Consider the following 54,491-nt stretch of genomic DNA (forward strand, 5'->3'; position numbering starts at 1 on the left):
CGGCAGTATGGCGCGCCGTCCAGACTTAGAAAAGTTTGCAACTAAGCATGGGTTAAAAATCGGAACCATCGCAGACCTGATCCATTACCGAACCCTAAACGAGCACACAATCGCGCGTGAGAGTGAAGGTGTGTTGCCAACAGAATATGGTGATTTTAATTTTGTTACCTATAAAGACGAAATTAAAAACTGCACACATCTAGCCCTGTATCAAGGTGAAATCTCTGCTCAAGAGCCAACGTTGGTTCGTGTGCACATTCGCTCGGAAGTGCTTCGTGATGTCGTCGGTGTACAGCCAGGCGATGAGACTAAATGGACGATGCGCCGAGCCTTGAGACGCGTCTCTGAAGAAGGGAAGGGTGTGGTTCTGCTGTTGGATACCGGACACCGAATCGATCTGGGTGTTGCTGTCGATCAACTGGTCAATAAACAGCATCAACGTGTTTCCTCTAAGGTGAACGTCAGTGCATCGGGCGCTTATCTCACGGTGGGCACAGGGTCGCAGATTTTAAGAGACTTGGGTGTAAGTAAAATACGTTTACTGAGTTCGCCCATGAAGTTTAATGCAATTTCGGGTTTTGACCTTGAGATTGAAGAATACATCCCATACCAGAATTAATGACGGAAAGAGAAGCTATGTCTGTGAAAGTATACGAAGGTGATTTTGTCAGTGCGGATGGTCAATATGCCATCGTAGTTGGACGTTTTAATGCATTTGTTGTTGAGAGTTTGTTACAAGGTGCTCTCGATACACTTAAGCGTCATGGGGTTAAGGATGAGAACATCCGTATCGTTCGTGTACCCGGTGCATTTGAAATTCCGTTGGCCGTTAAAAAAATCGCATCACAAAAGAAAGACGATGCCATCATCGCGCTGGGTGCTGTGATTCGGGGAGGAACGCCGCATTTTGAATACGTATCGGCAGAAAGCTCCAAAGGTGTCGCACAAGTAATGATGGATTTCGATATTCCGGTTGCCAACGGAATTTTAACGGTCAATTCCATTGAGCAAGCGATTGAACGTTCTGGCACCAAGGCCGGCAATAAAGGGGCTGAAGCAGCAATGTCAGCACTCGAAATGGTCAGTTTGATGCGTCAATTAGAGGCGTGAGTAGCATGAGTGATTCAGCCGATCAGGATAAGCCCGTAAAGAAAGCCAAGACATCCATGACGGACATGCGTCGTAATGCCCGTAGTTATGCCTTGCAAGCACTCTATCAGTGGCAAATGGCGGGGATGCCGATCAATGAAATTGAAGCTCAGTTTCGGGTGAACAATGACATGTCCGATACGGATGTGAAATTGTTCAGTCAGTTGTTGCAAGGCGTTTCGAACGAGGCCAGAGCCTTGGATGAAGCCTTCTCATTGTTTATCGATCGCTCAGTCGAGGATTTGGATCCCGTTGAATTAGCGGTTTTGAGAATCGGTGCCTATGAGTTAATCCATCGTTTAGATGTCCCTTACCGAGTGGCCATTAACGAAAGTGTAGAGCTGGCAAAAATATTCGGCGCCACGGATAGTCATCGCTATGTGAACGGTGTTCTGGATAAATTGGCACAAAAGGCGCGTTCGGCTGAAATCGTGGCTAGACGTCATTCCTGATGGGTGAGTTTGACCTGATTCGTCGTTATTTTGCGCGGGAATCATTAAGTGACCCGAGTGTCTATTTAGGCATAGGTGATGACTGTGCGCTTTTATGCCCTCCAGCAGGGCAGTTACTGGCGGTGTCAATTGACACGCTGGTTGAGGGCGTGCATTTCTTGCCAGGGACGCCGGGGGATAAAGTAGCCTCAAGGTTGCTGTGCGCGGCCGTGAGTGACTTGGCGGCCATGGCTGCAACGCCGGCTTGGTTTACCCTGGCCCTTTCAATGCCGAGCTTTGATCAAGACTGGTTAGAGCCCTTTGCTGCATGTCTGGCTGAAACGGCGAGAGGTTTAGGGATACAACTGGTCGGTGGTGACACAACTCGAGGACCTTTAACATTGAGTGTTCAGGTTCATGGGTTTGTCGAGCCTGATTTGGCATTAAAGCGTTCGGGTGCGCAGGTTGGTGACATTATTGCGGTCACGGGATATTTGGGTGAAAGCAAAGGGGGCTTAGAGTCTTTATTAAAAAATGAGCCCGATACGTCAAGTATTGCTCATCTACGCCAACGGTTTTATGCCCCGACACCGAGGGTGGAGCTGGCGCGCGCGTTGGCTCCCTTTGCTCACAGTGCGATTGATATTTCCGATGCTTTTTGGCCGACCTGAAACATATTCTTGACGCCAGTCAGGTTGGAGCTCGGATTGACACAGATGCCATTCTGTTATCTCAAGAGCTGCTGGCGTTTGCTGGCAGCCCCGCGCTTGCACGGCAATGGGCATTAACGGGTGGAGAGGATTTTGAACTTTGTTTGACCCTGCCATCCGAGCACTGGGCGCAATGTCAGCGTACAGCGCAGGCATTGTCGATTCCCTTAACCTGTGTGGGTGTGATTACGGAGACCCCTGCCTTGACTGTTTATGAGAATGGGCATCAGGTTCACTATACACACGATGGTTACGATCATTTTAGGAGTTCAAATGGCTAAGACCCCTGCATCTGTTTGGTCCAATCCTGTGCACTTTTTGGCATTTGGTTTTGGCAGTGGTGCTGCACCTGTCGCTCCAGGTACTTTTGGCACCTTGGCTGCCGTCCCTTTATGGTGGGGGTTAAGCCATTTATCCACAGATGCCTATTTACTGGTGTTGTTCGTGGCCTTCATTGTAGGGGTTTGGCTCTGCCATGTGACCTCTGATGACATAGGGGTTCACGATCATGGTGGCATTGTTTGGGATGAGTTTGTCGGGCTTTGGATCGCGCTCTTTGCGGTACCCGCGGAGTGGATCTGGGTGCTGATTGGCTTTTTATTGTTCCGGTTGTTTGATATTTGGAAACCCTGGCCGATTGCTTGGGTTGATAAACGCGTTGCGGGTGGTATGGGCATCATGCTTGATGATGTGATCGCAGGTGTCTATGCCTTAATTGTTATTCAGCTGTTGCTGGTTGTTTTTTCTTAACAGGATATCCCCTTGTCAATAGAATTTGTTGCTCAGTCTAAATTGCCTACCCCTTGGGGTGTGTTCACCATGGTCGGTTTTGATGATACTGCAACCGGTAAAGAGCATGTGGCCTTGGTGTGCGGTGACGTTACTGGAGCCGAGCCTGTTCTTGCGCGAATGCATTCTGAATGTTTGACTGGTGATGCACTGTTCAGTTTACGTTGTGATTGTGGTTTTCAGTTGCAAGAGGCTTTGCGTCGTATTTCAGAAGAAGGTCGAGGTGTCTTATTTTATTTAAGGCAGGAAGGGCGAGGGATTGGCCTGTTAAATAAAATCAAAGCCTATCACCTGCAAGATGGTGGTGCCGACACGGTTGAAGCCAACGAACAGTTAGGGTTTGCGGCGGATATGCGCGACTATTCAATCTGTTTGCCGATGATGCGCCATTTGGGCGTTGAGTCTGTGCGGTTAATGACCAATAACCCGCGTAAAGTCAAAGCGTTGGAGTTGGCAGGCGTGCCCGTGGCTGAAAGGGTTCCACTGCAAGTCGGCAAAAATCGTCACAATGAACACTATTTGCAAACCAAAATGGGTAAGCTGGGTCACATGATGCAGGAAGAGCATTTTAAGACCGATGATGCTTCTTAAGCTCGCAGAGATTGACGCCACTCTTCATCAATTTCTGAAGAGTGGCGTTACGATAAGAGGGCTAAGCTCTATTTAATCAATACCCATCCCCATCTAGGATCCGTTTTGGCTAAGCTTCAAATAAGGGTTATTCGTTTATCAGATTAAGTATGCGGGCGCGCATTTGCTCAATCGATAAACCACACGCCTCCAGTTGTTCTTCTCGCGTGGCATGTTCTATCCACTCATCCGGTATACCCAGGCAGACAAGTCGATTGCACATACGATGCGTGTGTAAGAACTCGCTGATGGCCGATCCGGCCCCTCCCGCTAGGCTGTGATCCTCTAAGGTGATGAGCGTTGGATATTGACGGCAAATGTCAGTGAGCATGTCTGTATGTAAAGGTTTAACACAGCGCATATCGAAGATGGTGATGTTTAAGGCTTCGGCAACGGCTTGTGCTCTCGCCAACAGGGGACCAAAATTCAATAGGGCAATCGCTTCCGAGCTTGGTAAGCAACATAGGGTGTTGGGTAGGCTGGTGTCTCGACAGCCTGCCCCCATGTTTCGGGAGTGCCACGCGGGTAACGCACAGCCACTGGCCCTGATTGCTGATGGCTGAACTCTAAGGCTTGCACTAACTCTGCTTCATTTGCGGGAGTCAGTAACGTCATATTGGGAAGCGTGCGCATAAAGGCTAAGTCAAAATTGCCAGCATGTGTTGCACCGTCTTCACCCACCAACCCTGCACGGTCAACTGCAAACACAACGTTGAGCTTTTGGATGGCCACATCATGTATGACTTGGTCATAGGCGCGTTGTAAAAACGTCGAGTAGATAGCGACGACAGGCTTCATACCTTTAATCGCTAATCCAGCCGCCAAGGTAACCGCATGTTGTTCAGCAATCGCAACATCAAAATAACGGTCAGGATACAACTCAGAAAAATGCACTAGGTCAGAGCCTTCGCGCATGGCGGGTGTGATAGCGACGATACGCGTATCCGTTGCTGCTTTTTCGCATAGCCAGTGCCCAAAAATATTGCAAAACTTGGGCGAGGGTGTTGGTTTTTTCGGCGGTGTTAAGGGGTCTATTTTACTAATCGCGTGAAAACCGACAGGGTCGGCTTCCGCTGGCGCATAGCCTTTGCCTTTGCGGGTAATCACGTGAAGGAATTGTGGTCCTTTAGCCGCCAATACGCGATCCAGGTTGGCGATGAGATCCGGCAGATTGTGCCCATCAATAGGGCCTGTATATTCAAACGCTAAGGCTTCAAACAGCGCGGCAGTTGTTTGACCATCAGTCTTATTTTTTAAATTATTGGCCAGATAGGTTGCGAGTCCACCTTCATTGCGTGAAATCGACATGTCATTGTCGTTAAGAATGACGAGAAGGTCCGCTTGGGTATGAGCCGCATGGTTTAAAGCTTCAAACGCCATTCCTGCAGTCATGGCGCCGTCCCCAATCACCGCAACGGCTTTATGAGACAATCCTTTCAATCGGAATGCCAATGCAGCGCCAAGTGCAGCACTAATTGAGGTGCTGGAATGACCTGTCCCAAACGCATCGTAGGGGCTTTCATCTGGCTTGGGAAAAGGCGCCAAGCCCTGTGCTTGCCGCATGCTGAGCATAGCGTCTTTGCGACCTGTCAAAATTTTATGGGGGTAGCACTGATGCCCCACATCCCAGACAAGAAAATCATCCGGCGTGTTTAAACAATGGTGAAGCGCTAGGGTTAACTCAACCACACCCAAGCCTGCCCCAAAGTGTCCCCCGGTTTGTGCAGTTGAGTAGAGCAGCCATAGACGCACTTCATCGGCAAGTTGTGTGAGCTGTTCGAGCGATAGGGTACGCAGTTTATCAGGCGTATCGATTAGATCGAGCAGCGGAGTATTGGGGCGAGTGAGTGGAAAGGTGTCTAACATTAATGATCACGCTCAACAATATAGTCAGCGAGTGCCAATAAGGCAGACGAACTGGAACCATAGGAGTGCAGGCATGTGTGGGCTTGTGCTTGCAAGCTGAGAAGTTTGTCCTTGGCACCTTGAAGGCCTAGTAAGGCTGGGTAGGTGGGCTTATTGCGTGCGAGATCTGAGCCTGAGGGTTTGCCAAGCGTTAGTGTGTCGCCCTCGATATCGAGCAGGTCATCTTTCACTTGAAAGGCGAGTCCAATAATACGACCAAACCTAGACAAGTCCTGCAGCACCTGTTGATCTTGGCAGTCGGCTGCTTGCGCACCCAATGTCAGGCTTGCAGAAATCAGCGCCCCTGTTTTATGACAATGCATGGCTTCGAGTTGATCCAGTGTCAGAGGGTGATCCTCGTGGGCTAAATCAAATGCTTGCCCGGCCACCATCTCTGTGGCCTGCCGCAACGGCAAGTGTCTGAATCATTTTGAGCTGAGACTCAGGTGTGTAGAGCGGTGAGGGCCGACTGAGTACTTCAAAGGCCAGCGTCAGTAACGCATCACCTGCTAAAATGGCATTGGCTTCACCAAACTCTATATGACAGGTGGGTTTGCCACGGCGAAGTTCATCATTGTCCATGGCGGGTAAATCGTCATGAATCAGCGAGTAGGTGTGAATCATTTCAATGGCCGCAGCCGGTGCCAGAGCCTTCTCGTCATCAGCGCCACAAAATGCATTGGCAAGGAATACCAACGCTGGGCGTATGCGTTTTCCGCCCTGTAACAGAGAGTAACGCATAGCATTTTGTAAGTAGGGGTAGAGTTCTACTTGCGCCGGAATTTGAGCATTAAGGTGTTCTTCTGTTAAAGCAGTGTAGTGCTTTAGCTGCGCCGATAAATCCACGATTATTGTGCCTCGTCTTTGAAGGGGTACGCCACGGCTTCGCCATTTTCTTCAATTAACACATTCACACGTTGCTCAGCCTTTTCGAGTTGCATTTGGCACTCACGTGTTAATGAAATGCCTTCCTCGAAGGTTTTTAATGCTTCTTCAATGGGAAGATCGCCTTGTTCCATTTTTTCGACGAGGGCCTCAAGGCGGGCGATCGACTGTTCAAAACTGATGGGGTTGCTTTCGGTCGTCATCTATCAGGATCCTCTTTGACTTCAGTCTAGCAAATTACGAAACCTTAAACGCGCGGTCAATGAAATCATCTATTTTGGTGTTTCATTAATCGATGAACAAGGGTATAAATCTGCTATTATAGACCGAATTCGAATAGGGTTTTGGGAAGTTTCGCTTGTTGAGGGGTATTCAGTGGATATAGCTACGCTCGTAGGGTTGATAGGCAGCTTCGCAATTATTATCTCAGCGATGGTAATGGGCGGCGATATTGGGATTTTCGTTAACCCGCCTTCCTTGTTAATCGTAATGGGCGGAACTATTTTTGTCGTGCTCATGAAGTTTACACTTGGGCAATTCTTAGCGGCAGGGAAAGTGGCTGCGAAAGCCTTCATGTTCAAATCCGTCAGTCCAGAAAGCATTATTGCCGAAACCGTTGAAATGGCGGACGCCGCTCGGAAAGGCGGGTTGCTATCGCTGGAGGATAAGAAAGTCTCCAGTGACTTTATGCAGCGCGGTATACAGTTATTGGTAGACGGCCATGATCCTGATGTTGTGAAATCCTTGCTGAACAAAGAGGCTCGCTTGACGTATGATCGTCATGATTTTGGAGCCAAGATCTTCTCTGCAATGGGAGATGTAGGGCCAGCGATGGGCATGATCGGGACGCTAGTGGGCTTGGTGCAAATGTTGTCCAACATGAGCGATCCAAAAGCAATCGGCCCGGCGATGGCGGTGGCGTTGTTAACCACCCTGTATGGAGCGATGCTCGCGAATATGTTTGCGATTCCTGTTGCGGATAAATTGAATTTACGTCGTAACGAAGAAGCACTAAACAATGCGCTCATTATCGATGGGTTGTTGGCAATTCAAGCCGGTCAAAACCCGCGTGTTATTGAGCAAATGTTACGAAATTACTTACCTGAGAAAAAACGGGCGAGTAAAGCAGCAGGGAACGAGGGTTAGTTAGGATGAGTGCAGAAGAAGAATGCAACTGTCCTCCTTGTAAACCGGGGTTGCCAGCATGGTTGGCAACTTTCGGTGACTTAATGTCGTTGCTCATGTGTTTTTTCGTGTTGCTGCTGTCGTTTTCGGAAATGGACGTTCTGAGATTTAAACAACTGGCGGGCTCGATGCGAGAGGCATTTGGTGTTCAAGCACAGATTAAGGTGGAAGATATTCCGAAAGGGACGTCAATCATTGCCAGAGAGTTTAGCCCAGGCCGTCCTGAGCCAACGCCTTTAAATGAAGTCAGACAAATGACCACCAATGTTGAGTTGCATACGCTGGATGTGCGCTCACAAGTCGGTGAGTCTGTATTGGAAGAACGGCAAGCTGAGTCGGAAGAGGAGCAGCGCCAACAGCAAGAAGAGCAAGCTCAACAAGACGCAATGAAGTTCGCTATGGCACTGTCAGCTGAAATTGGCGAAGGGTCAATTGAGGTTGAAACGGATGGTACGCGTATTATTATTCGTGTACGGGAGCGAGGTTCATTTTTGCAAGGGTCTGCTCGGATACAGGATGATTATATTCCAGTGCTAGAGAGAATTCGTGATGTACTGATAACGGTGCCAGGGCGGGTTACAGTACAAGGACATACGGACAGTACGCCATATGTTGGTCGACAGTTTGAATCAAATTGGGATTTGTCAGCGGCGAGAGCTTTAGCCGTTGCCCATGAGTTGTTTTCTGATCCTCGTACCAATGAAGCGAGGTTTACCGTCTCTGGGTATGCGTTCAGTCGTCCCCTAGTTCCGAATGATACCGAGGCGAATCGGGCACGTAACCGTCGCGTAGAGATCATTATTGAAAAGAGCGAATTGTTAGAGCAAATGCCGATTCGCACCAACCCACCCAGTATCAGTGAGCCAGAGCGGCTGATGCCAAACGAGATTTTTTAGCCGTCAGGTTGCTGTGTAAGCAGTGAGCCATGCTTCGTGCTTTCTCGTACTGAATAAAAAGGAGAAAGCACTATGCAACCCAAAACCAAAGCCGTGCCCTCAGGGCGTTTATCCAGAATCATGCACTTAGGCAGTCTCGTGACGCGAGTCGCGGGAGGGGTTGTTGCAGAAAGTGTTCGACAATACAGCAGTGGTCATCGACCAAGTCCGAAAGATGTGTTGCTGACGCCCGCAAATCTGAAACGCGTGGCCGAAAAGCTAGCACATTTGCGTGGTGCAGCGATGAAGGTTGGACAGCTCTTGTCAATGGATGCAGGTGATCTTTTGCCAGCGGAACTGTCGGAGCTTTTATCCCAATTGCGCGCTTCAGCGACGCCGATGCCGATGTTGCAGTTAGCTGAGGTCCTTGAGCAAAGTTTTGGCAATGACTGGCAGGCTTCGTTTCAGCAGTTTGGTTTTACCCCGATTGCCGCGGCTTCAATTGGCCAAGTGCATCGCGCTGTTCTGTTAAATGGTCAAGTTGTCGCTTTAAAAATCCAGTATCCCGGTGTTGCAAAGAGTATTGACTCCGACGTTGATAATGTCGTGTCCTTACTTAAACTGTCTCGATTACTGCCTGCGGGGTTGGATTTGACGGAGTTGATTGAAGAGGCCAAAGTGCAACTTCATGCCGAGGCTGATTACCAGCAAGAAGCCTCGCACTTACGCTATTACCGAGATTCTCTGGTGGGGAATCCACAGATACGCGTACCAGAGTATATTCCTGAACTCAGTACTCAGCATGTTTTAGCGATGAGTTATGAACAGGGGGAGCCGTTAGAGAGCGTCGAAACTCTATCGCACGGCATCCGCCAACAGGTTGCCGAAGCCCTACTGTCCTTATTCTTTCAAGAGCTATTTGAGTTTCGAAGAGTTCAAACAGATCCTAATTTTGCTAATTACCTCTACGATGCATCCACATCACAATTAGTGTTATTGGACTTTGGCGCAACACGCGTCTACTCTAAAACCATCTGTGATGCATACCGAGCGCTGTTTACAGCAGGTGTGCAGGGCGATTCGCAGTTGATGGAGCAGGCGGCTCGCCAGATTGGGTATTTCAGTGAGTCCGTCAATGAAGGGCAAGTGGCGTCAGTGATGCGTTTGTTTAGCTTAGCGTTGGAGCCCTTGAAAGCTGATCATGCCTATGATTTTTCCAGCACAGATTTAGCGCGACGATTGCGTGATCAGGGGATGGAACTCAGTTTTGGGCAAGGCTACTGGCACTCACCACCGGTAGATGCTTTATTTCTTCATCGTAAATTAGCAGGGTTGTATCTATTGTTTGCTCGGCTTAAAGTGAAGATCAATTGCCAAGGTGTACTAAGACCTTGGTTGACTCACGACGAACAATAGGATGCAAATATGTTTAGTTTCACGATTACGCCTGCGTTTTACGACACTGATGCCTTAGGCCATATCAACAACACACGTGTTCCGCAATGGTTTGAGGTGGCCCGTAATGATGTGTTTAAGTTGTTTACGCCAGACTTAAACCCAAAGACTTGGGAGTTGATCTTAGCACGCATTGAAGTCGACTTTGTGGGTGAGCTGTTTTTGAACAGTCCGGTAGAGATTAAAACCTATATCAGTCGCATTGGTAATTCGTCTTTTAGTGTGTATCAGGAAGCATGGCAAGATGGAAAACTTGGGTCTAAGGGCGAAGCTGCGTTGGTTCGCTATAATTTTAATGAGGGCAAGTCGATGCCGCTGACGTCGGAGCAGCGCGCGGCGCTAGAAGCACACCTTAAGGGATAGAGAAAGGAGATCAATGAATATCCCCATAATAAATGAGATCCCAGGGCGCATCTTGGCGCCCGTCCTCTTAGCTGTGGTGGCCATATTAGGCGTTTTTTATAATCATGAGCAAAAAATGGACGGTTTGGAGCGCTTAGTACTGGCCTCCGAACAGGATACGCTTAGGGATTATCTGACCTTGCAAAAACGACCGCTGAATGATTTGCATAATCAAGCACGATTTGATGAGCAACAGCTGCAATTCTCTATTTCATCCACGCGAGCACTGACTCGGTACAGTTTTATATTGGATCAAGATTTCAATCTTGTCATGAGTCTATCTGAGTTTGAACCCGGTAGATCGTTTGACTCAACGCTTCTCGACAACGATGCTTTGCTTATGAGTACGGTCAGCCACCTTTTGTTAAACGCATCTTCAGAGATTGAGGTGGAACGAGCCTCAAACACTCTTACACTCATCGGATACCTCGCTCTAGAGTACGGACATTTAATTGTGGTACGCGATCTCTCGCCGCAGATGGCCTACTATCGCACACAAGTATTGAGAATGACCTTTAAAGACGGTGTCACATTTTTATTGGCGGCCATGTTGCTGGCCATTGCCATGTATGTTGTCTGGTTTCGGCGCAGCAAAGCGGTATTGCAGACCTTGACCCAGATCGGGCGAGGTAACCTATCAGCGCGCTGTCACATCTCAGGTCGAAATGAAATGTCAGAAATTGCCCAAGCGATTAACCGGATGGCCGATCATCTGTCGTTAGCGCTTGACCGTGAAAAACACTTAGTGGGCCTCATCAATCGCTCACCGATTGTTGTGTTTGAATGGAAGAATTTGCCCGGCTGGCCTGTCAATTTCGTCAGTGAAAGTGTGAATAGCTGGGGGTATTCGGTTGAAGATTTTATCCAAGGTAAAATACATTTCTTTGATCTGATTCATCCCGATGATCAAGCACGAATATTAGCCGAGGTTACCCATTATTTAGCCAATGGCCCCGATGATTATCGTCAGGAGTATCGCATTCTATGCGCTAATCAAGAGGAGCTATGGTTGATGATCGGACCTGGTTGGTTCGGGATGAATTGGGGCACGTCGCCATCATCTATGGAGTGGTTGTCGATGTGACGGAGCTTAAACGGTCTGAGCTGCAAATACGTGAATTAAATGATGTGTTGGAACAGCGAGTTGAAGAGCGAACAAACGCGCTTGAGGCTGCCAATCAGGAGCTGGAAGCCTTTACCTACAGTGTTTCGCATGATCTTAAGGCGCCCTTGAGGGGTATTGATGGATACAGCCAGTTATTAATGGAGGCTTACCGAAACCAATTGGATGAAGAAGGTGAAACCTTTCTACGCAACATCAGGGATGGTGTAGGGCAGATGCATCAACTCATAGAAGATTTATTATCCTACTCGCGTATTGAGCGTAAGACACTCCAAGCACAAGCGTTTGATGTCAGTCTATTTGTTAAAGAGTTGGTTGAGCATTCCTTAAAGACCGACCCTCACCCTCAGGCCAAAATTACAATCGACCTACCTTCCTGTCAGCTTGAGTTGGATCCAGATGGCTTTGCGCTAGTGATACGGAATATCTTGACGAATGCGCTTAAGTTTTCGATCAATAGGCAGCCGCCCATTGTTGAAATTCGTGGACGAGTAACAGATACTCGATTTGTGCTTGAAGTTAAGGACAATGGGGTCGGGTTTGATATGAAATATCATGATCGTATTTTTCAGATATTTCAACGCCTTCACCGACGTGAGGATTTTCCAGGGACAGGTGTTGGATTGGCTCTGGTTAAAAAAGCTATGCAGCGGATGGGCGGTGAGGTCAGAGCCGAAAGTGAGCTAGGCAAGGGTGCACTATTTATTTTGGAGTTTGATCTATGACGCAGGCGTATCTTCAGCAACCGATCTTATTGGTAGAGGACAATCCCGTTGATTTGGATTTGACCTTACGTGCCTTTAAGCGCAAACATTTTTTGAATCCAATCGAAGTGGCGCGTGACGGTGAAGAAGCATTAGCGTACATAGAACGCTGGGATGCGGGTGAGCGTACCCCTTTAGTTATCCTGCTGGATTTAAAACTGCCGAAGGTGAATGGGTTAGAGGTGCTTAAAGAACTCAAGCAACACCCCGTCTACAAAACCATACCGGTTGTTATTTTGACCTCTTCATCTGAAGGTGTGGATATGAAGACTGCTTACTCGTTGGGTGTCAATTCCTATATCGTGAAGCCAGTTGACTTTGCGAAGTTTATTGATGTTGCCGAACAGATAGAACTTTATTGGTGTGCGCTTAACCACCCAGAGACTCGATAAGTATGCGCGTACTGTACATCGAAGATAATGCGGTTGATGCAGATCTGACACGACGCTATTTCCAACAACATCATGCCATGATTGAGCTTGATATAGTCTCGAGCCTTGCCGATGGCATGGTAAAGCTGAGTCAATCCCATGACTATCATTTACTCCTAACCGATTTAAGGTTGCCTGATGGTTCTGGGCTCGAAGCGCTGTCTTGGGTTAGACAGCGGGGTGTTCCGATCTCAGTGGTGATACTGACAGGCCAAGGTGATGAGGCGTCTAGTTTGGCCGCACTCAAACAAGGTGCGGATGAATATGTTGTTAAACGCAATGACTATTTGCCAGGGTTGGCGGCAAGTTTGTTTTCGGCACTTGCGCGCTTTCGTTCAGTTCCTAAATACTTAAGTCGCCATATCCGTGTTCTCTACGTTGAGCACAACCCGTATGATGCCGATTTGGCATTGCGTTTTATGGCGACACATGCCCCTTATATCGAACTGACCTTGGTGTCATCCGCATCAGATGTGTTGGATCGTCTACCAGAGCAATCAAGCGAGCCCACCGAGTTCGATCTTGTCTTGATTGATTATCGTTTGCCCGGAAAAGATGGTTTAGAACTGGTAAGAGAGCTTCGCCATACTCGGCAATTGACCTTACCCTTGGTCTTGATTACAGGGCAGGGGAGTGAAGAGGTGATTGCACAAGCGCTGCACTTGGGCATCGACGATTTCATCTCAAAACATGACGGTTATTTATATGAGCTGGCTGCGTTTCTTGAAAAAGTATGTCGAACCTCTGAGCTGCGTAAAGAGCATCGAGAGTTATTAAAGCTGAATGCAGCCCTGCGGCAAGCTCAAGCTGTGTTTGATTCAACCAGTGAGGGAGTGCTGATCGCCGACCTGAAGCCGACGATTCTTGCGGTCAATAAAGCCTATACCGAAATTACTGGTTATGCTGAAGCTGAAGTCTTAGGCAAAAATCCAGGGTTTATAAAATCAGGCCGACACCATCGCACCTTTTACCAAACTCTTTGGAAAAGTTTGGCGGAGACGGGCAGTTGGCGAGGTGAGATATGGAATCGTCGTAAAACAGGTGAGGTGTTTCCACAGTTTTTGTCCTTGAATACGGTGGTTAATGAGCAGGGGCAAGCGACCCATTACGTGGGTATATTCAACGACTTGAGTTATCAGAAGGAGTCTGAACAGCGTCTTCAGACACTGACACACTATGATCCTTTAACTCAATTGCCAAACCGCTTGTTGCTCTTGTCTCGCATTGACCATGCGATTGATCAGGCCGAGGGGCAAGATCGACAAGTGGCGGTGCTGTACCTTGATTTGGACCGATTTAAAAATATAAATGACAGCTATGGTCATCAAGAAGGTGATGGGTGTTTAAAGGCTCTGGCTCAACGTTTGAGTCATCATTTGGGTAAAGAGGATACGCTGGCAAGGACGGGAGGGGACGAATTTATTGTTGTATTGGAAGGTCTCTCTCATCCAGAGCGCGCAGCACAGAAGGCCGAATCTTTACTTGAACTCATGCAAAAGCCGATTGTCTTGTCTTCTGGATTAGAAGTTGTCTGCGCAGCCAGTATCGGCATTAGCTTGTATCCCCAAGATGGGACAACGGCCACCGAGCTTATTCAATATGCGGATACGGCCATGAATCAGGCAAAAAGTCTTGGTCGTAATACGTATCGATTTTTTACAGAAGAGCTCACAATTCAAGCACGATGCCGTTTAGATTTAGAAAATAGCATTCGCAAAGCGCTCAAAGATAATGAATTTGTGTTGCATTACCAGCCTGTGATTGATGCGCATACTCAGCGTGTAGTTGGCGCAGAAGCGTTGGTGCGTTGGCACCAAAATAAACAGAACCTATTAGGGCCTGATCGGTTTATACCCGTGGCGGAAGAGTGCGGCTTGATTATCCCTTTAGGTCGCTGGGTGTTGCGTCAGGCGTGCCAGCAAATGCGACACTGGCTTGACATGGGTATCCACTTGGAGTTTATGGCGGTAAATCTGTCAGGTGTTCAGTTTAATTTGGGCAGCGTTGAGCAAGAAGTGTTCGAGGCGCTTCAGCGCTCAGGACTGCCGCCCTCGTTTCTGGATTTGGAGTTGACCGAAAGCATCATTATGAACTACGGGAGTCAATCACTCTCGGTAATGAATAAATTGAAGGAGCAAGGCGTGTCCTTGTCTATCGATGATTTTGGTACTGGGTATTCCTCTTTAGCGCATTTAAAAAACTTCCCGGTTGATCGATTAAAAATTGATAAACGCTTTGTCCAGAGCTTAGAAGAACAAACGAAAGACATGGCAATCGTCACCACCATTATTAATATGGCGCACAATTTAGGAATGAAAGTGGTGGCGGAGGGGGTCGAAACGCAAGCACAGCAGGCATTATTGAAACAGCTTGAGTGTGAGTTCTTTCAAGGGTTTTACTTTAGTCGTGCATTGGATGAGGACGCATTTGCCGATTGGTATGCTGCGCACTCATCAAAATACCATCATTCGTAAGGCTATTGGTTGGACTACGCTGCATTTTCGTTTGAAAACAGCTAAAATACAGCCCATTTGTCCCCTGAGGCTGTTTTTAAGAACATGAGTGAACATAGTCAAGTGGTTGATCCTTTTCAGTCAATACGTCCCTATCGAGACAACGAAGTCGCAGAGGTCCTTGGACGTATGTTGCGTGATAACGAGTTTGTAGATGTTATCACTCATTATCAGTTCCCACGTTTGCCTAAATGGGTTTTGCGCATTTTACGCCCTGCAGTCCGGATTGCGTTAGCGGCTAAGGTAGGTGAAATCGAGACGGTTTCTAGCTTCCAAACGTTGATTGCGGGCTATATGACAAAAATGATATCGCGAACAACCTCGAGGTTGAGTTGCAGCGGTATCGATCAATTGGACCCTCAAGAGGCGTATCTGTTTGTCTCGAACCATCGTGATATTGCGATGGACCCGGCCTTTGTGAATTGGGCTTTGTACCAGTATGGTATGAATACTGTTCGAATTGCGATTGGCGATAATTTGTTAAAAAAGCCCTACGTGTCAGATTTGATGCGTTTGAATAAGAGCTTTATTGTGCGTCGCTCGCTAAAAGCGCCGCGAGAAATGATGGCGTCCATGACGCAGCTGTCAGAATACATTGACCACAGCATTATGACGGGCCATTCTGTTTGGATTGCTCAGCGCGAAGGGCGGTCAAAAGATGGAAATGACAGAACAGACCCTACCTTATTGAAAATGTTTTATATGTCGCATCGTAAGCAGCGTAGTTTCGCTGAGATGGTGACGCGCCTGAATATTGTGCCGGTTTCCATCTCCTATGAATACGATCCTTGTGATGCAATGAAAGCACGAGAGTTGGCGGCAATAGAAGAGACGGGTAAGTACGAAAAAAGCCAATATGAAGATATCGACAGTATCGTGAAAGGTATTACCGGGGCTAAAGGTCATGTGCATGTGTCGTTTGGTCAGCCTATCCGGGGTATTTATGAAACACCAGAACAGTTGGCGCAGGAGATTGACCGTCAAATACGCTCGGACTACTACTTGCATCCATCCAATTTAGTGGCGGCAGGTGAATCCATTGATGCAAAAACAGAGCAAGCCTTTGCGGCACGCTTGGCTCAGGTCAGTGGTCGAGCCGAAGATTTTTTGCGGAATATGTATGCAAATCCTGTTTACAATCGACGTGAAGCTGAATCCTTAACGCAAAATGAGGCGGATTCTCATGCTTAAATTTCGAGCCTTTTTATTTGCCCTTGGTTTTTACCCCATCACGATACTCTACTCTATTCCCTGTTTACTAATCGGGCCCTTCCTGCCTTTTCGTCAACGTTTTGCTTTTTTTACTGGCATTAATTATTTCTACATCTCCTGGTTAAAGTGGATGTGTGGGGTGGATACACGAGTTCAAGGGCGAGAGCATTTACCAAATGCAGGCGCTTTTGTTGTTCTGGGTAACCATCAAAGTGAATGGGAGACCTTATATTTTCAAATCCTTGTTCGTCCACAGGTGGTGGTCCTTAAAAAAGAGCTTTTAAAGATTCCCTTTTTTGGTTGGGCGTTGGGTCTTCTGAAGCCGATCGCCTTGGATCGGTCACAGCGCAGAGGAGCGCTGAAACAGCTGTTGGAGCAAGGAGCGGCTCGCCTAAGTGAAGATATTCCCATTGTGATGTTCCTCAAGGAACACGGGTTAAAGTGGGAGAGGAAGGGAAGTTTAATAAGGGCGGGGCTATGTTGGCTGTGAAAGCTGGCGTGCCGATTGTGCCGATTGTGCATAATGCTGGGCGCTTGTGGCCTGGTAAGTCATTCGTTAAGTACCCGGGAGTTATCGATGTTCATATTGGCCCTGCAGTCTTGACGGAAGGACGCAGTGTTGAAGATGTGCATGCCGAAGTGACTGAGTGGATGCTTGAACGTATGAAGTTGCTGGGCGCCTAACCTAGCCTGAAATCCAAAAAAAATGCCGGTTCTTACACCGGCATTTTTTTGGCTAAGAATCAGCCAGCGTATCGTTGAAAAATCAGCGTAGAATTGGTACCGCCAAAGCCAAAGCTGTTCGACATGACACGCTCAAGTTCGACGTTGTCCATGCGTTGAGTGACAACGGGCAAGCCTTCTGCTTCAGGGTCTAGGGTTTCGATATTTGCAGAGGCACAGATGAATTTATGTTGCTGCATTAGCAGGCAGTAAATAGCTTCTTGTACACCAGTTGCCCCTAATGAGTGACCTGCCAAGGATTTAGTGGAGCTGACTGGAGGCATTTGATCACCAAACAGGGTTTTCATTGCCTTCAGTTCTTGAATGTCACCCGCTGGCGTAGAGGTGCCATGGGAGTTAATGTAGTCGATTGGGCCGTCGACGCTTGCCATGGCTTGTTGCATGCAACGCACGGCTCCTTCACCAGAAGGGGCAACCATGTCATAGCCATCCGACGTTGCGCCATAACCGACGAGTTCGGCATATATTTTTGCGCCACGGGCTTTTGCATGTTCAAGTTCTTCAAGAACGAGCATGCCGCCGCCGCCCGCAATAACAAACCCATCACGATTTGCATCATAGGCTCTAGAGGCTTTTTCGGGAGTGTCATTGTATTTGCTGGATAACGCACCCATTGCATCAAACATGACACTGAGGGACCAATGCAGTTCTTCACCACCGCCTGCAAAAATAACGTCTTGTTTACCCAGTTGTATGAGCTCCATCGCATTGCCGATGCAGTGTGCACTGGTCGCACAAGCGGAAGTGATGGAATAGTTGACGCCTTTGATTTTGAAAGGTGTGGCTAAACAGGCTGATACAGTGGAGCCCATGGTGCGTGTTACGCGATAGGGTCCAACGCGTCGAACACCTTTATCGCGAAGGATGTCAGCTGTTTCGACGATATCGGCTGAAGAGGCTCCACCTGAGCCTGCAATGAGACCTGTGCGAACATTGGATACTTGGTCTTCTGTAAGGCCAGAATCCGTAATTGCCTGTTGCATGGCAAGGTAGGCATACGCCGATGCATTGCCCATGAAACGACGCAGTTTGCGATCAATCAGGCTATCGAGATCGATATCAATGCTGCCTGCAACTTGACTACGAAATCCAAGAGCTTGATATTCTGGCTGAAAACGTATGCCGGAGCGGCCTTCTTTCAGTGAATCCAAAACTGTGTCAGTATCGTTGCCAAGGCAAGACACGATTCCCATACCGGTAACCACAACGCGTCGCATGTGTAGACTCTCTCTGCTTTGTACGAAAACGTAAGTTTATCTGTCTATAGTATCTAGTGTAGCCACAAATCGTGAGTACACGCTTTATTATTTTAGAAATTTTCGGTGGAGGTGAATAACCCTACACGTAAATCTTTTGCGGTGTAAATTTCGCGACCATCGACGGACATGGTTGCATCTGCAATGCCCATCACCAGTTTACGTTCGATAACGCGTTTAAGTTGGATGTGATAGGTCACTTTTTTTGCGGTGGGCAGTACTTGTCCTGTGAATTTCACTTCACCGGCACCGAGTGCACGTCCACGCCCTTTGTTGCCTTTCCAGCCTAAAAAGAATCCAACAATCTGCCACATAGCATCAAGGCCTAAGCAGCCTGGCATCACGGGATCGGTTGGGAAATGGCAGTCGAAAAACCAAAGGTCAGGTGTAATGTCCAATTCTGCGATGATTTCGCCCTTACCAAACTCACCGCCGTCTTCAGTGATACTAATGATGCGATCCATCATCAGCATGTTTCCGACAGGGAGTCGTGCGTTGCCAGGGCCAAACATTTCGCCGTAGCCGCATTTTAATAGGTCTTCACGTTCAAAAGAGGAGGGTCTAGTCATTGGTTTTTATCTATCCAAGGGCCGATTGCAAAAATTAATAGGCGCTATTATATCTTTTCATGGCCTATCTGACATTAGTCAGAGTTGATTATTTAATGCGCAACCCATTAAAACCTGCATCTTTTTGAGTGATGACTGTGCGGTTTGGTCTTGAGGTTCGGTTTAATGTTTTCGCTGAGTGGCCATCTTGGCGAGCGTGATCAGCGTGTCTTTGAATGATGAGTTCGGTATTGCATCGAGCGCGGCAATGGCGAGATCAGACTGATGGCGTGCTTGCTCAAGTGCGTAGTCTATGGCTTGGGTTCTTGCAACGATATCCAGTACCGATTGTAAGTGTTCAATCCCGCCTTTTCGTATCGCTTGGCGTAAAACATCTCTTTCATCTTGGGTGCCTGTGCGCATGGCATAAATGAGGGGGAGTGTTGCCTTGCCTTCGGCTAAATCATCACCCACGTTTTTTCCCATCTCTTCGCTGCTGGATTGATAATCCATGACGTCATCAATCACTTGAAACGCAATGCCTAAATGGCGGCCATATAAACGCATGGCTTCTTGGGATTCGCTAGAGGCCTCGGCTAAAATAGCGCCGCACTCAGTGGCGGCTTCAAACAGCATGGCTGTTTTGCCAAGGATAACCTGCATGTAGGCATCTTCGGTGATGTCAGGGTTGCGTTGGTTAAGCAGTTGTAAAACTTCGCCTTCTGCAATGATGGTTGTTGCGTGTGAGATAACCTGCATGATTTCCATGCGGCCTATTTCGACCATGATTTGAAAAGCGCGAGAATAAAGAAAATCACCGACAAGAACGCTGGGCGCATTGCCCCATTTGGCATTGGCGGTGGCATTGCCGCGGCGTAACTCGGAGTTGTCGACGACATCGTCATGCAGTAGCGTGGCGGTGTGTATGAATTCAATAACAGCCGCCAGTTGGATGTGGTTTGAGCCTGAATATTGGCAGGCATTGGCGCTGAGCAGAACCAAAAGCGGGCGTAAACGTTTGCCGCCGCTTTCGACAATATAATGCCCCATCTTTTCGACAAGAGGAACGTTAGAACCTAAGTGATTGAGTATAAAGTCCGTAACGGCATCAAACTGGGGTTCGATAATCGGGTTTAACTGGTGTGGCTGCATGTTTTGAAGTCAGGCCGGCTCAATTAATGTTGCTGGCATGCTAGGGAGAAGGAGGGGCTATGTCAAGATTCAATCGATGTCAGGGTGCTTTTTTAACGCAAAATGAGGCTCGGTTGCCCTGAAATAGCGGGTTTATTGGCTTGAACCGTATTTCCTAAATCTGTATAATCTCCGCCCCTGAGCCTGTCCAAATAACGCTCCCTATCATATGGTACCCGAGCCAAACACACCTTTATCTCATTTAGTTGAGTTGGTAAGGTGTTTAATGTCTTGATTTGTATGCCATTAGAAATAGGTTTCGTCCTAGTAGCCGGACAGTGCATAACTTGGAGAAGAAAATGTTCGCAGTAATTGTTAGCGGCGGTAAGCAGTACCGTGTGCAGGAAGGCCAAACGATTAAGTTAGAAAAATTGCCAGCTGAGCAAGGCGCAAGTGTCACTTTTGACCGCGTATTGTTGGTTAGTAATGGTGATAACGTAACAGTAGGTGCGCCTGTTGTTGAAGGTGCTAAAGTCTCTGCTGAGGTTGTTGGGCATGGTCGTGGTGAGAAAGTGACCATCATCAAATTCCGTCGCCGTAAGCATCACATGAAGCGTCAGGGCCACCGTCAGTGGTTTACTGAAGTTAAGATTACCGGTATCAGTGCCTGATTTCAGGTGTGATTTGATCCGACAACTGAATAGGAGATAGATACAATGGCTCATAAGAAGGCGGGTGGTTCCACGCGTAACGGCCGTGACTCACAGGCGAAACGTCTTGGCGTTAAGCGTTTTGGTGGTCAAGTGGTATTGGCGGGCAACATTCTGGTTCGTCAGCGTGGTACTAAGTTCCATGCAGGTCCAAACGTCGGTTTGGGCAAAGATCATACTCTTTTTGCAACAGCGGATGGTGTGGTTAAGTTTGTCGTTAAAGGTCCTCAGAAGCGTAAGTACGTGACTGTAGTGCCAGCATAAGCGGCCAGTGGTTTTGTGAAAAAAGCTCCGCTTAGCGGGGCTTTTTTTATATGCGTTTATGGATGTTGGTGCGTCAATGTTGTCATAAGGATGTGGATAGTCCGTTGGCGGGTGAGTTGCCCATTTTGGGTTTAAATCCTTTGGGAGGAAAAAAGATGAAATTTGTCGATGAAGCAACGATTACCGTAGAAGCGGGCAAGGGTGGAAACGGCTGTATGAGCTTTCGGCGTGAAAAATTCATCCGAAGGGTGGACCTGATGGGGGTGATGGAGGTGATGGAGGATCGGTATGGGTTGAGGCGGACGAGAGTCTCAATACGCTGATCGATTATCGCTTTACCCGCCGATACAATGCGCAGAATGGGCAGCCGGGTCGTGGTGCAAATTGCACAGGTAGTAAGGGTGAAGAGTTGGTGCTTAAGGTTCCGGTGGGTACCACAGTGGTTGATGTGGACACGGATGAAGTGCTGGCGGATTTAACCTATATCGGCCAAAGAGAGAAAGTGGCGCAAGGTGGCTTCCATGGGCTGGGGAATACCCGTTATAAGAGCAGTGTAAATCGGAGTCCGACTCAGACAACAAAAGGATCTCCGGGTGAGTTGCGTAATTTGCGTTTGGAATTGAAAGTTCTTGCAGATGTAGGGTTGTTGGGATTACCGAATGCAGGTAAGTCTACGTTCATTCGCTCTGTGTCTGCGGCTCGTCCGAAAGTGGCGGATTATCCCTTTACGACCTTGGTTCCAAATTTGGGTGTCGTTCGAACAGAAGCGCATCGAAGCTTTGTGGTTGCCGATATACCGGGAATCATTGAAGGTGCGGCTGAGGGGGCGGGCTTAGGGATACGCTTTTTGAAGCACTTGGCGCGTAATCGGGTGTTGTTGCATTTGGTGGATATGGCGCCATGGGATGAGCAGTCTCCAGCAGAATCGGCTAAGGTGGCGGTGCGTGAGTTAACGCGCTTTAGTGCGACGCTTGCGCAGCAGCCACGTTGGTTGGTGTTGAATAAGTTGGATTTGCTGCCTGAAGATGAGCGTGAGTCGGCGTGTCAGGCTGTTGTTGATGCGTTGGATTGGCAGGGACCTGTTTATTCTATTTCAGCGTTGAATAAAATGGGTTTGCAGGCGTTGGTGCATGATTTGCAGGACTTCTTGGATGCGCGAGTTGCCGCGATTGCTGAAAATCCAGCCTTGTTGGATGAAGAGCAAGCCACGCGTGCAATTATTGATCATGAGGCGCGAGTGAATCTCGAGCGCTTGCGTCAAGAGATGCGTGCGAAGCGCGAAGAAGCTGATTGGGATGATGATTTCGACGACGATGATTACGATGTCGAAGTGGAATATGTTCGTTGACGGAGACGCTAAAGTTGAGCTCAGGTCGTAATAGGTTGGCAAAAAAAGGCCGTTGGGTCGTCAAGATCGGCAGTGCATTGCTGACAGATGATGGAAAGGGATTGGATCAAAAGGCGATAGCGCTTTGGGTTGATCAGTTGGTTCGCTTGCGGGCAGAAGGTACGGAGATTGTTCTCGTGTCCTCTGGAGCGGTTGCCGAAGGTATGACGCGCTTGGGTTGGAAGGATCGCCCGTCGGAGGTGTATCGTCTGCAGGCTGCTGCTGCTGTGGGTCAGATGGGCTTGGTGCAGGCTTGGGAGGCGCAGTTTATGCGCCACGGTATCCATACGGCGCAAGTGTTGCTGACGCATGATGATCTTTCAAATCGTAAACGTTATTTGAATGCGCGCTCAACTTTGCGAACGCTGATTGAATTGGGTGTTGTCGCTGTCATTAATGAGAATGATACGGTTATCACCAGTGAAATCCGCTTTGGTGATAACGATACCCTGGGTGCGTTGGTTGCAAATGCGGTCGAGGCGGATGCGCTGATTTTGCTAACGGATCAGAAGGGCTTGTTTGATGCGGATCCGCGTCATAATCCCGATGCGCAGATGATCTCTGAAGCGCGTGCTGAGGAGGAGCGTGTTCTGGCTGTTGCTGGGGATGGCGGTAAGCTTGGGCGGGGTGGTATGGCCACAAAGGTGCGTGCGGCTCGCTTGGCGGCTCGCTCTGGAGCTGTAACGGTGATTGCCAGTGGGCGTGAGCCTGAAGTGTTGGTGAGGTTGAAGTCGGGAGAGGCATTAGGGACGTTGTTGACGCCTGATAGAGGGCCTGTTGCGGCGCGTAAGCAGTGGATTGCAGGGCATTTGCAGGCGCGTGGAACCTTGGTGGTGGATGCGGGGGCGGTGTCTGCGCTGACGTCTTCGGGGCGGAGTTTGTTGCCGGCGGGAGTGGTTGATGTGAGTGGTGATTTTTCTCGAGGAGAAATGGTGGTGGTTGCTGATGAGACCGGGGCGGTAATTGCTCGGGGGTTGGTAAACTATGGCGCTGATGATGCGCGAAGGATTGCCGGTAAGCCTACTCGAGATATCGAATCAATTTTGGGTTTTGTGGGTGAGGCTGAGCTCATTCATCGTGACAATATGGTGTTGGCTTAAGATTGCTTGCGTGATCGTGTTTTGCAGGGTTGCGCAGCATTGTTTCGTGTTATGTGTGTATTTGCATTTATGTGGTTATGAATAAGACGCAAAAAAACCGGCCTTGGCCGGTTTTTTAGTATTCAGCGTTGTGCATCTTAAGCCAAGGCTTTGATTTTCGCACTCAGGCGGCTCTTATGACGAGCAACCTTATTTTTGTGGAAAATGCCTTTGCTAACAGAGCTGTCCAGGATAGGCTGGGCAGTTTTGAAAGCTTCTTCAGCAGCGGCTTTGTCACCACTGTCGAGGGCTTTGATGATTTTTTTCAAATAAGTACGCGCCATGGAGCGCAGGCTAGCGTTTTGCTGACGACGCTTCTCCGCCTGGCGAGCACGTTTACGGGATCCTGCGGAATTAGCCACAGTCTGGCTCCTTTAAACATTAGGTTGATCAAAAATACGGCGGTAAGAAGTGCCGAAAATCAGACGCGAAATTATTCATGTAAACGGCTTGGATGTCAACCCATGAGTGCAATAGAAATTAAAATTCTTGCTAGGAGTCCGTCACAAACATCGTTATCATCTGCCATTTATAGGGCAGTCACGTAAGGTTGGGCCTTTGGGCTTTTCAACGGCGTTATATTAACAGATTCTGGGCAGGAAGAAATTGGAAAACAAGGAAAAAGCTAAAGTGGGACTGTTGCGTGCCAGTGGGCTTGTCGGTTTGATGACATTGCTGTCTCGTGTGATGGGGTTGGTCAGAGATGTTGTGGTTGCCAATTACTTTGGTGCCAGTGGTCATGCGGACGCGTTTTTTGTTGCGTTTAAAATTCCCAATTTTTTACGACGCTTATTTGCAGAAGGTGCTTTTGCGCAAGCGTTCGTGCCCGTGTTGTCTGAATACCGAACTCAGCGAGACCATTCGGCTGTTCAGTTTTTGATTAATCGAGTGGCGGGCAGTTTGGGGATGATTCTGCTGCTGTTGAGTCTAGTGGCAATGATGGCTGCTCCGGTTTTGGCTGCCGTCTTTGCGCCAGGGTTCTATTTGGCCCAAGATGAACGCTTTCCGTTAGCGGCTGACATGCTGCGGATTACGTTTCCCTATTTGATGCTGATTTCCTTAACGGCCTTTTGTGGTGCTATTTTGAACAGTTACGAGCGTTTTGCTGTGCCTGCTTTCACGCCAGTGCTACTGAATGTGTGTTTGATCGGGTCTGCGTTGTGGTTAAGTCCCTTCTTTGACCCCCCCGTGCTAGCATTGGCTTGGGGTGTGTTTCTCGCCGGTGTCATGCAGCTCTTGTTTCAGTTGCCGTTTTTAGCCCGGATTCGTTTGTTGCCAAGGCCTCAGCTGGGTTGGCAGGATGAGGGTGTAAAGCGCATTATGACGTTGATGGTTCCTGCGCTCTTTGGCGTGTCGGTGGCACAAATTAATCTGTTACTGGATACAGTGCTGGCCTCTTTTTTACAAACGGGCAGTGTGTCGTGGTTGTACTATTCAGATCGTCTGGTTGAATTGCCCTTAGGGGTGTTTGGTATCGCCATCGCAACGGTGATTCTTCCAGCCTTGTCACGCAATCATGCGGCAAAAAGTGATGAAACCTTTGCGCGGACGTTGGACTGGGCTGTGCGCATGATTTTGTTAATTGGCTTGCCTGCCGCGCTGGCCTTGTTTGTCTTGGCTGAGCCTTTGATTACGACGTTATTTCATTACGGGCAAATGACGGATCGAGATGTGCTAATGGCCTCCATGAGTTTGCGCGCCTATGCTGTTGGGCTCTTGGCATTCATGCTGATTAAAGTGCTGGCAACCGGGTATTTTTCACGGCAAGACATGAAAACACCTGTACGAATTGCCATATGGTCAATGGTTGCCAATATGCTATTCAATTTGATGCTTGTTTGGTCTTTTGACCATGTGGGGCTTGCGTTGGCAACGTCACTGTCGGCCTTCCTGAATGCAGGTATGTTATTGATGGGTCTAATTAAAGCAGGTGTATTTCGTTGGCAGCCCGGCTGGTTAACCGTTGGCGTGCGTATGATGCTGGCAAATAGTGTTATGTTGGCAGGGCTTTTGTACTGGGTGGGTTCGGCAGACGTTTGGCTAGACGCAGACTTATGGGACCGAGTTTTCAAGCTCACCGCTCTAGTGGTATTAGGTGCTGGTTTGTATGGAGTGGTTCTGCTGGTCGCCGGCTTGCGTCTGCGGGATTTGCGGGCTCAGGTTTAGCGTAGTGCAGGGCTGATAAAGTGATTGCATTTACGCTATAATTCGTCCCTTAGATTTTTTATATTGAAGCGTGTGCATATGGAATTAATTCGAGGGTTACACAATCTGCGGGATAAACATCGTGGTTGCGTTGCGACGATTGGTAATTTTGATGGCGTTCATTTAGGCCATCAAAAAGTCCTCGATCAAGTCAAAGAACAGGCCCAGTTGCATAATCTGCCGAGTGTTGTGATTATTTTTGAACCGCAGCCGCGTGAGTTTTTTGCAGGCAATGATGCTCCCCCACGCTTGACACGCTTCGATGAAAAAGTGCGCTTGCTCGAAAAGCAAGGCGTGGATCGCGTATTATGCTTAACCTTTAACAGTCGACTCAGGGCGATGTCTGCTCAAGCATTTGTCGATGAACTCTTGCTAAATGGTTTGAAGGTCAAACACTTTGTTGTGGGAGATGATTTCCGTTTTGGCTGTGATCGCTCAGGGGATTACACCATGCTTGAAGCGGCGGGGCATGCGCATGGCTTTAGTGTTGAGCATACCCACACCTTCGAAATAGAGGATCAGCGTGTTAGTAGTACCCGCATCCGAGAGTCCTTGATGCGAGGCGACTTTGAGCTCAGTGAACGTTTGTTAGGTCGCCCCTATACGGTCACAGGGCGTGTGGTTCATGGACAAAAACTTGGTCGCCAATTAGGTGTACCAACCGCCAATGTTCGTATGCACCGGTTTCGATGCCCTTTGCAGGGTGTGTATACCGTATTGGCGCGAGTGCAAGGCCGAGACTATCCCGCCATTTGCAATGTGGGCATGCGGCCAACGGTCAATGGACGCTTGCCTGTGCTTGAGGCCCATTTGTTTGATATCGATCAGCAGCTTTATGGGCAGTTGATGCAGGTGCGTTTTTTGCACTTCCTTCGCCCTGAAAAGCGCTTTGATGGGCTTGATGCCCTCAAAACACAAATTAATTTTGATCTAGATCTGGCCCGTGAATGGTTTGCGCTGCAAGCCGGGGCTAAACCCATCTCCGGAAGCGAACAGATATGACTGATTATAAACCGACACTGAACTTGCCTGAAACAGAGTTCCCGATGCGTGGTAACTTGCCTCAACGTGAACCCGAGCGCTTGGCACGCTGGTCTGAAATGGACCTCTATGCAAAATTGCGCGCTGAAGGTCAAGGTCGTCCAAAGTTCATCCTGCACGATGGCCCTCCGTATGCCAATGGCAGTATTCATATTGGACATGCGGTGAATAAAGTCATCAAGGATATGATTGTAAAATCTAAAACACTCAGTGGTTTCGATGCGCCCTATGTCCCAGGTTGGGATTGCCATGGCTTGCCGATCGAACACAAAGTGGAAACGATGATTGGTCGTGCTGGCGATAAAGTGCCTTACCGTGATTTCCGTCAGAAGTGCCGTGAATATGCCAGTGAACAAGTGGCTGGGCAAAAGGCTGACTTCATTCGTTTGGGGGTGATCGGTGATTGGGACAACCCGTACTTAACAATGAACTTTGAGACTGAAGCCAATATTGTGCGTGCGTTAGGGCGCATCATTGAGAACGGCCATTTGGTCAAGGGGTACAAGCCCGTTTATTGGAGCGTTGTCGGTCAGTCAGCCTTGGCTGAAGCAGAGGTGGAGTATCAAGAAAAAACATCCACCGCGATTGATGTGCGCTTCACCTTCGTTGATCAAGCATCTACTGTGGATTTATTTGCTTCAGACGCGGGTGAAGGGTCGGTATCTCTTGTCATCTGGACAACGACGCCTTGGACCATCCCTGCGAACCAAGCGGTATCCTTGAACGCGGAATTGGACTATGCCTTGGTTGATGTTGCCATTAATCAAGGCCGTGAACGTCTGGTGCTTGCTGCTGACATGGTGGACGACATCATGGCACGTTGGGGTATTCAGCAGTTTACAGTGTTAGGCCGTTGTTCCGGGCAAGCGCTCGAAGGGCGTTTGTTGCACCACCCACTGTTTGCGCGTGAGGTCCCCGTCATTTTGGGCGATCATGTGACGACTGATGCGGGTACAGGCGCTGTGCATACAGCCCCTGATCATGGTATGGAAGACTTTGTGGTCGGTCAGGCCTATGGTCTTGAAACACTCAATTTAGTGCAAGCCAATGGCACCTACACTGAGGGTGCGGGTGAGTTTGCTGGGTTGCATGTGTACAAAGCCGATGAGCCGATCACCGATGCCCTAACACGCGAAGGCAAGCTGGTGCACTTGAAAAAGTTCCAACACAGCTATCCGCATTGCTGGCGCACAAAAACGCCATTGATCTATCGAGCCACGCCCCAGTGGTTTATTTCAATGGATGATAAACACCTAAGACGTGATGCCTTAGAGGCCATCAAAGGTGTGCAGTGGTTCCCGGATTGGGGGCAGGCACGTATCGAGGGTATGTTTGAACAGAGCCCAGATTGGTGTGTATCACGTCAACGGACCTGGGGTGTCCCGATCACCGTGTTTACACACAAGCAAACGGGTGAGCTGCACCCGGATACGTTGACACTGCTTGAGCAAGTGGCTGAAAAAATTGAGCTTGAAGGTATAGATGCTTGGTTCGAACTGGATGCACAAGCGCTATTGGGGGCCGATGCCGAGCAGTACGATAAAGTGACTGATACGCTGGATGTGTGGTTTGATTCGGGTGTCACTCACCATTCTGTTTTACGCAAGCGAGAAGAGTTAACCTTTCCAGCCGACATGTATTTAGAAGGATCGGATCAGCATCGTGGCTGGTTCCAGTCGTCCTTAAAAACATCGATTGCCATTAATGGTGTGGCACCTTACAAACAAGTCTTGACGCACGGTTTTGTGGTCGATGAGAAGGGCTACAAAATGTCTAAGTCCTTGGGGAATGTGATCGCACCCCAGGAAGTAACAGACAGCATGGGTGCAGATATTTTGCGTTTATGGGTAGCTGCGACGGATTACTCGGGAGAAATGGCCGTTTCTAAGCAAATTTTGCAGCGGACATCGGATGCCTATCGTCGTATACGCAATACCGCTCGTTTCTTGATGGCGAATTTAAATGGCTTTAATCCTGACAGCGACCTGGTTGCGCCTCAGTATATGTTGGCGCTTGATCGCTGGGCGGTTGATGCAACCGCTCGTTTACAAGAGAAAATTTGTGCCGCGTATGAACATTACCGTTTCTTGGAGGTCTATCAACTGGTGCACAACTTCTGTGTACAAGAGTTAGGTGGTTTTTACCTTGATATTATCAAGGACCGTCAATACACCACGCAAGGAGAGAGTTTGCCACGCCGTTCATGTCAAACGGCGCTGTACCACATAGCAGAGGCGCTGACTCGCTGGATTGCACCTATCTTAAGCTTCACAGCGGAAGAAATTTATGAAGTGTTGCCGGGTGAACGTCGTGAGAGCGTGCTATTGACCACTTGGTACGATGGCTTATTCCGTCTAGACGATACCGTCGAAATGAATGATGCCTACTGGCAGCAAATTATGGCTGTCAAAGATGCCGTTAATAAGTGTCTTGAAGAGGCCCGTAATGAAAAGTTAGTCAAGGCATCGCTTGCGACAGAGGTGGTGTTGTATGTGGATGACAGGTTACAGCAACTGTTATCGAAGCTCGACAATGAGTTGCGCTTCGTCCTCATCACGTCGTCGGCGCAGTTGCAATCCATTGAGGATGCAGTTGATGCACGCTCAACGGACCTTGCGGGTCTAAAAGTCCAGATCAAAGCGTCTGAGCAACCTAAGTGTACACGTTGCTGGCATCATCGTGAGGATGTCGGTCAGCATGAAGAGCATCCAGAGCTCTGTGGTCGCTGTGTTGACAATGTCGTGGGTGCTGGTGAAGTGCGTCACTTTGCTTAAAACAGGAACGGGCTGTGACTGATGTAAACAACTCAACCAGCGCTTTGCGCTGGTTATGGATAACGGTGTTAGTGATTGTATTGGATTTAGGCACCAAATACTGGGCCGATGCGGCATTGATCTATGCGCAGCCTGTACCAATTCTGCCTTTTTTCGACTTAACCTTGCTTTACAACTACGGCGCGGCATTTAGCTTCTTGGCCGGTGCTGGAGGATGGCAGCGTTGGTTTTTTGCAGGGATCGCGATCGGCATGAGCGTCTTCCTCTTGGTCTGGCTAAAGCGGACGCCCGCGCAAGAGTGGTGGATGCGTTTAGCACTCGCTTTGGTGTTAGGGGGAGCTCTAGGAAACCTGTATGACCGTATCATTCATGGGTATGTTGTTGACTTTATTTCGTTGCATTATGGTGGCTGGTACTTCCCAGCCTTCAATCTTGCCGACACAGCGATCACTTTAGGTGCATTGTTGTTGATCATTGATATGTTGTTTTTGGCAGAACGTCGGAAATTGATGACATCGTCGTCTGAAGAGGGTTTAAAATGAGTGAGTATGTCATCGGTGAGGGTACAGAGGTTACCTTACACTTTGCAATTAAGCTGCAAGACGGTCAGGTGGTCGACTCGAATTTTGCGTCGCAGCCTGCACGATTTGTTTTTGGGGATGGCAATTTACCCGATGGTTTTGAACAAGCACTGGTTGGCTTGAAGGTGGGGGATCATATGGATTTGACGATCGCGCCGGAGCGCGGATTTGGGATGCATAACCCATCCAATATCCAAGTGATGCCGCGCAGTCAGTTTTCGAGTTTGACCCTGGAGCCAGGCTTGGTTGTCTCATTTCAGGAGCCAGGCGGAGAGGTGCCGGGTGTGATTACTGAGTTTGATGATTCGAAAGTGACGGTTGATTTTAATCACCCTTTAGCGGGCCAGACCTTACTGTTTGAAGTCAAAGTGTTGGATGTTCAACCCTGTACACCGTCTTCTTGATGCATCTAGAGGGCTTGAAAATCTTTGGCGCTTTGTCTAAGGTTAATCACGATTAAGAAGCAAGGATTCGCTTCTTTCTTTCATAAATCAAGGATGATTCAAAATGTCTATTTTCATTGCGTCGTTTAGACGCTTCCCGCAGCGTCTCTCTATTGCCGCCTTGCCCAAGGCAAGATCTCCTCAACGCGGTTTAGGTTTACTTGAGGTCATGTTGGCGTTGGCTTTGCTGAGCACTGGCTGCTTGGTAATTACCCATTTTCAATTAGCCTCGCTTGGGACCAGCTTGAACCGCTATCACATGACACGCGCACAGGTGTACTTATCCGACTTGAATGAGTCATTGTGGGCTGCACGATGCCACCCAAACCTACACTATACTCAGATTGTCGATCAGTGGTTGGAGGCGACCGTCACACAGGACTTGTTTGAGACGATTAATACACGTGCCAATGCTCAAGGCCTGTGGATACGTGCTCAACGCCAAGGTGAGTCCTTAGTCTTACCGATTGAGTGGGCGGAGTGCTCCTGATGAAGCAACACGGATTTACCTTGACCGAACTGTTGCTTTCCTTGGTGTTAGGGAGTTTTATCCTGCTGATGGTGAGTCTTTTGCTAGTTTCGTCCACACAGACGTGGCGTTACCAACAGCTGATTGATCGTGATCAAGAAGCCTTGCGTTTTGTTGTGGAGCGACTGCGCAGCAGTGTGCGTCAGGCACAAGGAGTGGAGCTGACCAGTAATGAGTTTGAGTTGTTTTTGACCTTGCAGAGCGGTGAGGGGGCTCGAAACTGCTTGGGTCAGTTGCAGTCAGAAAATCAGATATATCACGAGCATTATGCAGTGGAGCAAGATCAGCTTAGATGCAACGGCCAAGCCTTAATACAGGGCATCACCTCACTTAACTTTGCCTATGTGCATTCAGAATCTCTAGAGGATCTCTCGAAGATTGAGAGTGTGCCCAGTTGTTGTGATCCCATAGTGATGGTGTTGTTTGATCTAGACTTGATGTGGAGTGAGGGGCATCGATTTACAGCAACGTTAAGAGAATTCCCATAAGCACAGGGAGGTGTGATATGCGACGAATGAAGCAAGAAGGAACCGTGCTGTTAATGGTGTTAGTGTTCATTAGCATGATATCGATGGTTGTCATGGGATCGGCTCAGCAGGCGCAGCTTCAGCAGCGAATGAGCGTGTCAGCCCGTTTTCATCAGGATGCATTGATTGCCATTCAGCTGGGGGTTGCAGAATTGGTGCGTCAATATCCGGAGATTATGCAGAATGGCATCAATGTAGCAACGGACTCTATTCGATATGAATGGCCGTCAGATGAGTATAACGCTGTATTTTTCTCAGAGATTGATTACACCCAGGTTGAAGTTCTCGGGTCTAAACTACGCTTTGTTATCCAGGGCGGAGTGATCACCCACGAGCGTGCGGAAGTACTTAAGCAGGTTCGAGTGACTTTAGATCAGAAGAACCCGCAAAACGTGATTGTCGTTCGCGACTGGTTGGAGCTGATATGAGTGCCTTCAGGATGCGGGGGTACACGTTGCTTGAGCTGATGGTGACACTGTTGTTGCTAGCCATTTTGTTACTGCAGGGAGTGCCTGCATTTTCAGATATGTCGGAAAAGATGAGGCAAGAAACAAGGGCATTGGATTTAGTGTCGCTCTTGTCCTATGCCAGAATACAAGCTGTGACACATCGACAATCGGTCACCCTATGCCGAACGTTGAATGGATTAGAATGTGTGGGGCACGAGATCAATGGTGGCTCTGAATGGTTCGGCGTATTGGTTTTTATTGATACTCATCAGAGTCGTCAATATGACCCCTTGAATGACGAAGTCTTAAGGGTCCATTTTTTCTCGGGAAATGGGCAGGTTCTTTGGAATCGGGGTGATAGTCTGACGTATCAAGCGGATGGAACGGTGACGGGGTATTCGAATGGCACGTTTCGAGTGCGCTCAGTCAATCAAGACAAGGGCTATAATTTAGTTATCTCCTTGGCGGGTCGTGTTCGGCGTGAGTCCGTAGGTTATTGACACAAGTCTGGGATAGGTGAGTCAAGGTCTGGCTCTGGGCAGATAAACCATGCAAAATAGCGAGTGTATTTTAGTAACCCTTTCAGTAATGGATACGACATCGGCATGAGCACACAGTTGCGGGTCGCTATGGCCCAGCTAAATTTTCTGGTAGGTGATATACCTGGTAATACAGAAAAAATCATAGTGGCCGCCTGCAAGGCGCGCGATGAGGAGCAAGCGGATATTTTGGTTTGCTCTGAATTAGCCCTTTCAGGGTATCCTCCGGAGGATTTGTTACTTCGCCCGAGTCTAGAAACACGAATCGAAAAAGCCCTTTTGGCACTTAAAGTACAGGTTCAAGGGATTACCCTTGTTGTCGGCTATCCTGCTCATAAAAACGGACAGTTGTACAATCATGCCGCTGTTATTCGTGACGGTGTTGTGCTGTTTGAATACTCGAAACAATGTTTACCCAATTATCAGGTATTTGATGAGCGTCGCTACTTTTCGCCGGGTGAGCAGCCAGGTGTATTCGAGTACAAGGGGTACAAGGTCGGTTTAAGTATTTGCGAAGATATTTGGCACAGTGCCCCAGTGGAGCAGTTAAAAGCGCAAGGGGTTAATCTGGTGTTGAGTCTGAATGCCTCACCTTTTCATCAGGGCAAGGTAAAAGAGCGCTTAGAAGTTGTGCGGGCCTGTGCTCAGGCCTGTGCGGCACCGGTCTTTTATGTCAATCAAGTGGGCGCCCAAGATGAGTTGGTGTTTGACGGCGGATCGATGGTGGTGAATGGTGAAGGGTCGCTGTGCTATTTGGCAGCACATTTTGAAGAAAGCCTTTCGTATACGGATGTGGACTTATGGGAGGGCCGAGTAAACCCAGTTGAGCCATCGGCCATCATGCCAGATGATGAAGACAGTCTTTATTCTGCACTGGTGCTGGGGGTTCGAGACTATGTTCATAAAAATGGATTCAAAGGTGTTGTGCTGGGGCTGTCGGGCGGCATCGATTCGGCCTTGACCGCCGCTATTGCGGTGGATGCGTTAGGAGCTGACAAAGTAGAGGTGGTGATGATGCCGTTTCGATACACCTCATCTATGAGCGTTGAGGATGCCGAACGGCAAGCTCAGTTGATGGGGGTTAAGTACAGTGCTATTTCCATCGAACCGATTTATGACACCTTTATGTCGCAACTGAGTGATCGTTTCCAAGGGCTCAATGCCGATACGACGGAAGAGAATCTTCAGGCACGTTGTCGGGGTGTGCTGTTGATGGCCATTTCCAATAAAACAGGGTCTTTGGTGTTGACCACAGGCAACAAAAGTGAAGTGGCTGTAGGGTATTCCACGTTATACGGAGATATGGCAGGTGGTTTTGATGTTCTTAAGGATGTATCCAAAACGTGGGTCTATCGTTTGGCCTCGTATCGTAACCAGCGTTCTGTAATTATTCCTCAACGCGTGATTGATCGAGCGCCTTCAGCCGAATTGGCACCTAACCAAACGGATCAGGATTCATTGCCTGATTACGATGTATTGGATGAGATACTGGCGCTATATATTGAGCAGGATTTCAGTGCCGACGCGATTATTGCACTCGGTTTTGCACCAGAGGTGGTGAACAGGGTTATCCGCTTGGTGGATATAAATGAGTACAAGCGTCGTCAAGCCGCAATTGGCCCTAGGGTCACTCAAAGAGGCTTTGGACGAGACCGGCGCTACCCGATTACATCGGGCTGGCGTGCTGGAGAGTAGTCAGGTTCTATAATGGCAGGGCGAATTTACCATTCGCCTTCCTCTGCTTCATCAAAGTCATACGGCTCAATGATAACGGCTTCAACCGTATAGCCTGATGTTCCCATCTCATGATTAAACGTTTCTGTGCTCAAGCGTCCTTCGATCCATATGGCATCATACAGACTGTCGACCCGTGTGCCCGGTTCAAAGTGAACATTAATGATTTGGTTTGAGGGCGGAGGTGGAACATGAATGCAAGCCCCGAAATAGGGTACGAGAAAGAAACGCGTTACCCGATTCATATCGGCTTCTAAGGGTACAACAAACCCAGGAATGCGGATGATTTGACCGTCTAGTTCTTCTCGGACAGGCGCTGATGCCAAAACCTGCAGCATCCGATCCATGAGTGCTTCCGCTTCGGGGCTGAAGTCATCCAAGCTATCGAGCGAGTCAAAGGTGTTTGCACTTTCACCAAATAGGTCATATAAACTGAGTGTATAGTCCTCAGGCATGAGATCGTCCCACATCAGCTCCGTTGCGCTTGTCTCACTAGGTGTTTGGGCCGTGGCATAGGGAAAAGCCAGTGGAATCAGCAATATCATCAATATCCAAAAGCGCATGATGTTCTGTCTCGATTATATTTTTGGCGTTAGGCCATCAATTAATGTGTAGTAATAGGCCTTAATGGCTGGAATCAGTCCCGTGATCAATCCTGCGAGCTGAATCCACAGCAATAAGCGAAACTGGTCAGGAGTGAGGCCATTAAGCGTCAAGAAGACTCCGTATTCAAGTGCAATCCAATCTTGAAAACAAAAAACCAGCAGATACATCATGCCTACGCCGAGTACAGAGGCGAGCAGGGTTAAAAATACCGACTCACTGAGCAATAACGCCATGATTCGAAGGGGGCCTGCACCGACCGCCCGCAATATAGCCAGCTCGCGTCGGCGCTCGTTCAGGCTGGTGAGCAGTATACCCAACATCCCTGTGAGACTTGCAAAAATGACACAGGCCGAAACGATTAATAGGGATTTTTCGGCGATGGACAGAACCTGCCAGAGCTCTTGCAATGCAACACCTGGCAGAATTGCCTGAAGTGGTTCTGTTCGATAGGTGTTGATGCACGTTGCATATGGAACGTTGCCATGGGGGATTTAAGCCCTACCATGAAGGCCGTCAGTTCTTTTGGGGTGAGATCACGCGTCCGAACTGTCTCTGCATCCAAGTTCATGCCGGGGATGCGTGTACCAGCCCTCCAGTCAATGTGAATCGCCTCCCAAGCCGCCAAGCTGATAAACAGATTGCGGTCAATTGGAGTACCGGTTGCATTGAGAATACCAGCGACTTTAAACGGCTTGTCTTGATGTTGAGCAAAACTACCTCGACCCAATCCATGTGCAATCACAACGGAATCACCTAGGTCATAACCCAAGGCTCTGGCTACCTCCGCCCCTAGGACAACGTCAAAAAGGTCGTCAAAGAAGTGCCCTTCAGCCATTGAGAGTGACTGTTGGCGTCCAAATTTAAAATATTCATAAAAGCTGTTTTCGGTGCCAATAACCTTGAAGCCTTGATGCGAGTCACCAAGGGTAATCGGAATGGTCCAGGCAACAGCCTCTTGTGAGGCAATTTGTTGATACGAGCTCCAGCGAATATTGTTGGTGGGTTGTCCAATGCCAAACACCGAGTACAAAAGGAGAGGGAGTGATCCACTGCGCGCACCGACAATCAGATCGGTTCCTGATACTGTATTGAAAAAACTCTGTTGAGTATCATGCCGTAGCTTTTCCACACCCATCAAGAGCGTGACGCTTATGGACAGGGTCAGGAGCGTTAAAAAAATCGTGCCGCGTCTGTTCCAGATGCTGAGTAAAGCAAGCTTGAGCATAGGTCAGTTCACTCTGTAGGCTGGGTTGAGCGTTTTTAAATCGATGACTCGGTCAAAAGGATGACGTAATTCTAAGTCGTGGCTGACAAAAATAAGCGTGGTGTTGTGTTGACGACTTTGTTGTAACAGTAAGTTCATAAATCTATGGCGAGTGTCTGCATCCAGTGCCGATGTTGGCTCATCTGCTAGCAAGATTTCAGGAGCTCCGATTAACGCTCGAGCCGCTGCAACGCGTTGCTGTTGACCAATGGACAGCTGGGAAACGGGGCGAGGGTGATGAATATAGTCGGCTAGATCCAGTGCTTCGAGCAGTGCATGTGCGCCTGCGCTCAAGCTGCCGTATTCCTTAAGGGTGCGTTCGCGTCTTAGCTTAGAAAACTGGCAAGGCAAAAGCAAATTGTCGGTAACGCTCAAGTAGGGTAGCAGATTAAATTGTTGGAACAGCACACCGATGTGATCAGCACGAAAGCGATCACGTTTGCGTTGACTCAGCGTTGATAGCGGCGTTTCGAGGAGTGAAATCTCGCCAGAATGAGGCAAAAGCACACCACCTAGGAGGTTTAGTAGCGTGCTTTTACCGCTGCCTGAGGGGCCTTGTACAAAGACCTGCTCACCTTTGTGCAAGGTGAGCGAGTCAATGTTCAGCAGTGTGTGGGTTTTTTTCCACGAAAAAACGAGCTGGTTAAGCGATACAGAACAGGGTTGTGTCATTCGTTAAACGTTAGCCTTGGTTGTGTTGGGCTTAAGGTAAGTCCTTTCTGACCTTGTGGCGTAATCATTTGTACGCTGATGTTGTGCAAGGATGGAAACGACGTAAAGAGTTGGATGGAAACGGCCTGTAAATGTTCCGGATGTTCGCAGAAAAAATTGTACTCTACTTGAATATCACTATGCTGGCTCTGGTCATGGTCATGGTCATGGTCATGGTCATGGTCATGTTTGTGATCTGCACCGTGTGTGTGATCATGATGCTTATGGTGATCATGTTTGTGATCGTGATCGTGATCGTGATCGTGATCGTGATCGTGATCGTGATCGTGATCGTGGTCCGATGTTGCCAGTAACTCGTGGTTGACGCTGACGTCTTTCAATTCGCAGGCGGCGGCCGATGGGAGTGCCCAAAGGGTCTCGGCCAATTTCAATTGTGCTTCAGCATTGCGAACTTTGGCTTGGCTCTCTGAATCCGTCGCTAGATGCTCGAAGCCAACAATATCGGCTGCCGGTGCCTCTAAGCTTGCAAGCAGCATATTGCCTTCAAATACCACATCGAGAGTGGCCTCACCGTGCACGTGCGCGTGTAAAGCGGCATGGTCATGATCTGGGTGCGCTGAGTGTGAGTGAGATTGATGGGCGAGCACAAACCAAGACATGCTCAGGCCTGTGACTAGAAGGCTGGATTGAATGAATGGGCGTTTCATAGGGGCTCCTCGTAGAAAGATTAAAACTGTTATAACGTAACATATCATTTAAGTATTACGAGAGTCGAGTTTTAAGCTACCTTCAATACATCCCTTGTCTGTGAGCCTAGCTCTTTAGGTGTAAACAAAAACGCCTTAGCTCGACTTCTCTCATGTGTGAAGTCGAGCTAAGGCGTTATTCAGTCAATCTACGATTTATTGTGTTGGCTCGCCTACACGTCCGTCATCACCAAACGTACCAAAGGTAATACGGTTCAACCATGAGCGGCCACCAGTTTGACTGCCTCCTTCAGGTTGCATACTTCCATCGACTCGCATGGCTCTGGCTCTCTCTGGGTTAACAGGACGAGCTGGAACAGCGGGCTCAATTGATCCCATCAGACCAAAGGTTGCTGTATACAGCAAGTCAAAGTTTTGAGGCGCGAAAGGACGAATGATATAGTCTGGATAGTTGAGGCTCAGTACATCAATGGCCGTTTTTGCTAAGTCATCCAAACCCAGTTTGGTATAGGCTTCCGCCATGATGGCCAGTGCATCGGGTACGGCAGGCGTTTCTTGGAAGTTCTCAACCACATAGCGTCCACGATTGGCGGCTGCGACCCAGGCTTCACGCTTCATGTAAAAGCTAGCAACATGGATTTCGTAGGTAGCCAAGCGGTTTTTTAAATACTGCATACGACGCTGGGTATCCGGTGCGTATTCACTGTCTGGGTAACGGTTGAGTAAAACCGAGAAGCTTTCGAACGAGTCGAGGGCGGCTCCTGGGTCTCGCTGCGTCTCATCAAGAGGAAGAAAGCGTGCCAAGAATGAACGGTCTTCTTCAAACGACGTTAAGCCTTTCATGTAGTAAGCATAGTCGATGTTATCGTGATTCGGGTGCAGTCGAATAAAGCGGTCTGCCGCTGAGCGCGAAGCGGCGGGCTCATTATTGCGGAAGTAAGCATAAATTAATTCGAGCTGGGCTTGCTCCGAGAAGCGACCGAAGGGATAACGAGCCTCAAGCAATTGAAGTTTTTCAATGGCCAGTGAAGTTTTGGGCATCCAGTGCGCTCATGGCATCGTTGTAGATGACTTGCTCTGGGATGTCGGGGATGGTTTTGTCTCGACCAAACCATGAGCAAGCCGAAAGCATACTAAGGATGATCAGAGCGCAAATCACTTTGACAAATTGCATATTGCTATATCCTGAGATGTGTTGTGAATTCGGTACTTTTTACCGGATTCGGGTATACTGAGACACTATATTTTCCGGCCTATTAAAACACAACCGGAAGCCAACCCAAAATATCCGTTTACATAAGATTAAAATAGATGTCAGAAGCAATTGAGTTAGTGTGTCAGGTTCCTGCCGAAATGTTTGGACTGCGATTGGATCAGGCGGTTTCGCAACTATTTCCTGACTATTCACGCTCGCGCTTGCAGGGCTGGATCAAAGAGGGCACGTTGCTGGTTGACGGCGAGGTCAAACGCCCACGGGATAAGCTGAACGGCGGCGAGACAATTCGAGTATCGGTGGTAATTGAAGCGAATGAACGCCATGCCGCTGAATCCATCCCTTTGAACATAGTCTTTGAAGATGAACACATACTGGTCATCAACAAACCCAGTGGTTTAGTTGTCCATCCGGGCGCGGGAAATGCTGATGGCACTCTGTTGAATGCCCTTTTGCACCATTGTCCTGAAATCGCACATGTGCCGCGAGCGGGTATTGTCCATCGTTTGGATCGTGAGACTACGGGGTTGATGGTAATCGCTAAAACCATTGCCGCACAAACCGACTTAGTGACGCAGTTACAAGACCGCAGCATGGGACGCGAATATGAAGCCGTGACGCACGGTGTCATGACCGGAGGGGGGTGTGTTGATGAGCCAATGGCACGTCATTCGCGCAATCGTCTGAAAATGGCCGTTGTGGGCGTTGGTAAGGAAGCTATTACACATTATCGTGTTTTAGAAAAATTTAGAGCGCACACGCATATACGTCTAAAGTTAGAAACAGGACGGACGCATCAAATTCGTGTGCATATGTCTCATATCAACTATCCTTTAGTGGGTGACCCATTATACGGTGGTCGTTTCCGTCTTCCCAAAGGTGCAAGCGAAGAGATGCAAGACGTACTTAAGCATTTTCGTCGACAGGCTTTGCATGCGAAAAAACTTGAACTCTGGCATCCTGAAACGGGTCAGCAAATGAGTTGGGAGGTCGATCTTCCGGATGACTTCCAACGTTTGTTAGCCGTGTTAAAAGACGATGCTCAAACCTATGACTATGAGCTATGAAACTGATACGAGCAGATTGGGATGTAAGCCCTCGTATTCACGCCTTTACAACGACGCGCTATGACGGTGTGAGTGAAGGTGTCTATGCGGGGTTTAACTTAGGCCTTCATGTGGGCGATGACCCTGCGGCCGTGCTGGAAAATCGAAAAATTCTTCAGCAAGTGACGGGGTTAACACAGCCCATACGTTGGCTAGAGCAGGTGCATGGTATCAATCTAGTCAAAGCATCGGGCCCAGAGTGTCAAGCAGATGCAGTATGGTCAAACCAACCCGGAGAGGCCTGTGCGATTATGACGGCGGACTGCTTGCCTGTACTATTCTGTGACCGGGCCGCGACGCGTGTTGCAGCTGCTCATGCAGGATGGCGAGGCTTGGCAGCTGGCGTCCTCGAGAATACCTTGTCTATCTTTGATGATCCCAAGCAGGTTGTGGCTTGGTTGGGCCCTGCCATTGGTCCGATGGCATTCGAAGTGGGTGATGAAGTGTATCAATGCTTTTGTGAACAACACCCACAAGCAAAGCGTGCGTTTGCTATCTCTCCTACTGACCATCAAAAATGGTTGGCCGATATCTATGAACTGGCACGAATCCGTTTACATGCGGCAGGAGTGAAGTATGTTTACGGCGGTCACTTTTGTACGTTTACCGACCACGAAAACTTCTATTCCTATCGCCGAGATGGCGAGACTGGACGTATGGCCAGTTTGATCTGGATTGAAGGCTGATTAAATAATCACCACTTGAATTGCGATCATATTAGCCCCATTTAATTCACTATCTGATACCTGTCTGTGTGTTTCGGGTATCCATAATGAATTAAAGGAGTGGGCAATGAGACCCGATAAGTTTACATCAAAGTTACAAGAAGCGTTATCCGACGCACAATCCATCGCTGTTGGTAAAGATCACAACTACATAGAACCGATTCACCTGCTCGTTGCCTTTCTTGAGCAGCGTGATGGTTCTATTCGTCCATTGCTGAGCCAAGCGGGCGCTCAGTTGCCTCAGTTAACGCGCAAAATAGCTGAAGCACTGGATAAGCTGCCGCAGGTTAAAAACCCGGATGGCGATATCCGTGCCTCACAAAATCTGGTTCGACTTTTTAATTTAACCGACAAGATGGCCCAGCAACGCGGTGATGAGTACGTGGCCAGCGAGCTTGTGCTTTTGTCCATGCTGGAAGACAAGGGCGATACCTCGCGGGTGTTGAAAGAGGCAGGCGTGGATCGTGAAAAACTCTTGGCCGCTATTAACAATATGCGCGGAGGGGCTGCAGTCATGGACCCCAATGTCGAACAAAATCGTCAGGCTCTGGATAAATACTGTGTGGATTTAACCGAGCGTGCGGAGTCTGGCAAATTGGACCCAGTGATTGGCCGTGATGACGAAATTCGGCGCACGATCCAAGTTTTGCAACGCCGCACTAAAAACAACCCGGTTCTGATCGGGGAGCCTGGAGTGGGTAAAACCGCCATTGTCGAAGGTTTGGCGCAACGCATTGTTAACGGTGAAGTGCCCGAGGGCTTGAAGCACAAACGCGTACTGTCATTAGACATGGGTGCCCTGATTGCAGGCGCGAAGTTTCGAGGTGAGTTTGAAGAGCGTCTCAAAGCCGTTTTGAATGAATTGAGTAAACAAGAAGGTCAAATTATTTTATTCATTGACGAGTTGCATACCATGGTGGGGGCGGGTAAGGGCGAAGGCTCAATGGATGCGGGCAATATGCTGAAGCCCGCACTCGCGCGTGGTGAGTTGCATTGTGTTGGTGCGACAACGCTAGATGAGTATCGTCAATACGTTGAAAAGGATGCTGCGTTAGAGCGTCGCTTCCAGAAAGTTATCGTGGATGAACCTACAGAGGAAGACACCATTGCAATCTTACGCGGCCTTAAAGAGCGCTACGAAATTCACCATGGTGTTGATATCACAGACTCCGCAATTGTTGCAGCGGCTAAGCTAAGTCAGCGTTACATTACAGATCGTCAGTTGCCAGATAAGGCCATCGACCTTATCGACGAAGCGGGTTCACGTATCCGTATGGAAATGGACTCTAAGCCAGAAGAAATGGATCGTCTCGAACGACGCTTAATCCAGCTCAAAATGGAGCGCGAGGCGTTGAAAAAAGAGAAGGATGAGGCATCCCAGAAACGCTTGCAAGAACTGCAACAGACGATCAGCAAGCTAGAAAAAGAGTTTTCAGATCTAGAAGAGGTGTGGAAGGCTGAAAAAGCCAGCCTGCAAGGATCACAAAGTGTTAAAGAGCAGTTGGATCAAGCTCGAGTGGAAATGGAACAAGCCAGCCGTGCCGGTGATCTTGCGAAAATGGCAGAGTTGCAGTACGGCCGTATCCCCGAGCTCGAAAAGCAGTTGAAAATGGCCAGTCAAGTGGAGCACAGCGCACAGACAACGCAACTCTTACGGAATAAGGTAACAGAAGAAGAGGTCGCAGAGGTCGTTTCGCGTTGGACGGGCATTCCCATCAGTAAAATGTTGGAAGGGGAGCGCGACAAGCTGTTACGCATGGAAGATGCTCTACACGGACGCGTTGTGGGACAGGATGAAGCCGTGATTGCGGTTGCAAATGCTGTTAGGCGTTCACGAGCAGGTCTCTCTGATCCGGCTCGTCCCAGTGGTAGCTTCTTGTTTTTAGGCCCAACGGGTGTCGGGAAAACAGAACTCTGTAAAGCGTTAGCAGGCTTCCTCTTTGATACAGAGGATGCGTTGGTTCGTATTGATATGTCCGAGTTTATGGAGAAACATTCGGTCGCTCGCTTAATTGGCGCACCTCCAGGCTATGTCGGCTATGAGGAAGGCGGTTATTTGACTGAAGCGGTGCGACGCAAGCCTTATTCGGTGTTGCTGCTCGATGAAGTTGAAAAGGCGCATCCAGATGTATTCAATATATTGCTGCAAGTCTTAGAGGATGGACGTTTAACCGATGGGCAAGGACGGACGGTCGACTTCCGAAACACCATCGTTGTTATGACATCGAATCTAGGGTCTGACCTGATTCAGGGCTTTAGTGACGATGACGATTATCAATTGATGAAGCAGGCGGTGATGGAAGTGGTGGGAAATCATTTCCGACCCGAAGTGATCAATCGTATTGATGAGGTGGTTGTTTTCCATAGCTTGCGCAAAGAGCAAGTCGCGGGAATCGCGAAGATTCAGTTAGAACGTTTACACAAACGCCTCGCTGAAAAAGACCTCTCGATTCATTTAACAGAGGCTGCGTTAAATAAATTGGTGGATGTCGGCTTTGAACCTGTTTATGGGGCGCGGCCACTAAAAAGAGCAATTCAACAATGGATTGAAAACCCGCTGGCACAGAAAATTTTATCGGGCGCTTACTTGCCCGGCGCAACGATTCAAGTGGAGGTTGAAAACGAGCAATTCTCGTTCAAATAAATGTATTGCGTACACCTCGCTTTTCCCCATGAGTCTTGCGATACGACTTGTGGGGAAGGCTTGATATCAGCTCCCTCTTTTATTTTCACAAAAAACACTTGTTTCATGATCTGTTGGTTTTAAAGCGTCATAAGGAGGGTTAAACCCTATCAGAGGGTGCTGTGATCCTCTTTTGACAAGTTTTGCTATCCAGTCAATAGAAACGTAAAATTCGCCTTTTGATTGTCTGAGGCGTCTGTAATGCTAAGTTATCTTCATGGTTTTCACGCGGGTAATTTCGCGGATGTGCATAAGCATCATACCTTGGTTGCCTTGTTGACGTCCTTGAACCGGAAGGAAAAACCTTGGAGCTATCTTGAGACTCACTCCGGTAAAGCGGCGTATGATCTAGCGGATGATCAAGCCCTTAAGACACTGGAATTCAAGGAGGGTATCGCAAAGCTCTGGACGCAGCCTTCAGTGAATGAGAGTTTGCAAGCCTACTTCGAGTGCGTAAAACAGTGTAATGGCGATGAGTTGCTATCCTATCCCGGCTCGCCTGCAATCGCGGCCTACATGGCGCGTGAGGCCGACAAGTTGCACTTGATGGAGCTGCACCCTAACGAAGTTAACGTCCTCAAACATCATTTTCGCAGAGATCCGCGTGTGTCTGTACACCATCGTGACGGGTATGAAGGCGTCTTGTCTTTATTGCCCCCCAAACCCAATCGCGGTTTAGTATTGATTGACCCTTCCTACGAAGTGAAAGAAGAATACGAACAGGTTGTTCGTTTTATCACCATGGCGTACAAGCATTGGCCAATAGGGACTTACGCAATTTGGTATCCATTATTACCGGCGAACCGCTGGCGCTTTATGCTAGAGGATCTCAGACGCACGGGTATCCGGAATATGCTTTTGTCTGAGTTGCATGTGAAGCAGCCATCTGAACAGGGGATGTACGGCAGTGGAATGCTGATTATTAATCCACCGTGGAACTTGGACGCCGTCCTTAAACCGGGAGTGTCTTCAATGGTTGATTTGTTGAAACAGGATGCTTCGGCGCATGCTGAGGTGAGTGTCTGGGTCGGGGAGTGAGGTTTTATCTGAGCAAGCTTGTGTTGCCGATTGTTGAAACCTGGTCTTTACCCTTGGCCTCAGCACTTTTTACCAGCAGCGTCAGTGTGCGATTGATTGGAACATGAATGCCATGTGCGTGTGCTCGTCGAACAATTTCACCATTCAGAAAATTGATTTCCGTTGGTTTGCCGTTCATCAGATCTTGTGCTGTTGATGAATATTGTTCGGGCATGGTGATTGGAAGGGTGCGAATCGTTTCGAAGACACTGGCTGGCACCGACACACCTTCAGCGCGAGCAACGCTTAGTGCCTCATGTGCAATATCTTCCATCAGTTGCGGTATGCCGTCTAGCGTCACCAGTTTACCGTAGGGTAATCCCGTGATGGCCGAGAGTGGATTCACGGCACAATTAATCACAAGTTTGGCCCAGAGCGCGCTCATTACATCACCCGAAACATGTGTTTGAATATGGCAAGCGTTAAGAAGGGCGGCAATTTCCTGTGAATCTTGGCCTGACAGTTCGAGATCGCCTCGGCCTTCATGGCGCACTACGCCTGCACCGTTCATCCGGCTGGCAACATAGACCACTACGGGTGTGACAGGACGCCCTAGAACTCTGACGAGTGTTTCGGCATTGGATACACCGTTCTGTAAGCTGAACACACGACAAGGTGCTGGGATATATGGCGCAATTGCGCGTCCTGCCTGCTCGGTATCACCCGATTTTACACAGACTAAAATCCAATCAGCATCTGCAACAACCGATGGGTCGGTACTGGCCTCAACCTGCGTGACTAAACGCTTGCCTTCCTTTTCGAGGATCAGGCCCTGTGTCGAGACGGCTTCTACAAGGGGTGTGCGTCCGATTAAAACCACTCGATGCCCTGCCAAAGCAAGCATAGCACCATAATAACAACCAACAGCACCGGCTCCCATAATGGCAACGTTCATTTATTCTCCCAGGACGGTAATATGAGGATGCACTCTTTACGACGGGTATAGGTGAGTAAGCGATCCAGAACAACGAGTCTAAAATCGCTATTGCACGTGAATCGGCCACATACGATGGCCGACTCTGTAATAGATGGAAAATACAAAGTACTTCTTAATAAAGCGCTTGCTCGTCTCTAACGACTTCTTTCAATACATGTAAAAAAAGCTTGTCTGCTTCATTAAACTCGACTGGAATTTTGACGCTTGTCAGCGACGACAGCTCTTCTGCAATCAAGTGATCCGCGTCTTTTTTATCAATGTGTTTTCTGGCAACCGAAAGCGCCACTTCACAAATGCTTGGATCTGCAAGAACCTTGCGAATAAAGCGCATTAACTCATTGATCACACGTTCTTTGTTTTTAATCTCTGTAATGTTACTCATGCCGAAAGTCCCCAAAAGAATCAGTTGTCAGTATAGTGCTACAGCTTAGACTTTTCATGCAAAATTAAACAGAGCTTGTGATAAGGGTTATTACGCATTCGCTTTAGACTAAAAACTTATGAGTTTAGTAGTTGATAGTCTCTTGACTCGATGACAAAATAGCGGGCTATTTGGGAAAATCTAATTTTTTGTCATCGCCCATGAGGAAATCCCACGGTGATGGCAGTTTAAGCAATACCCAGCTTATATCTCAGACAGGTCTGGCAGAGCGAGAGATCCTTTTTCTTGTCAGCGCCGCATACAGAACATTAACTGTTTACTACCGACATGAGATCGGTGCTGAGTAGAGGAAACGATTGTGGAATTACTATCAGGCGCAGAAATGGTCGTACGTGCGCTCAGAGATGAGGGCGTTAAGTACATCTACGGATATCCAGGCGGAGCACTGCTGCATGTGTATGATGCACTGTTTCAGCAGAATGAAGTCGAGCATGTTCTAGTGCGTCACGAGCAAGCTGCAACGCATATGGCCGATGCCTATGCGCGTGCAACAGGTAAAGCAGGTGTCGCGTTAGTGACGTCAGGACCAGGTGCAACCAATGCTGTGACGGGGATCGCAACCGCTTATATGGATTCAATTCCGATGGTGGTGATTACCGGTCAGGTCATGAGCTTTCTGATCGGCGAAGATGCTTTCCAAGAAACGGATATGCTCGGTATTTCTCGTCCTATCGTTAAGCATAACTTTAGTGTTACGCGTGCTGAAGATATTCCAAGCATTATTAAGAAAGCCTTCTATATCGCGCAGACAGGTCGTCCAGGGCCTGTGGTGATTGATATTCCGAAGGACATGACAGCTCCGACAGAGCGTTTTCCGTATGAGTATCCAAAGTCCGTTAAGCTGCGTTCTTACAGCCCTGTGACAAAAGGACATTCTGGTCAAATTCGTAAAGCCGTTGATATGCTGCTAGCGGCTAAGCGCCCAATGATTTACACCGGCGGCGGTGTCATCATGGGTGATGCGAGCCGTGAGTTGATTGAGTTGGCTCATCTGCTGAACTATCCAGTGACCAATACGCTAATGGGATTGGGTGGCTTCCCGGGTACGGACGGCCAGTTTGTCGGTATGCTAGGTATGCATGGGTCATACGAAGCCAATATGGCGATGCATCACAGTGACTTGATTCTTGCTGTTGGTGCTCGATTTGATGATCGCGTGACGAATGGTGTGGATAAGTTCTGCCCGACGGCGCGGATCGTGCATATCGATATTGACCCTGCGTCCATCTCAAAAACCATTCAAGCAGATGTTCCAATTGTAGGGCCTGCAAAAGTGGTATTGGATGACATGATCCAGTTGGTTAAAGAAAGCAAGAAGCGTCCAGATGCAGAGGCGATTGCTGCCTGGTGGAAGCAGATTGATGAGTGGCGTGCTCGTCACGGCGGTCGTTATCGTACAGACGACTCCGAGCTGATGAAGCCGCAGCAGGTCATTGAAATGCTCTGTAAAGTGACAGAAGGGGACGCCTATGTCTGTTCGGACGTAGGGCAGCACCAAATGTTCGCTGCTCAATACTATAAGTACAACAAACCCAATCGTTGGATCAACTCCGGCGGTCTCGGTACGATGGGCTTTGGTTTGCCAGCCGCCATGGGTGTTAAAATGAACTTCCCGAACGAGGAAGTCGTCTGTGTAACGGGCGAAGGCAGTATTCAAATGAATATTCAAGAGCTTTCGACCTGTAAGCAATATGATATTCCGGTCAAAATTATATGTCTGAACAACCAATCCTTAGGAATGGTGCGTCAATGGCAGGACATGAACTACGAGTCTCGTCACTCACAATCCTACATGAACTCGCTGCCTGATTTTGTCAAACTGGTTGAGTCCTATGGTCATGTTGGTATAAAAGTCACTAAGTACTCAGAGCTTGAAAGCGCAATGCGTGAAGCCTTTGCGATGAAAGATCGCCTAGTCTTTATGGATATTATGGTAGATCCGTTCGAACATGTGTATCCCATGCAGGTACCTAGAGGTTCTATGCGTGATATGTGGCTGAGTAAGACGGAGAGAACCTGATCATGAGACATATAATTTCAGTTTTGATGGAAAACGAGCCGGGTGCTTTGTCACGTGTTGTTGGCCTGTTTTCTCAGCGTAACTTCAATATTGAATCTTTGACCGTTGCACCGACAGAAGATGAGACCCTTTCACGCTTAACTGTGACAACGATTGGCGACGATCGTGTCATTGAGCAGATCACTAAGCAGCTTAATAAGCTCATTGATGTGGTCAAAGTGGTTGATTTGTCCGAGGGTGATCATATTGAGCGTGAGCTTATGATGATTAAGTTCAAGGCAAATGGTCAGATGCGTGCAGAAATTAAGCGTACGGCTGATATTTTCCGTGGTCAGATCATAGATATCACGCCGAATACCTACACAGTGCAGTTAGTGGGATCAAGTGAAAAGCTCGATGCCTTTATTACGTCTTTGGGTAATACCTGCATTATGGAAGTGGTACGTTCAGGTGTCTCCGGTATTTCTAGGGGCGAAAAAGTTTTAGCGGTCTGATTTTAAAGACGTGCAATGATTAAGCCCGCAGAGTGATCAGCACTCTGCGGGTTTTTTTATGTGTTCAGACTTCAGAAGGGGAAGAAAATCGGAAGTAAAATAAGTGTAATCAACAGTGCGATGAGCTGAAGAGGGATGCCCACCTTGGCGAAATCCGCAAATCGATACTGTCCAGGTTCGACAACCAAGGTATTCACAGGAGAGGCAATGGGAGTGGCGAAGGCGGTTGATGCCGCAATCGCGACCGTAATCATAAACGGCTCCGGTTGAATTCCCAGCATTTGTGCAACCGTCAGTGCAATGGGTGCAATCAAAACCGTGGTGGCGGTGTTGGATATAAATTGACTCAGTAGTGATGTTAATAAAAAGAAGCCAGCGCACAGCATCAGAGGACTCGCATGTCCATATTCGTTGGCCAAGAGATTAACGACATAGCTCAGAGCTCCGCTTTTCTCCATTGCCAAGGCGAGAGGTAGCATGCCTGCAATTAGGACCAAGCTGCTTGCATTCAGTGACTTGTAAGCATCATTTAAACTCAGGCATTTGGTTAAAATCATTAAAAGTGCGGCGATTAGAATAGCCGTGATATTGGCAATAAAACCAAACGTCATGGTGATTAACAGCCCTAGGGTGATAATAAGCGCGATGGGGGCCTTCTCAGCCGTTGCCGGAATTTCTTGCATCTCAGCGGGTGTTTCGAGAATCACAAAGTCTCGATGTTGCTCCAGTTGTTGAATGTGTTGCCAGCTACCCGCAAGAAGCAGCGTGTCTCCTGTCTCCAATTTAGTATGCGAAAATTCTGTATTTAAAGGTGTTCGATTTCGCCTTACCCCAATCACACTCAAATTGTGCTTTTCACGGAAGCGGCAGTCTTTTAAGGAAAGGTTGATTAACGTCGATGACGGAGGCAGTAAGACCTCCGCTAGCCCGAAGGTTTCGTTTACTTTGGCCAGCTCGGCGTCATGAAAATCAAGTGATCTTAAATGAAGAGCTTGGCAAAGGCGATGGATGTTTGCTTCATCACCATACGCCCAGAGGATATCCAAATGCCTCATCTGAGTGTTGGCTAAAACGGGCATTAGGCTGGAAAGCCAAGTGCCTTTGCGTTGAATACCAACAACCGTCACTTCATACTCTGATCTCAGACCCAAATCGGCGAGTGTGTGAAAGGCCAGTTGGCTCTCGGGTTGAATAATCAGTTTGTGGAGTTGGTGGTGGGTTGCATAGCGTTCAGAAAACTCTATAAGGCTTGGGTGGCTGTTATCCGGGTCTCGAATTTCGGTTTTAGGCAATAGATGTCGAGCTACAAACACTAAATACACTGTCCCGACAATTAAAATCGCCAATCCAATCGGCGTAAATGAAAAGAAACCAAAGGGTTCAAAGCCTGCCTCACGCATTTGTGCGCTCACAATGATATTGGGTGGTGTGCCAATGAGGGTTAACATGCCGCCAATTAATGCAGCAAATGCTAGAGGCATCAACAAGCGAGAGGGTTGCATCCCCGATTTGCGAGCCATACTTAACACAACTGGGATGAGTAATGCGACAGCACCAGTCGAACTCATAAAAGCAGAGAGCAGTGCCACGACGGGTAACAAAAAGAGTAATAAGCGTTGTTCACTATCGCCGCCGACCTTTAATAACCAATTGCCTGCACTGGCCGCCACTCCTGTTTTGAAAAGCCCCTCGCCTATGACAAATAAGCCAGCAATCATGATGACAACTGAATTCCCGAATCCCGAAACGGCTTCTGAGGGCGTAATGATTCCAGACAGAGCGAGGACAATAACGACAAGTAATGCAATGGTGTCCATTCGTATTTTGTTACTCAAAAACAAAGCGATGGTGACACCTAATAAGGTAAAAACAAAAATCATGTCAGCGGTCATGATGCGATTAAGTCCTGATAAAAATTAGGGTTTATTCGGAGAGGGCAGAATACCCTTTCGTTTTGCGGATAGCGACCAAAAGGCTTGGATAAGTGGGTGTTTTAGTTTTTTCTCTAGAGCGAACATACCGACTTCAAAAGGATCGAGTGCGGGTTGAACCTCTAATAATTGTACCTTTGATGCGAGAGGGCTGTTTTCCAATACAATTAAGGGAACAACGCCAATGCCAAAGCCTAGACTAACCATGCTGACGATGGCTTCATTTCCTGCCACTTGCGCATAAATTAACGGCTTTACACCTAGGTTGCGGAACCATAGATCGCTGCGCTTACGGGCTAGGCCTGCTTCAGACACAATCATCGGGACCGAGCACCATTCTGTGTCAATTGCATGAGATTGAGTGGGTAGGTTGAAATGGGTCGCTGTCGCCGGTGCAATAAACACCAGAGGAGAGGTTGTGATTGGGCGAAAGGCAATGTCTTGCGGTACGTGATCGGGTTTTGCCCCAATCGCAATGTCTTCATCCCCTGATTTTATCCGTTGAATGGATTCAGCTGGATCGCCAGTATGGAGTTTTATTTCGATTCGAGGGTGTTCGCGTCTGAAATCACTTAAAATATCGTATAAAAAACTATAGCTTGCGGTTACAGAGCAATAAATGCTGAGTTCTCCTTGTAGGTCTCGGGAATCGGATTGTAGGGATGCACGTAAGCTTTCCCATTGAAGCAAGGATTCACGCGCGTAAGTTTGAAGTCGCTTACCCTCAGGAGTTAAAGAGACGCTACGATTATCTCGAATAAACAACGCAACCCCCAGTTCGTCTTCGAGTTGCTTAATCGTTCGGCTCAAAGTTGAGGGGCTGACATGGCAGGCGCTGCTGCTGCGATGGAAATGTAAGGTGTCAGCAAGCATCAGGAAGTGGCTTAAGCTTCGCGTATCCATATTAATTATCTCGTATAATGAAACATAGTGTTGCAAATATATCATTTTACGCAACAAGGAACTTGGATTAAAGTAGGCGCATTACACACAGAGTGTAACCCCCATTAATGTTTACTACAGGCTGTCAGACATGAAAGTGTATTACGATAAAGATTGTGATCTTTCGATTATTCAAGGTAAAAAAGTATCGATCATTGGTTATGGATCACAAGGTCATGCACATGCGTGCAACCTAAAAGACTCCGGTGTTGATGTAACTGTTGGCTTACGTCCAGGCTCGTCTTCACGTGCTAAAGCAGAAGCTGCAGGCTTAAAAGTTGCTGATGTTCCAGCGGCTGTTGCGGCAGCAGATCTGGTCATGATTTTGACGCCTGATGAATTCCAAGGTCAGTTGTACAAAGCTGAAATTGAGCCGAATATCAAGCAGGGTGCGACGCTTGCATTTGCGCATGGCTTCTCTATTCATTACAACCAAGTAGAGCCGCGTAAAGATTTAGACGTAATCATGATTGCGCCGAAAGCGCCAGGTCATACTGTGCGTTCTGAGTTTGTTAAGGGTGGCGGTATTCCTGATCTGGTTGCGATTTTCCAAGATGCATCCGGTAATGCGAAGAACGTTGCACTGTCTTATGCCGCAGGTGTAGGTGGTGGTAGAACAGGTATCATCGAAACGACCTTTAAAGACGAGACAGAAACCGATTTATTTGGTGAGCAAGCTGTACTGTGCGGTGGTTGCGTTGAGTTGGTTAAAATGGGCTTTGAAACCCTGGTTGAAGCTGGCTATGCTCCAGAAATGGCGTATTTTGAGTGTCTGCATGAGTTGAAATTGATCGTTGACCTCATGTACGAAGGCGGTATCGCTAACATGAACTACTCCATCTCTAACAATGCAGAGTATGGTGAGTATGTAACGGGTCCTGAAGTCATTAATGAGCAATCACGTGAAGCTATGCGTAATGCTTTGAAGCGTATCCAGAATGGTGAATACGCTAAAATGTTCATTTCAGAAGGTGCGACCAACTATCCTTCTATGACTGCACGTCGTCGTAATAATGCCGCTCATCCAATCGAGCAGGTTGGTGGTAAGTTGCGTGAAATGATGCCTTGGATTACAGCGAACCAATTGGTTGATAAGTCTAAGAACTAATTGCGATTCAGCTATAAAAAACCCGCATTTGCGGGTTTTTTATAGCCAGAGTAAAAGTATATCTAGGCTGTGAGGGGTAAAGGCGTTAGTCTTGAGGTGTTACCAACTCAATGGAGGGAGCATATGCAAGCGATTAAATTGAACATGGCATTGCAGGGTGGAGGTGCCCACGGTGCTTTTACTTGGGGTGTTCTGGATCGATTACTTGAAATGGAATTGCTGTGCTTCGACAGTATTAGTGGAACCAGTGCCGGTGCGATGAATGCAATCGCATTGGTGCAGGGTTGGTTGGAAGGTGGTGCCGTCGGTGCGAGAGAAAAGCTGAGTCAGTTTTGGTATGGTATAGCTACTCCAGACTTGCTAACTCAGCCCAAGCACGTTGAATGGTGGCGAAATTTGAGTCAGCATTTATCGCCTTATGACCTTAATCCCTTTGATATAAATCCACTTAAAGACTTGTTGGAATCCCAAGTGGATTTTGAGCGGATACGCTCGCAAAAAGAGATAAAACTCTATATCGCTGCAACGCATGTGCAAACAGGGGGCGCTAGAGTTTTCCGAGAGCATGAATTACAAGTCGAATGCTTACTGGCTTCGGCGTGTTTGCCGACCCTTCATAAGGCGGTTGAAATAAACGGCGACTATTTCTGGGATGGCGGGTTCTCGGCCAATCCAATGATTCGTTCGTTGATAAGAGATACCTCGACGGCTGATCTGCTGATTATCTTGTTGCAACCGCTGGTGCGCAATGATGTGCCTGTTACAGCTAAGGCGATTCAAGAGAGAATGCATGAAATCATGTTCCAATCGTCATTTGTCGGAGAAATCTCTGATGCGATGGAGCATATTGACCATCTTAAGCAAGTGCCTTGGCTGCTAGGTAAAGAAGAGAAGCGCTGGCGGCAAGCGCGTTTTCATCTCATTGAGCCCGACGAATTGTTGGTCTCTATGGAATCAATTTCAAAATTTGATACTCGAAAGAGCTTCCTTGAAAGTTTGCGCGATCGAGGAAGGATGCAAGCGGATGTCTGGTTAAGTCAAAATCAACATAAAATTGGGGTTGTTTCCAGTTGGGCGCGTTAATAGAGAGTTCGGAAAACTTGCGCGGGCACGATCATTTTTATGTGTTTTGCTAAGATTAGAGTGTCGAGCAGACACAGTTTGAGTGTTTGTGATTAACTGAAGTAGAATGCATTTAAATTTCATGTAAATAGCAGGATGTATATGACAGACAACCACAAAAAGCCAGAGCAGGAAGATGAGTTGTTAGCTGCTGGTTGTGAGCAAGAAAAGGCGCGCCCTCCTAAAGGGGTGTATCTATTGCCAAATTTATTTACAACGGGCGCCCTTTTTTCTGGTTTTTATGCCGTTATAGCATCGATGAATGGCCAATTTGAAGCAGCTGCCATTGCGATATTTGTGGCAATGCTCTTTGATGGCTTGGATGGGCGTGTTGCGCGCATGACAAATACGCAGAGTGCATTCGGTGCTGAGTATGATTCGTTAGCGGATATGGTTTCTTTTGGAGTTGCACCCGCATTGGTTGCCTTTACTTGGGCCTTGGATGATCTGGGTAAGTTGGGTTGGTTTGCAGCGTTCATTTATGTGGCTGGGACCGCGCTGAGGTTGGCGCGATTTAATACGCAAATAGGTTCTGTTGATAAACGTTACTTTATTGGTTTGCCAAGCCCTGCTGCAGCTGCAGCGGTTGCGGGGCTTATATGGGTATGCACGGTCTTTGAATTCTCAGCTGAGGATTTTTCAGTGATTATTGCGGCTTATGTAGGCTTGGCTGGCGTGCTGATGGTAAGTAATGTGTTGTACTACAGCTTTAAGGATGTTGATCTAAAAGGTAAAGTTCCTTTTGTTATATTGGCGGCCATTGTGCTGGCTATCGCCGTGATATCAATTAGCCCGCCCGTTTTTCTGTGGTTGTTGTTTGTGGTTTATGCCTTGTCTGGTCCAGTGCTATGGGTGTTAAGGCGTAAGAGGCATTTGTCTAAATAACGAGAGTTTTAAATAAAAATTTAAAAAGTAGTTGACCTCTCCTAAAAACCTCTTTAATATTCGCGCCTCGCTTGAGAGACAAGCCCCTCCGGGGGAG

The 54,491-nt window shown here is 48.2% G+C and carries 60 protein-coding genes and 1 pseudogene (1 of these 61 only partly in view); 41 read left to right on the plus strand and 20 right to left on the minus strand.

Annotated features, from left to right (window positions below; translation table 11 throughout):
* The 7 genes in view from ribBA to ribA are tightly spaced (at most 17 nt apart) and all read left to right on the plus strand, a layout consistent with a single transcriptional unit that may run on beyond the window.
* Positions 1 to 619, plus strand: the 3' portion of a protein-coding gene (gene ribBA / locus D791_RS12300; RefSeq protein WP_036512069.1) for a bifunctional 3,4-dihydroxy-2-butanone-4-phosphate synthase/GTP cyclohydrolase II. 506 nt of this gene lie to the left of the window's left edge; the window shows 619 of its 1,125 coding nt (coding positions 507–1,125); its start codon lies beyond the left edge, outside the window; it ends in the stop codon at positions 617 to 619.
* Positions 620 to 636: 17 nt separating this feature from the next.
* On the plus strand, positions 637 to 1,110 hold the full coding sequence (ribH, locus tag D791_RS12305; RefSeq protein ID WP_036512071.1) for a 6,7-dimethyl-8-ribityllumazine synthase: 474 nt from the start codon (positions 637 to 639) through the stop codon (positions 1,108 to 1,110).
* Between the two features lie 5 nt (positions 1,111 to 1,115).
* Positions 1,116 to 1,601: a transcription antitermination factor NusB gene (gene nusB / locus D791_RS12310; protein WP_036512073.1), complete on the plus strand. Its 486-nt coding sequence runs from the start codon at positions 1,116 to 1,118 to the stop codon at positions 1,599 to 1,601.
* Entirely contained in the window at positions 1,601 to 2,251 is a 651-nt protein-coding gene (thiL, locus tag D791_RS12315) for a thiamine-phosphate kinase (protein ID WP_237748630.1), read from the plus strand. The genes nusB and thiL overlap by 1 nt, the downstream gene beginning before the upstream one ends.
* Positions 2,239 to 2,571 carry a hypothetical protein gene (locus D791_RS21020; protein ID WP_237748631.1) on the plus strand — a complete coding sequence of 111 codons (333 nt, stop codon included), beginning with the start codon at positions 2,239 to 2,241 and terminating at the stop codon, positions 2,569 to 2,571. The genes thiL and D791_RS21020 overlap by 13 nt, the downstream gene beginning before the upstream one ends.
* Positions 2,564 to 3,040, plus strand: a complete 477-nt coding sequence (locus tag D791_RS12320) for a phosphatidylglycerophosphatase A family protein (RefSeq protein ID WP_036512079.1) — start codon at positions 2,564 to 2,566, stop codon at positions 3,038 to 3,040. Before D791_RS21020 ends, D791_RS12320 begins: the two co-directional genes overlap by 8 nt.
* A 12-nt stretch (positions 3,041 to 3,052) precedes the next feature.
* Positions 3,053 to 3,670 (plus strand): GTP cyclohydrolase II, encoded by a 618-nt coding sequence (gene ribA, locus D791_RS12325; protein ID WP_036512081.1) that lies wholly within the window; start codon positions 3,053 to 3,055, stop codon positions 3,668 to 3,670.
* 127 nt (positions 3,671 to 3,797) lie between these two features.
* Here the strand turns inward: ribA and D791_RS21025 are convergent, their stop codons facing one another.
* The 5 genes from D791_RS21025 to D791_RS12340 are packed head-to-tail and all read right to left on the minus strand — an operon-like array spanning position 3,798 to position 6,702.
* Positions 3,798 to 4,139: a transketolase C-terminal domain-containing protein gene (locus D791_RS21025; RefSeq protein ID WP_237748632.1), complete on the minus strand. Its 342-nt coding sequence runs from the start codon at positions 4,137 to 4,139 to the stop codon at positions 3,798 to 3,800.
* The gene (locus D791_RS12330; protein ID WP_237748633.1) at positions 4,136 to 5,575 is read right to left on the minus strand and encodes a 1-deoxy-D-xylulose-5-phosphate synthase; all 1,440 of its coding nucleotides are present in this window, start codon (positions 5,573 to 5,575) and stop codon (positions 4,136 to 4,138) included. Before D791_RS12330 ends, D791_RS21025 begins: the two co-directional genes overlap by 4 nt.
* Positions 5,575 to 6,006 carry a polyprenyl synthetase family protein gene (locus D791_RS21480; protein WP_272944842.1) on the minus strand — a complete coding sequence of 144 codons (432 nt, stop codon included), beginning with the start codon at positions 6,004 to 6,006 and terminating at the stop codon, positions 5,575 to 5,577. The genes D791_RS12330 and D791_RS21480 overlap by 1 nt, the downstream gene beginning before the upstream one ends.
* Positions 5,984 to 6,460 (minus strand): polyprenyl synthetase family protein, encoded by a 477-nt coding sequence (locus D791_RS21485; RefSeq protein WP_272944843.1) that lies wholly within the window; start codon positions 6,458 to 6,460, stop codon positions 5,984 to 5,986. The genes D791_RS21480 and D791_RS21485 overlap by 23 nt, the downstream gene beginning before the upstream one ends.
* Before the next feature lie 2 nt (positions 6,461 to 6,462).
* Entirely contained in the window at positions 6,463 to 6,702 is a 240-nt protein-coding gene (locus tag D791_RS12340) for an exodeoxyribonuclease VII small subunit (protein WP_036512083.1), read from the minus strand.
* 172 nt (positions 6,703 to 6,874) lie between these two features.
* Between D791_RS12340 and pomA the strand changes: the two genes are divergently transcribed.
* The 11 genes from pomA to D791_RS21030 all read left to right on the plus strand — a co-directional run bounded on the left by pomA (position 6,875) and on the right by D791_RS21030 (position 17,143).
* Positions 6,875 to 7,645 (plus strand): flagellar motor protein PomA, encoded by a 771-nt coding sequence (gene pomA, locus D791_RS12345; protein ID WP_036512085.1) that lies wholly within the window; start codon positions 6,875 to 6,877, stop codon positions 7,643 to 7,645.
* A gap of 5 nt (positions 7,646 to 7,650) precedes the next feature.
* Complete coding sequence (locus tag D791_RS12350; RefSeq protein WP_036512087.1) at positions 7,651 to 8,580, plus strand: flagellar motor protein MotB; 930 nt, start codon at positions 7,651 to 7,653, stop codon at positions 8,578 to 8,580.
* Between the two features lie 72 nt (positions 8,581 to 8,652).
* The gene (locus D791_RS12355; RefSeq protein ID WP_036512089.1) at positions 8,653 to 9,975 is read left to right on the plus strand and encodes an ABC1 kinase family protein; all 1,323 of its coding nucleotides are present in this window, start codon (positions 8,653 to 8,655) and stop codon (positions 9,973 to 9,975) included.
* 9 nt (positions 9,976 to 9,984) lie between these two features.
* The gene (locus tag D791_RS12360) at positions 9,985 to 10,377 is read left to right on the plus strand and encodes an acyl-CoA thioesterase (protein ID WP_036512091.1); all 393 of its coding nucleotides are present in this window, start codon (positions 9,985 to 9,987) and stop codon (positions 10,375 to 10,377) included.
* A gap of 13 nt (positions 10,378 to 10,390) precedes the next feature.
* On the plus strand, positions 10,391 to 11,500 hold the full coding sequence (locus D791_RS19055) for a HAMP domain-containing protein (protein WP_051514485.1): 1,110 nt from the start codon (positions 10,391 to 10,393) through the stop codon (positions 11,498 to 11,500).
* Positions 11,422 to 12,264 carry a sensor histidine kinase gene (locus D791_RS12365; protein WP_081763856.1) on the plus strand — a complete coding sequence of 281 codons (843 nt, stop codon included), beginning with the start codon at positions 11,422 to 11,424 and terminating at the stop codon, positions 12,262 to 12,264. Before D791_RS19055 ends, D791_RS12365 begins: the two co-directional genes overlap by 79 nt.
* A complete protein-coding gene (locus D791_RS12370; protein WP_036512094.1) occupies positions 12,261 to 12,695 on the plus strand; it encodes a response regulator in 435 nt (144 codons plus the stop codon). The genes D791_RS12365 and D791_RS12370 overlap by 4 nt, the downstream gene beginning before the upstream one ends.
* A 2-nt stretch (positions 12,696 to 12,697) precedes the next feature.
* Positions 12,698 to 15,208, plus strand: coding sequence for an EAL domain-containing protein (locus D791_RS12375; protein WP_051514487.1), 2,511 nt, complete (start codon positions 12,698 to 12,700; stop codon positions 15,206 to 15,208).
* Between the two features lie 84 nt (positions 15,209 to 15,292).
* The gene (locus D791_RS12380) at positions 15,293 to 16,438 is read left to right on the plus strand and encodes a 1-acyl-sn-glycerol-3-phosphate acyltransferase (protein WP_036512097.1); all 1,146 of its coding nucleotides are present in this window, start codon (positions 15,293 to 15,295) and stop codon (positions 16,436 to 16,438) included.
* Positions 16,431 to 16,949, plus strand: coding sequence for a lysophospholipid acyltransferase family protein (locus D791_RS12385; RefSeq protein ID WP_237748634.1), 519 nt, complete (start codon positions 16,431 to 16,433; stop codon positions 16,947 to 16,949). The genes D791_RS12380 and D791_RS12385 overlap by 8 nt, the downstream gene beginning before the upstream one ends.
* Complete coding sequence (locus D791_RS21030) at positions 16,937 to 17,143, plus strand: lysophospholipid acyltransferase family protein (RefSeq protein WP_237748635.1); 207 nt, start codon at positions 16,937 to 16,939, stop codon at positions 17,141 to 17,143. Before D791_RS12385 ends, D791_RS21030 begins: the two co-directional genes overlap by 13 nt.
* A gap of 59 nt (positions 17,144 to 17,202) precedes the next feature.
* Here D791_RS21030 and fabB read toward each other — a convergent pair whose 3' ends face one another.
* The 3 genes from fabB to D791_RS12400 form a co-directional block, all read right to left on the minus strand.
* Complete coding sequence (gene fabB, locus D791_RS12390) at positions 17,203 to 18,420, minus strand: beta-ketoacyl-ACP synthase I (RefSeq protein WP_036512099.1); 1,218 nt, start codon at positions 18,418 to 18,420, stop codon at positions 17,203 to 17,205.
* A gap of 92 nt (positions 18,421 to 18,512) precedes the next feature.
* Positions 18,513 to 19,028, minus strand: coding sequence for a bifunctional 3-hydroxydecanoyl-ACP dehydratase/trans-2-decenoyl-ACP isomerase (gene fabA, locus D791_RS12395; protein ID WP_036512101.1), 516 nt, complete (start codon positions 19,026 to 19,028; stop codon positions 18,513 to 18,515).
* Between the two features lie 162 nt (positions 19,029 to 19,190).
* On the minus strand, positions 19,191 to 20,159 hold the full coding sequence (locus tag D791_RS12400) for a polyprenyl synthetase family protein (RefSeq protein ID WP_036512103.1): 969 nt from the start codon (positions 20,157 to 20,159) through the stop codon (positions 19,191 to 19,193).
* A 338-nt stretch (positions 20,160 to 20,497) separates the two neighbouring features.
* Between D791_RS12400 and rplU the strand changes: the two genes are divergently transcribed.
* From rplU to proB, 4 genes and pseudogenes are all read left to right on the plus strand, one after another.
* A complete protein-coding gene (rplU, locus tag D791_RS12405; protein WP_036512105.1) occupies positions 20,498 to 20,809 on the plus strand; it encodes a 50S ribosomal protein L21 in 312 nt (103 codons plus the stop codon).
* Positions 20,810 to 20,854: 45 nt separating this feature from the next.
* Entirely contained in the window at positions 20,855 to 21,112 is a 258-nt protein-coding gene (rpmA, locus tag D791_RS12410) for a 50S ribosomal protein L27 (protein ID WP_036512107.1), read from the plus strand.
* Positions 21,113 to 21,267: 155 nt separating this feature from the next.
* Positions 21,268 to 22,460 (plus strand): annotated as a pseudogene (gene cgtA, locus D791_RS12415) (Obg family GTPase CgtA).
* A gap of 14 nt (positions 22,461 to 22,474) precedes the next feature.
* Complete coding sequence (gene proB, locus D791_RS12420) at positions 22,475 to 23,599, plus strand: glutamate 5-kinase (RefSeq protein ID WP_081763858.1); 1,125 nt, start codon at positions 22,475 to 22,477, stop codon at positions 23,597 to 23,599.
* Positions 23,600 to 23,736: 137 nt separating this feature from the next.
* Here the strand turns inward: proB and rpsT are convergent, their stop codons facing one another.
* On the minus strand, positions 23,737 to 24,000 hold the full coding sequence (gene rpsT / locus D791_RS12425) for a 30S ribosomal protein S20 (protein ID WP_036512113.1): 264 nt from the start codon (positions 23,998 to 24,000) through the stop codon (positions 23,737 to 23,739).
* Positions 24,001 to 24,304: 304 nt separating this feature from the next.
* Between rpsT and murJ the strand changes: the two genes are divergently transcribed.
* The 10 genes from murJ (at position 24,305) to D791_RS12475 (ending at position 34,421) form a co-directional block, all read left to right on the plus strand.
* Positions 24,305 to 25,804: a murein biosynthesis integral membrane protein MurJ gene (murJ, locus tag D791_RS12430; RefSeq protein WP_237748638.1), complete on the plus strand. Its 1,500-nt coding sequence runs from the start codon at positions 24,305 to 24,307 to the stop codon at positions 25,802 to 25,804.
* Between the two features lie 78 nt (positions 25,805 to 25,882).
* Entirely contained in the window at positions 25,883 to 26,845 is a 963-nt protein-coding gene (gene ribF / locus D791_RS12435; RefSeq protein WP_036512118.1) for a bifunctional riboflavin kinase/FAD synthetase, read from the plus strand.
* Complete coding sequence (gene ileS, locus D791_RS12440; protein ID WP_036512120.1) at positions 26,842 to 29,658, plus strand: isoleucine--tRNA ligase; 2,817 nt, start codon at positions 26,842 to 26,844, stop codon at positions 29,656 to 29,658. Before ribF ends, ileS begins: the two co-directional genes overlap by 4 nt.
* Before the next feature lie 14 nt (positions 29,659 to 29,672).
* The gene (lspA, locus tag D791_RS12445) at positions 29,673 to 30,200 is read left to right on the plus strand and encodes a signal peptidase II (RefSeq protein ID WP_036512122.1); all 528 of its coding nucleotides are present in this window, start codon (positions 29,673 to 29,675) and stop codon (positions 30,198 to 30,200) included.
* Positions 30,197 to 30,643 carry an FKBP-type peptidyl-prolyl cis-trans isomerase gene (locus D791_RS12450; protein WP_036512125.1) on the plus strand — a complete coding sequence of 149 codons (447 nt, stop codon included), beginning with the start codon at positions 30,197 to 30,199 and terminating at the stop codon, positions 30,641 to 30,643. The genes lspA and D791_RS12450 overlap by 4 nt, the downstream gene beginning before the upstream one ends.
* A 103-nt stretch (positions 30,644 to 30,746) precedes the next feature.
* Entirely contained in the window at positions 30,747 to 31,172 is a 426-nt protein-coding gene (locus tag D791_RS12455; RefSeq protein ID WP_036512127.1) for a type IV pilus modification PilV family protein, read from the plus strand.
* Positions 31,172 to 31,699: a prepilin-type N-terminal cleavage/methylation domain-containing protein gene (locus D791_RS12460; RefSeq protein ID WP_036512129.1), complete on the plus strand. Its 528-nt coding sequence runs from the start codon at positions 31,172 to 31,174 to the stop codon at positions 31,697 to 31,699. Before D791_RS12455 ends, D791_RS12460 begins: the two co-directional genes overlap by 1 nt.
* A gap of 17 nt (positions 31,700 to 31,716) precedes the next feature.
* The gene (locus tag D791_RS12465) at positions 31,717 to 32,166 is read left to right on the plus strand and encodes a pilus assembly PilX family protein (protein ID WP_036512132.1); all 450 of its coding nucleotides are present in this window, start codon (positions 31,717 to 31,719) and stop codon (positions 32,164 to 32,166) included.
* Positions 32,163 to 32,687: a GspH/FimT family protein gene (locus tag D791_RS19060; RefSeq protein ID WP_051514488.1), complete on the plus strand. Its 525-nt coding sequence runs from the start codon at positions 32,163 to 32,165 to the stop codon at positions 32,685 to 32,687. Before D791_RS12465 ends, D791_RS19060 begins: the two co-directional genes overlap by 4 nt.
* Before the next feature lie 105 nt (positions 32,688 to 32,792).
* On the plus strand, positions 32,793 to 34,421 hold the full coding sequence (locus D791_RS12475; RefSeq protein ID WP_051514489.1) for an NAD+ synthase: 1,629 nt from the start codon (positions 32,793 to 32,795) through the stop codon (positions 34,419 to 34,421).
* A 26-nt stretch (positions 34,422 to 34,447) separates the two neighbouring features.
* Here the strand turns inward: D791_RS12475 and D791_RS12480 are convergent, their stop codons facing one another.
* The 7 genes from D791_RS12480 to D791_RS21035 form a co-directional block, all read right to left on the minus strand.
* Positions 34,448 to 35,023, minus strand: coding sequence for a DUF3299 domain-containing protein (locus D791_RS12480; RefSeq protein WP_036512134.1), 576 nt, complete (start codon positions 35,021 to 35,023; stop codon positions 34,448 to 34,450).
* A gap of 15 nt (positions 35,024 to 35,038) precedes the next feature.
* Positions 35,039 to 35,473, minus strand: coding sequence for an ABC transporter permease (locus D791_RS21805; RefSeq protein ID WP_337588646.1), 435 nt, complete (start codon positions 35,471 to 35,473; stop codon positions 35,039 to 35,041).
* Positions 35,425 to 36,291 carry an ABC transporter permease gene (locus tag D791_RS12485; protein WP_337588647.1) on the minus strand — a complete coding sequence of 289 codons (867 nt, stop codon included), beginning with the start codon at positions 36,289 to 36,291 and terminating at the stop codon, positions 35,425 to 35,427. The genes D791_RS21805 and D791_RS12485 overlap by 49 nt, the downstream gene beginning before the upstream one ends.
* Before the next feature lie 3 nt (positions 36,292 to 36,294).
* The gene (locus tag D791_RS12490) at positions 36,295 to 37,002 is read right to left on the minus strand and encodes an ABC transporter ATP-binding protein (RefSeq protein WP_036512136.1); all 708 of its coding nucleotides are present in this window, start codon (positions 37,000 to 37,002) and stop codon (positions 36,295 to 36,297) included.
* Positions 36,999 to 37,709 carry a zinc uptake protein ZrgA gene (gene zrgA, locus D791_RS12495; RefSeq protein WP_051514490.1) on the minus strand — a complete coding sequence of 237 codons (711 nt, stop codon included), beginning with the start codon at positions 37,707 to 37,709 and terminating at the stop codon, positions 36,999 to 37,001. Before zrgA ends, D791_RS12490 begins: the two co-directional genes overlap by 4 nt.
* 195 nt (positions 37,710 to 37,904) lie before the next feature.
* Positions 37,905 to 38,750, minus strand: a complete 846-nt coding sequence (locus tag D791_RS12500) for an outer membrane protein assembly factor BamD (RefSeq protein ID WP_237748636.1) — start codon at positions 38,748 to 38,750, stop codon at positions 37,905 to 37,907.
* Complete coding sequence (locus D791_RS21035; RefSeq protein WP_237748637.1) at positions 38,725 to 38,883, minus strand: hypothetical protein; 159 nt, start codon at positions 38,881 to 38,883, stop codon at positions 38,725 to 38,727. The genes D791_RS12500 and D791_RS21035 overlap by 26 nt, the downstream gene beginning before the upstream one ends.
* 137 nt (positions 38,884 to 39,020) lie before the next feature.
* Here D791_RS21035 and rluD point away from each other — a divergent pair, with 137 nt between their 5' ends.
* From rluD to D791_RS12520, 4 genes are all read left to right on the plus strand, one after another.
* Entirely contained in the window at positions 39,021 to 39,989 is a 969-nt protein-coding gene (gene rluD, locus D791_RS12505; RefSeq protein ID WP_036512139.1) for a 23S rRNA pseudouridine(1911/1915/1917) synthase RluD, read from the plus strand.
* Positions 39,986 to 40,714, plus strand: a complete 729-nt coding sequence (gene pgeF, locus D791_RS12510) for a peptidoglycan editing factor PgeF (protein ID WP_036512141.1) — start codon at positions 39,986 to 39,988, stop codon at positions 40,712 to 40,714. The genes rluD and pgeF overlap by 4 nt, the downstream gene beginning before the upstream one ends.
* A 106-nt stretch (positions 40,715 to 40,820) precedes the next feature.
* Positions 40,821 to 43,397 carry an ATP-dependent chaperone ClpB gene (gene clpB / locus D791_RS12515; protein ID WP_036512143.1) on the plus strand — a complete coding sequence of 859 codons (2,577 nt, stop codon included), beginning with the start codon at positions 40,821 to 40,823 and terminating at the stop codon, positions 43,395 to 43,397.
* 240 nt (positions 43,398 to 43,637) lie between these two features.
* Complete coding sequence (locus D791_RS12520) at positions 43,638 to 44,474, plus strand: 23S rRNA (adenine(2030)-N(6))-methyltransferase RlmJ (protein ID WP_036512145.1); 837 nt, start codon at positions 43,638 to 43,640, stop codon at positions 44,472 to 44,474.
* Between the two features lie 4 nt (positions 44,475 to 44,478).
* Here the strand turns inward: D791_RS12520 and D791_RS12525 are convergent, their stop codons facing one another.
* Together D791_RS12525 and D791_RS12530 are read right to left on the minus strand one after the other, a co-directional pair.
* Positions 44,479 to 45,408 carry a ketopantoate reductase family protein gene (locus D791_RS12525; RefSeq protein WP_051514491.1) on the minus strand — a complete coding sequence of 310 codons (930 nt, stop codon included), beginning with the start codon at positions 45,406 to 45,408 and terminating at the stop codon, positions 44,479 to 44,481.
* A gap of 154 nt (positions 45,409 to 45,562) precedes the next feature.
* Positions 45,563 to 45,832 carry a hypothetical protein gene (locus D791_RS12530; RefSeq protein WP_036512148.1) on the minus strand — a complete coding sequence of 90 codons (270 nt, stop codon included), beginning with the start codon at positions 45,830 to 45,832 and terminating at the stop codon, positions 45,563 to 45,565.
* 358 nt (positions 45,833 to 46,190) lie between these two features.
* Here D791_RS12530 and D791_RS12535 point away from each other — a divergent pair, with 358 nt between their 5' ends.
* Both D791_RS12535 and ilvN read left to right on the plus strand, forming a co-directional pair.
* Positions 46,191 to 47,912 carry an acetolactate synthase 3 large subunit gene (locus D791_RS12535; protein ID WP_036512150.1) on the plus strand — a complete coding sequence of 574 codons (1,722 nt, stop codon included), beginning with the start codon at positions 46,191 to 46,193 and terminating at the stop codon, positions 47,910 to 47,912.
* A 2-nt stretch (positions 47,913 to 47,914) separates the two neighbouring features.
* Complete coding sequence (gene ilvN, locus D791_RS12540) at positions 47,915 to 48,406, plus strand: acetolactate synthase small subunit (RefSeq protein ID WP_036512153.1); 492 nt, start codon at positions 47,915 to 47,917, stop codon at positions 48,404 to 48,406.
* Between the two features lie 71 nt (positions 48,407 to 48,477).
* Here the strand turns inward: ilvN and D791_RS12545 are convergent, their stop codons facing one another.
* Positions 48,478 to 50,298, minus strand: coding sequence for an SLC13 family permease (locus tag D791_RS12545; RefSeq protein WP_036512156.1), 1,821 nt, complete (start codon positions 50,296 to 50,298; stop codon positions 48,478 to 48,480).
* Between the two features lie 24 nt (positions 50,299 to 50,322).
* The gene (gene ilvY / locus D791_RS12550) at positions 50,323 to 51,240 is read right to left on the minus strand and encodes an HTH-type transcriptional activator IlvY (RefSeq protein WP_051514492.1); all 918 of its coding nucleotides are present in this window, start codon (positions 51,238 to 51,240) and stop codon (positions 50,323 to 50,325) included.
* 130 nt (positions 51,241 to 51,370) lie between these two features.
* On the opposite strand from ilvY, the gene ilvC reads away from it, so the two are divergent.
* The 3 genes from ilvC (at position 51,371) to pssA (ending at position 54,394) form a co-directional block, all read left to right on the plus strand.
* A complete protein-coding gene (gene ilvC / locus D791_RS12555) occupies positions 51,371 to 52,387 on the plus strand; it encodes a ketol-acid reductoisomerase (RefSeq protein ID WP_036512158.1) in 1,017 nt (338 codons plus the stop codon).
* A gap of 123 nt (positions 52,388 to 52,510) precedes the next feature.
* On the plus strand, positions 52,511 to 53,470 hold the full coding sequence (locus D791_RS12560; protein WP_036512161.1) for a patatin-like phospholipase family protein: 960 nt from the start codon (positions 52,511 to 52,513) through the stop codon (positions 53,468 to 53,470).
* A gap of 141 nt (positions 53,471 to 53,611) precedes the next feature.
* Complete coding sequence (gene pssA / locus D791_RS12565; RefSeq protein WP_036512163.1) at positions 53,612 to 54,394, plus strand: CDP-diacylglycerol--serine O-phosphatidyltransferase; 783 nt, start codon at positions 53,612 to 53,614, stop codon at positions 54,392 to 54,394.
* Positions 54,395 to 54,491: the final 97 nt, after the last annotated feature.

This window comes from Nitrincola nitratireducens (genome assembly GCF_000585235.1).
GTDB classification, from domain to species: Bacteria; Pseudomonadota; Gammaproteobacteria; order Pseudomonadales; family Balneatricaceae; genus Nitrincola; species Nitrincola alkalisediminis.

Excerpts from the sequence above, each read along its gene's own strand:
- ribH (WP_036512071.1), top strand. The coding sequence starts at position 637 with ATGTCTGTGAAAGTATACGAAGGTGATTTTGTCAGTGCGGATGGTCAA.
- nusB (WP_036512073.1), top strand. The coding sequence starts at position 1,116 with ATGAGTGATTCAGCCGATCAGGATAAGCCCGTAAAGAAAGCCAAGACA.
- thiL (WP_237748630.1), top strand. The coding sequence starts at position 1,601 with ATGGGTGAGTTTGACCTGATTCGTCGTTATTTTGCGCGGGAATCATTA.
- D791_RS12320 (WP_036512079.1), top strand. The coding sequence starts at position 2,564 with ATGGCTAAGACCCCTGCATCTGTTTGGTCCAATCCTGTGCACTTTTTG.
- D791_RS12330 (WP_237748633.1), bottom strand. The coding sequence starts at position 5,575 with ATGTTAGACACCTTTCCACTCACTCGCCCCAATACTCCGCTGCTCGAT.
- D791_RS21480 (WP_272944842.1), bottom strand. The coding sequence starts at position 6,006 with ATGGTGGCCGGGCAAGCATTTGATTTAGCCCACGAGGATCACCCTCTG.
- D791_RS12340 (WP_036512083.1), bottom strand. The coding sequence starts at position 6,702 with ATGACGACCGAAAGCAACCCCATCAGTTTTGAACAGTCGATCGCCCGC.
- D791_RS12350 (WP_036512087.1), top strand. The coding sequence starts at position 7,651 with ATGAGTGCAGAAGAAGAATGCAACTGTCCTCCTTGTAAACCGGGGTTG.
- D791_RS12355 (WP_036512089.1), top strand. The coding sequence starts at position 8,653 with ATGCAACCCAAAACCAAAGCCGTGCCCTCAGGGCGTTTATCCAGAATC.
- D791_RS12360 (WP_036512091.1), top strand. The coding sequence starts at position 9,985 with ATGTTTAGTTTCACGATTACGCCTGCGTTTTACGACACTGATGCCTTA.
- D791_RS19055 (WP_051514485.1), top strand. The coding sequence starts at position 10,391 with ATGAATATCCCCATAATAAATGAGATCCCAGGGCGCATCTTGGCGCCC.
- D791_RS12365 (WP_081763856.1), top strand. The coding sequence starts at position 11,422 with ATGGTTGATGATCGGACCTGGTTGGTTCGGGATGAATTGGGGCACGTC.
- D791_RS12370 (WP_036512094.1), top strand. The coding sequence starts at position 12,261 with ATGACGCAGGCGTATCTTCAGCAACCGATCTTATTGGTAGAGGACAAT.
- D791_RS12375 (WP_051514487.1), top strand. The coding sequence starts at position 12,698 with ATGCGCGTACTGTACATCGAAGATAATGCGGTTGATGCAGATCTGACA.
- D791_RS12380 (WP_036512097.1), top strand. The coding sequence starts at position 15,293 with ATGAGTGAACATAGTCAAGTGGTTGATCCTTTTCAGTCAATACGTCCC.
- D791_RS12385 (WP_237748634.1), top strand. The coding sequence starts at position 16,431 with ATGCTTAAATTTCGAGCCTTTTTATTTGCCCTTGGTTTTTACCCCATC.
- D791_RS21030 (WP_237748635.1), top strand. The coding sequence starts at position 16,937 with ATGTTGGCTGTGAAAGCTGGCGTGCCGATTGTGCCGATTGTGCATAAT.
- fabB (WP_036512099.1), bottom strand. The coding sequence starts at position 18,420 with ATGCGACGCGTTGTGGTTACCGGTATGGGAATCGTGTCTTGCCTTGGC.
- fabA (WP_036512101.1), bottom strand. The coding sequence starts at position 19,028 with ATGACTAGACCCTCCTCTTTTGAACGTGAAGACCTATTAAAATGCGGC.
- D791_RS12400 (WP_036512103.1), bottom strand. The coding sequence starts at position 20,159 with ATGCAGCCACACCAGTTAAACCCGATTATCGAACCCCAGTTTGATGCC.
- rplU (WP_036512105.1), top strand. The coding sequence starts at position 20,498 with ATGTTCGCAGTAATTGTTAGCGGCGGTAAGCAGTACCGTGTGCAGGAA.
- rpmA (WP_036512107.1), top strand. The coding sequence starts at position 20,855 with ATGGCTCATAAGAAGGCGGGTGGTTCCACGCGTAACGGCCGTGACTCA.
- murJ (WP_237748638.1), top strand. The coding sequence starts at position 24,305 with ATGACATTGCTGTCTCGTGTGATGGGGTTGGTCAGAGATGTTGTGGTT.
- ribF (WP_036512118.1), top strand. The coding sequence starts at position 25,883 with ATGGAATTAATTCGAGGGTTACACAATCTGCGGGATAAACATCGTGGT.
- ileS (WP_036512120.1), top strand. The coding sequence starts at position 26,842 with ATGACTGATTATAAACCGACACTGAACTTGCCTGAAACAGAGTTCCCG.
- D791_RS12450 (WP_036512125.1), top strand. The coding sequence starts at position 30,197 with ATGAGTGAGTATGTCATCGGTGAGGGTACAGAGGTTACCTTACACTTT.
- D791_RS12455 (WP_036512127.1), top strand. The coding sequence starts at position 30,747 with ATGTCTATTTTCATTGCGTCGTTTAGACGCTTCCCGCAGCGTCTCTCT.
- D791_RS12460 (WP_036512129.1), top strand. The coding sequence starts at position 31,172 with ATGAAGCAACACGGATTTACCTTGACCGAACTGTTGCTTTCCTTGGTG.
- D791_RS12465 (WP_036512132.1), top strand. The coding sequence starts at position 31,717 with ATGCGACGAATGAAGCAAGAAGGAACCGTGCTGTTAATGGTGTTAGTG.
- D791_RS19060 (WP_051514488.1), top strand. The coding sequence starts at position 32,163 with ATGAGTGCCTTCAGGATGCGGGGGTACACGTTGCTTGAGCTGATGGTG.
- D791_RS12475 (WP_051514489.1), top strand. The coding sequence starts at position 32,793 with ATGAGCACACAGTTGCGGGTCGCTATGGCCCAGCTAAATTTTCTGGTA.
- D791_RS12480 (WP_036512134.1), bottom strand. The coding sequence starts at position 35,023 with ATGCGCTTTTGGATATTGATGATATTGCTGATTCCACTGGCTTTTCCC.
- D791_RS12485 (WP_337588647.1), bottom strand. The coding sequence starts at position 36,291 with ATGCTCAAGCTTGCTTTACTCAGCATCTGGAACAGACGCGGCACGATT.
- D791_RS12490 (WP_036512136.1), bottom strand. The coding sequence starts at position 37,002 with ATGACACAACCCTGTTCTGTATCGCTTAACCAGCTCGTTTTTTCGTGG.
- zrgA (WP_051514490.1), bottom strand. The coding sequence starts at position 37,709 with ATGAAACGCCCATTCATTCAATCCAGCCTTCTAGTCACAGGCCTGAGC.
- D791_RS12500 (WP_237748636.1), bottom strand. The coding sequence starts at position 38,750 with ATGCCCAAAACTTCACTGGCCATTGAAAAACTTCAATTGCTTGAGGCT.
- D791_RS21035 (WP_237748637.1), bottom strand. The coding sequence starts at position 38,883 with ATGCAATTTGTCAAAGTGATTTGCGCTCTGATCATCCTTAGTATGCTT.
- rluD (WP_036512139.1), top strand. The coding sequence starts at position 39,021 with ATGTCAGAAGCAATTGAGTTAGTGTGTCAGGTTCCTGCCGAAATGTTT.
- pgeF (WP_036512141.1), top strand. The coding sequence starts at position 39,986 with ATGAAACTGATACGAGCAGATTGGGATGTAAGCCCTCGTATTCACGCC.
- clpB (WP_036512143.1), top strand. The coding sequence starts at position 40,821 with ATGAGACCCGATAAGTTTACATCAAAGTTACAAGAAGCGTTATCCGAC.
- D791_RS12520 (WP_036512145.1), top strand. The coding sequence starts at position 43,638 with ATGCTAAGTTATCTTCATGGTTTTCACGCGGGTAATTTCGCGGATGTG.
- D791_RS12525 (WP_051514491.1), bottom strand. The coding sequence starts at position 45,408 with ATGAACGTTGCCATTATGGGAGCCGGTGCTGTTGGTTGTTATTATGGT.
- D791_RS12530 (WP_036512148.1), bottom strand. The coding sequence starts at position 45,832 with ATGAGTAACATTACAGAGATTAAAAACAAAGAACGTGTGATCAATGAG.
- ilvN (WP_036512153.1), top strand. The coding sequence starts at position 47,915 with ATGAGACATATAATTTCAGTTTTGATGGAAAACGAGCCGGGTGCTTTG.
- D791_RS12545 (WP_036512156.1), bottom strand. The coding sequence starts at position 50,298 with ATGACCGCTGACATGATTTTTGTTTTTACCTTATTAGGTGTCACCATC.
- ilvY (WP_051514492.1), bottom strand. The coding sequence starts at position 51,240 with ATGGATACGCGAAGCTTAAGCCACTTCCTGATGCTTGCTGACACCTTA.
- ilvC (WP_036512158.1), top strand. The coding sequence starts at position 51,371 with ATGAAAGTGTATTACGATAAAGATTGTGATCTTTCGATTATTCAAGGT.
- D791_RS12560 (WP_036512161.1), top strand. The coding sequence starts at position 52,511 with ATGCAAGCGATTAAATTGAACATGGCATTGCAGGGTGGAGGTGCCCAC.
- pssA (WP_036512163.1), top strand. The coding sequence starts at position 53,612 with ATGACAGACAACCACAAAAAGCCAGAGCAGGAAGATGAGTTGTTAGCT.